Raw genomic sequence first — 57,044 nt, forward strand, 5'->3', positions numbered from 1 at the left:
TCGAACATCGGCCGCTTCCCTCCCTGAAAATGCCTCATGTGAACTTATCTGTAAAAATTTCATGCTCAAGTAGAAATTATTCTTGCGTTACCGACAGCAATGACCATCCTAGCATCTGGATCTCGGTGCCTGACGAAGCCGCGCCCGATGGCTTGGCCCTATATGAGCGGTGCACATCACCCAATGCATCGCCGGTTGCGAATGGGAAAGCAGTGGCTTGGGCGCATGGAGGCGTTAAAAATGACCATGATCAACGACGAGTCGGCAAGTTCGGGTGCTGGAAGAATGAATTCGACTGCAGCGGAAGCACCGGCCGTCGTAGAGGCGGAGGGCACGACCCGCGAACTCAACCGTACGGCCCGCAATGCGTCGGGCCGTAAACCAAGCCGCAAGACAGAGGGTGTCCAGGAGAAAATCCTCGACGCAGCGGCCAAAGTGTTCGCGCAAAAAGGCTACCAGCTCACCAAGCTCAGCGATATCGCCGACGAGATCGGCGTGCATGTGACGGCTTTGCGCTATCATTTCCCGACCAAGGACGTGCTCGTCGAGGAGATGATCAACTCCCTGACACGGCAGCTGCATGTCAGGCTTCAGGCAACGATCCAGCAACTGCCTCCGGAAACGCCCTACAGGGAGCGCATAGAGGCGGCGGCGATCACCTATCTCAATACGACGCTGCAGAAGCTCGACTATATCGCCGCCCACGGCAACGTCATCAACCAGGTGCCCCCAGACGTACGCGACCGGCATTTCTTGTTGCTCAACGAGACCAACAAGATCTGGCGGGACTTGATGGGCGCCGCAGCCGATGCAGGCGAACTGCGCCCCGGCATCAATGTGTCGCTGGCCAACCAGGTTCTGCAGGGCACTTTGATTTGGACCCGTGAGTGGTACCAGCCGGGCGGCCTCACCCCGACAGAGCTCGCCGTCAGCATTCTTGACGTCCTGTTCGACGGGCTTTCGCCACGCAAATAGCGCATCAGCGCGCTGCTGGTGCCGGCGAGAAATGGGCTTCGAACTTGCCCTCGATGCCCTTGAAGGCATCAGCATCAGCCGGCGCCGTCAGCTGCGCGGTAATCACCGGCCACTTGGCGGAATAGTCCTTGTTCATTTTCAGCCACTTTGCGGCTCTCGGATCGGTGTCCGCGAGGATGGCATCGGCTGGGCATTCGGGCTCACAGACACCGCAGTCGATGCACACCTCCGGGTCGATCACCAGCATGTTCTCGCCCTCGTGAAAGCAATCGACCGGGCAAACCGCCACGCAGTCAGTGAATTTGCAGCGCACGCAGGCGTCGGTCACCACATAGGCCATTTGTCATCCCTCCAAAGCGGTGGTCGGAAGCTAACCAAGATTTTTTGTTGTTCAACAAGAAATTTCTTGTCGAGATAGAAAAAATCTCTTGCACGGTCGCCGCGATGGCCGTAGCACTTGGGTCACGAGTAACCGGGAGGGGTTAGTTGGAACTCGACCTTTTCATTTCTGGCATCGGTGGCCAGGGCATTCAGCTCATCGGCAAGTCGCTGGCGCTCGCGGCCATCAAGGACAGCAGGCATGTCATGCTTGCTGGCGAGTATGGCGGCCACATGCGTGGCGGCAGCTCCATCGGCACGGTGGTCATCGGCGCAAGGCCGCTCAAGGCACTGCCGATCCTGCCGCATGCCGGTTCTGCCATAGCCATGTCGCATCTGTTTTGGGAACGCGTCGGCTCGAGGCTGCGGCCGGGGTCTCTGGTTCTCGCCGAAGCGACGATCGCCGCCGATCTGCCTGACATGGACAAGCACACTCTTGTGACGCTGCCCGCCACTGCGATCGCCACCGAACAGGGCAGCCGCATGGCGGCCGGCATGGTGATGCTGGGCGCCTATGCCGCCCTCACAGGTGCCGTGAAGATCGACAGCGCGGTCGCCGCGATGGCCGAGCAGATTCCGTCCTATCGCCGCCAGCACATCGAGGCCAACGAGCGGGCGATCCGCGCCGGTGCCGCCGCCGTCACGCCCCTTGCCTACAAGGTAGATTTCGACAGCAAACTGTCTGGAGCTTGCGTCGCATGAGGCAGATCACGCGTGGAACCCTGGTCATCGACGCCGACCGCTGCAAGGGCTGCGAGCTGTGCATCGTCGCCTGCCCGCCACGGGTGCTGACCATGTCCAAGACCAGCAACGCCACTGGCTATCTTTATCCCGAACTGTCTGCCGGCTGCACCGGATGCACCGCCTGCCAGCAGGTTTGCCCGGATTTCGTCTTCGAAGTCTACAAATACCACGAGCCGATCATTTCGGGCTCGGACGCCGGAAGGATGCAATGATGCCGATGCGCTTGATGGACGGCAGCGAGGCAATCGTCGAAGCCGCGATCATGGCGGGCCTGCGCTTTTACGCCGGCTACCCGATGTCGCCAGCGACCGAATTGCTCGAATACATGGCCGAGAAATTGCCCCACCACGCCGGCGTCTGCATCAATGCGGCGACCGAGATCGAAGGCGTCAACATGGCGCTCGGTGCCGCGGCCGGCGGTTTTCGTGCCGCCACTGGTTCCTGTGGCCAAGGTCTCGCGCTGATGCAGGAGGCGATCGCCGAAGCTGCCCTCAATGAGACGCCGATCGTCATCTTCAACATGGCGCGCAACCAGCAGGACTATTTCCAGGCGACGCGCGGCGGCGGCTGGGGCGATTACCGCACCATCACGCTGGCGCCCAAGGACCTGCACGAGGCGGTCGAACACGCGCAACTCGCCTTCCATCTTGCCGACAAGTACCGCGTGCCTGTCATCTTCATGGGCGACAATCTGCTCGCCCGCACCCAGATGGGCACCGAATTGCCGGAACTTGAGCTCGATCCATTGCCGGCCAAGGACTGGCAGCTCGACGGCACCTCGGGTGGCTCGGGCATGTCGCGGCAGATATGGACCTTCGGCTGCGGCAAGACCAACAATCCAGGGCCTGGACCCAGCCTGCACTGGGAGCGCATTGCCGCCAAGTTCGACGCCATCGCCAAAGTCGAGGCGCGTCACGAGCAAGGCTTTGTCGACGACGCCGAGACGCTGGTCGTCGCTTTCGGCTCCGGCGGCAAGTTCGTCGAGCATGTGGTGCGCGAGATGCGCGCCGACGGCCACCGTGTCGGTTATTTCCGCCCCATCACGCTTTGGCCCTTCCCCGCCGATGCGCTGGAGACAGCATCGCAAAACTGCAAGCGCGTTCTGGTGTTCGAACTCAACGCTGGCCAGATGATCGATGACGTGCGCCTGAACGTGCACGACCGCAAGCTGGTCAAGGCCATCGGCGGCGTCAGCTTCGACGAATCCGGGCTGAATCTGGGGCCGTTGATGGACGCAGGCGTCATCCGTGAACGTATCGAGCTAGCCATCAGCGGAGCCAGCAAATGAGCATCGTCATGACCACGCGCCCACCCGAGGCGCCGAGCAACAAGGTGGCTTCGTTCAAGCCGACGCTGCTGCAGACCGAGGAACACCACCTTTGCCCCGGCTGCGGCGAGCCGGTCGCCATCCGCCTGGTGCTCGAAGTCATCGAAGAGCTCGGCCTAGCTCAAAAGAACGTATCGATCATCGGGCACGGTTGTTACGGCTCGTTCATCATGACGATGGACGTCGACTCGACCCTTTGCCTTCACGGACGTGCCCCAGCGGTTGCCACCGGCCTGAAGCGCATGCGCCCGGACGTGGCTGTGTGGACCCTGCAGGGCGACGGCGACATGACCAGCGAGGGATTGGCCGAGATATTGCACGCCACCGCACGCGGCGAAAACATCACCTGCATCCTGCTCAACAATGGCGTGTTCGGCGACACCGGCGGCCAGATGACGGCCTCGTCGGTAATCGGCCAACGCACCAAGAACACGCTCGAAGGTCGCGACGCTGCCTATCACGGCCACCCGATCGTCATCGGCGACATGATCGCTGCGATGCCGGGCTCGGCCTATGTGGCGCGCGGCTCGGTGCACAACGCGGCCTCGATCGCCGCCACACGCCGTCTGATCCGCAAGGGCTTCCAGCGCCAGATGGAAAAGAAGGGACTTAGTCTGGTCGAAATCCTGACCATGTGCCCGACGGGCTGGTTCGTGCCCGCCTCGGGCGGCGCCGACTACATGATGGAGTCGCTCGGCAAGACCTATCCGCTGGGCGAGATCAAGGACATTTCGGCTTCGGAATAAGACAATGCTCTGCTTGACCCATCGCATTCTCGATCTCGCCGTCAGTTCGACGCCCAACGCGCTTGCAGCATCGCTCGATGAGCGCACGGTGACCTTCGCCGATGTCGACAAGGCCGCAAATGCCATGGCGCGTGCGCTGCAGGGCCTTGGCATCAAGCGTGGCAGCCGCATCCTGTTTCAGGCGGAAATGGCGCTCGACCACCTCGCCTTCTTTTTCGCCACCCAGCGGCTGGGCGCGGCCTTCGTTCCGGTCAACCCAGCGCTGTCGCCAGAAGAAATCCGACCGATTGCGGAATACATTCGTCCAGACCTGCTGGTCCTTGATCCGGCACACCAGGATGGCAGCAGCTTCGAAACGACGATCGCCAACATTCCCGTTGCCATTCTTGGCGCTGGTCACGCTGTGACTGCGGGCGTCAACCTCGATGTGCTTGCCGGCAAGGCCAGCACTGTTGCCTTGCCCGACATGGGCATTGCGGAAGGCGATACGCATGCGATCTTCATGACCAGCGGCAGTACTGGCCTGCCCAAGGGCGTGGTCCTCTCCCACAAGGCGAGCTGGCTTCGCTCCTATCTTGGTGCTTCGCGCTTCGTTACTTCGGGTGGACGGGGCGAGCTGATGACGTTTCCAATGTTCCACTGGGCCGGCTGGAACTATCTGATGGAGAACTGGGCGCATAGGCGTGCCGCCCATTTCGTCAGCCGTCCTGACGGCGAAATGCTGGCACGCGCAATCGACCGCTGGAAACCCGCTTTCCTTTATTGCATCCCGGCCATCTGGGAGCGCGTGCTGGCGGCCAGGACACCGTTCAACGGCAGCGTCGTCCGCTCGGCGGCGTCGGGAACCTCAAGCTTCGATCCGGTTCTGATGGAGCGCATCCGCGCCCGCTTCCCGCGCGCTTATCGTGCTGCGATGTATGGTTCGACCGAATTCGGCGGGGCGCTTGGGCTCAACGATTCCGACATCGAGCGCAAGCCAGGCAGCGTCGGTCTGCCGCTGCCCGGCCACGAGACACGAATTGTCGATGGTGAACTGCAGCTTCGCTCGATGAGCATGATGGATGGCTATTTCGAACTGCCAGAGCAGACCGCGGACGTGTTCGTCGACGGCTGGTATCGCAGCGGCGACCTGGTCGAGGCAGACGCCGAGGGCTATCTGACGATTACCGGCCGCCGCCGCGAAGTGATCCGCTCGGGTGGCGAGACCGTCGCCCCGGCAGAGGTCGAGCTTGCCTTGGCCGGATGCCCTGGCATCCGCTCGGTAGCCGTCATCGGTCTGCCAGATCCGGTATGGGGCGAGCTGGTTTGCGCAGCGGTCGTGCTCGACCGGCCCGGCGAATGCCCGAGCCTCGATGCCATGCGCTCGCATCTCGGAACCGCGCTCGCCGCTTTCAAGCATCCGCGCAAGATTGTTGCCGTCGAGGACCTGCCGAAGACGCCGGCAACCGGCCAGATCATGCGCTCGCGGGTCAAGGAGATGATCCTGCAGATGAACTGACACGCCGTTTCATATCCCGGGGAGGAGGAAGCCCTGGTCTTTTGGGAGGAAGACATGCGATTGAATAGAAGACATTTTCTGACGACCACGGCTGCCGGCATCGGTGCTTTGGCCATGCCAGGCATACTTAGGGCAGCACAGGGCGATACAGTCCGAATTGGCCTGATCACCACGCTGAGCGGCCCCGGCCAGATCTACGGCAACTATATCAAAGACGGCTGCGAGATCGCTGTCGAGCGCCTTAACGCATCTGGCGGTGTCAACGGCTCCAAGATCGAACTCGTCGTGCGCGACGACAAGAATTCGCCTGAGGGTGCGGTCACGGCTTTCCGCGAACTGACCGGCGACGGCATCAAGCTGTTTGCCCAGGGCACCTTCACGGCAAACCTGCTCGGCACCCTGCCGCTGCTCGAGGAAGCCGACGTGACCATGATGATGGTCGGCGCCTCCGCACTTGCGCTTACTCACGAGGCCTACAACCCGCGCGCCTTCCGTCTCGGATTCTCGTCGCCGATGTGTTTCGGCGGTTACGGCAACCTGATGGCCCAAAAGTATCCGGAGATCGAAAGGTGGGCGATGCTGCGGTCGGATGTGACCGCGCTGGCCGACATCACCAACGCCTTTTCGAACGGCCTCAAAGCCGAAACTGAAAAGGCGGGCCGCAAGGTCGAGATTCTTGACCCGGTGCTGGTGCCCTATGGCGGCTCCGATTTCCGCAACCAGATCTCCAACATCATCGGTTCCGGCGCCCCAGGTCTGTTCAACGTGCTTCAGGGCGCCGATGCCATCAGCTACTACAAGCAGGCGCGCACCTTCGGCCTCGACCAGAAATTCAAGGTGCTGTGCGACTCGGCCAATGAATTCGCTATCGCCAAGGCGATGCGCGGCAATACACCGGCTTCGCTGTGGAGCTGGACTGGCTGGTATCCGGCGGCCAACAAGGACAATGCGGTCAGCGACGAGGTCCACAAGGCCTACATCAAGCTGCGCGGCGACGAATATCCAAACTGGTACATCGGCGTCTCGCACGACGCCATCCTGACGATCGCCAATGCTGTCGCCAAAGCCGGTTCGATGGAAGCGAGCAAGCTCATTCCAACCATTGAGACGGAAACCCCGCAAGGCGCGCTTGGCAAGATCCACTTCCGCAAGGAAGACCACGGCTTTGCCGGCGACCTCACCTACATCCGCTTCGGCCGCGACGACAAGAACGCCAATGGCTGGAGCGTGTTCGAGACGGCGCAGCTTCCAGGTGCAGAGTTCCTGGAGCGGGCCACGCCGGGCTCCAAGCTCAACTAAGGTGCGGGAAAACTAGAGATGTTTACGCTGGTCAACGGTCTCACGACCGGGATGGCGGTGTTTCTCGTAGCGGCCGGGTTGACCCTGGTCTTCGGGATCATGCGCATCCTCAATTTCGCCCATGGCGCCTTCTTCATGATCGGCGCCTATGTCGCGAGTACGCTCGTCGGCTCGGCACCTCGATCGGTCCTTGCGCTGGTCGCGGCTGCCCTCGTCGCAGCACTCGTGGTCGGAGTGCTGGGGATCGTTGTCCAGCGTTTCATCCTGCAACGCATCCAGCATGTCGACGAGCACTACATGCTGATCGCCACCTTCGCGGTGATGCTTGTCTGTGTCGGCTTCGTCAAACTTGTCTGGGGGCTGGAGTTCCTGTCGGTGGACCCGCCCCCCGGCATCGACACCGGCGTCGAGATAGCAGGGCTGTTCATCCCTTCCTTCTCGTTGTTCATCATCGCGTCAGGGGTGGTGGTCTTCCTGGTGCTCGATTTCGTCATCCACCGCGCCTGGGCTGGCAAGATGATCACCGCGATTGCCCGTGACGGCTGGATGGCCGAGTTGCTCGGCATCAACGTACCTGCCGGCATCATGGCGGCGGTCGGCGGCAGCTTCGCGCTGGCAGGCCTTGCCGGCGGATTGCTGTTGCCCAACCAGACGCTGTCGCCCGCACTCGGCGATTCCTTCCTGCTGCTTGCCTTCATCACCGTGGTCATCGGCGGCCTGGGCAACGTACGCGGCTCATTCATAGCAGCGATCCTGCTCGGGCTCATCGACGGCCTCAACACCATGTTCCTGCCCGCCTATCCGGGTGTTGTCATCTATTTCGCCATGGTCGCCTTTTTGCTGCTTTGGCCGAACGGCATTTTGGGGGAGAGCCGGCTGTGAACCGACTGTCGACCTGTCTCCTGGCGGCACTCGCCGCCGTGCTGCTGCTGTTGCCCTTGTGGGCGAATTCCGGACTGGTCTTCCTTGCCGGCACGACGATCATCGTCGCGGTCTTCGCGCTGTCGTGGAATCTGTTGTTCGGCTATGCCGGCCTTGCCAGCTTCGGCAGCGGCGGCTTCTTCTCCATCGGGGCCTACACCATGGCGGTCATGCTGCGCCAAGGATACGAAGGCCAGTTCCTGCTGCTGATTGCATTGGCGACAGTCGTCGGGGCTGCGGTTGCCTTCGCGATAGGCGTCGTTGCCTTGCGCCGCTCGACCGGCATCTTTCTCGCCATCCTGACCCTGGCGCTGGCGGAACTGCTGCGCATCACGCTTGCCCGTATTCACTGGCTTGGTGCCGAAGACGGCATCCCCAGCATTGCACGGCCGGCCTTTTCCATCGGGTTGGCGACAGTCGACCTCTCGCGTGGCAACAGCTACTACTGGTTCGTGTGCGTTGCCTGCGCGCTGCTGGTCGGCCTCACCTGGTGGATCGCTCATGGCCGTTTCGGCCGCACGCTGCGCACCATCCGCCTCGACGTTGAACGTGCCGCCTTCATGGGCGTCGACACCCACCGCTACCGGCTGGTCGCGTTCACCATTTCGGGTGCCATCGCCGCCTGCGCGGGCGCAATTTTTGCGCCCTGGGCACAGATCGTGACGCCCGACATCGGCAATATGATGCGCTCGACCCAGCCAATCCTGTTCACGCTGCTCGGCGGCGCCTCATCTTTCTGGGGACCGCTCATCGGCGCCTTCCTGTTTTCGGCGATCGAGTTCTCCACCCGCACCCTGGTCGGCATCCAGGAAATCATCACCGGTGGTATCCTGCTCGCCGTGGTGCTGATGTTCCCCACCGGCGTCGCCGGCGCCTGGAACGCGCTGATCGCCCGCCTTTCGACGCGTCGGGAACCTGCCAAGGCGACGGCGGCGGCACCTGCTCTCCAGCCGGTGAAGGAGTGAGCCGATGACAATCATCCGCCTCAGTTCCGTCGACAAGAGCTACGGATCTCTCAAGGTGCTACATGGCGTCGACGTCGAGATATCAGAGGGCGAGACCTTCGCCATCATCGGCCCCAACGGTGCCGGCAAGACCACGCTGTTCAAGGTGATGACCGGCGAGGTTGGCTGCGAGGCCGGGATAGTGGAGTTCCTTGGCAAGGACGTCACCCGCGATCCCGCCTACAAGCGCACCCGCGCCGGCATGGGCCGGACATTCCAGGTGGCGCGCGTGTTCAAGGAAATGACGGCGGAGGAAAACCTGGTCGTCGCCGTCGAGGCGCGGCTCAAGAACACGGGCAAGTCCGACGCTCCCTGGTATGCGGTCAAGCCGTCGCGCGCCACGCTGGACGAGGTTCACGCGATTCTCGTCAGGCTGTCGCTCGACAAGAAGGCGAACACGCCAGCCTTGGAGCTGTCGCATGGCGACAAGAAACGGCTGGAACTCGGCATTACGCTCGCCGGACGCCCGAAAGTCCTGATGCTTGACGAGCCGACCGCCGGAATGTCGCCGAGCGACCGCGTCGGCGTGACCGAACTGATCCGCTCCATCAGCGGCAAGGGCTCCGGCCTGACCGTGGTGATGACCGAACACGACATGGGGGTCATCTTCGGCCTTGCCGATCGCATCATGGTGATGAACCAGGGCCACAAGATCGCCCAGGGCAGCATTGAGGAGATCCGCGCCGATCCTGTGGTGCGCGAGGTCTATCTCGGCAAGGAAGCACATCATGCTTGAGGCCAGCCGCATCAACGCCTTTTATGGCGGCAGCCATATCCTGCATGGCGTGGACCTGTCCGTACCTGCCCTCGGCCGCGTCGCCGTCATTGGCCGCAACGGCGCCGGCAAGTCGACGCTGCTCAAGTCGATCATGAATGCCGGACCAACGGTGAGCGGCGAGGTCCGATGGGAGGGCCGCTCGATTGCCGGCCTGCCCCCCTTCAAGCGTGCACGGCTGGGTATCCAGCTGGTGCCGGAAGATCGTCGCATCTACCAGCATTTGACGGTGCGCGAAAACATACAGATGGCAGCGTACGCCACCGCGCCCGGACGCAAGCCGATTCCGACGCAGGAGGTTGTTGACCGCTTCCCGATGTTGCAACCGATCGCTGAGCGCGGCGGCGGCCAGATCAGCGGCGGCCAGCAGCAAATGGTGGCGATCGCCCGTGCCATCGCCTGCCGGCCTCGCCTTCTGCTGCTAGACGAGCCCACGGAAGGCTTGGCGCCGGCAATTGTCGAACAACTGGCGGTTAGCGTCCGCGAGCTTTGCGATGCCGAGCAGGCAGCACTGCTCTTGTGCGAGCAGAACATCTGGTTCGCGCGGCAGACCACCGACAAGGTTCTGGTCATGGATGCCGGCCGGATCGCCTTCCACGGCAGCTGGCCGGAATTCGACAGCAATCCGGAGATCAAGCAACGCCATCTGGCGGTCTAGCCTCCCTTCACCGCATCCACAACAAGCCCGACTGGGCCTTAACCCTTAGCAAAGGAGCGCAGGGAATGAGCAACCTTACCCAACAGCAGGTGCTGAGTGTTCATCACTGGACCAACACGCTGTTTTCCTTCACCACGACGCGCGACCCGGCGTTCCGCTTCGAAAACGGCCAGTTCGCGATGATTGGGCTGGAGCTTGATGGCAAACCGCTGCTGCGCGCCTACAGCGTCGTCAGCCCCAATTACGAAGACAATCTCGAATTCCTGTCGATCAAGGTGCCCAATGGCCCACTGACCTCACAGCTCCAGCATCTGGCAGTTGGCGACAACATCGTCGTCGGGCGCAAGGCCACCGGCACGCTGTTGCTCGGCAATGTGCGCCCGGGTCGCAATCTCTATATGTTCGGCACGGGAACCGGGCTTGCGCCATTCATGAGCCTGATCCGAGATCCCGACACCTTCGAACGCTATGAACGCGTCGTGCTGGTCCACGGCTGCCGCCAGACCGACGAACTCGCCTACAAGGAGCAGATCGTCAACGAGTTTCCGGCGAACGAATATTTCGGTGAGTTGCTGTCAGAAAAGCTGATCTATTATCCGACGGTCACACGCGAACCTTTTCGCAACCGGGGCCGCATCACCGATCTGATCCGCTCGGGCGTGCTGTTTTCGGACATCGGCGTGCCTGCAATGGACGCGGCAGAAGACCGTGCGATGCTGTGCGGGAGCCCGGCCTTCATAGCCGATATGCGAGGCCTTCTCGAAGGTCTCGGCATGAACGAAGGCAACAATGCCGCGCCGGGCGATTATGTCGTTGAAAAGGCCTTTGCTGAAAGAGCGTAGCCTCCAGTCGTCGCCATGCTTGCAGCGCAGTCTTTTCTTGTCAGCCGTCCACCCCAGCATCGCCGGCCGTGTGCAGAATCGACGCCGCTCGGGCCGCCTTGAACTCGGCGACCTAGCTGCGGGACAAACAATCGCCTTTCTCGGCCCTTCCGAGATGCGGTCGAGGGCTACATGACCGCATCCCTGGTCAATTCCTTGACTGACGAGCAGCCGAGATGGCCCAGCGTGGTCCAGAACTCCCGCTGCAACTGTTCCAGCGTGCGGCGGACGCCATTTTCGCCGTCAGCGGCAAGTCCGAGCGCAATGAGGCGACCGAGCGCGACAGCATTGGCCCTAATGACGCAATGCTTGCTGATGTTCTCGGGGCGGTCGTCATCAAAGCCAACCCGTTTCTGACTGGCAAGAACGCCGGCTATGTCATTGGCTGGGCTGAAAAAAAGATGACTGGCCGGGCACCTTCTGCAGCATCGCAACCGTCCGCCGCAACTGCGCCGCAGGAGGTTAGAGAAACCTCGCCGGAATTCGAGAAATACAAGCAGGTTATCGGAAAGACCTTGAGTTCGATCGAAAGCACTTTGTGATTGCGATGAGCCGTCGATCGCATTCGGCGAATGCGGCACGAAGCATCGGAGCATACGTCAAGATCAGCGGATCGAACCGTTCCCGGAGCGATAGCGCTTGGGCATGATCCCCTTGGAAAAGGCGGCTCCGAAGAACCGCCCTTTCCGCAGTCTATTGAGCTGTCTGTATCACCGCCCAGCCACGACCGAGGCGATGATGCCCGACGCCACGCTGATCAGCAGAAAGTCATTGTCTACCTTGACCCAGCGCTGACCATGGCCTGGGCGCTTGAGGCCATAGCGGTGATAGTCCCGAAGTGCCTGCTTGCGCTGCCAGTCAGGCACACGCTTGCCCTTTGACCAGTGCTGCCGCTTAACCGGCTTGTGGCGGTATTCCTGCCATTTCTGCGGCTGGCTGTAGTGGTTTCCGTGACGTGGCGCCTCGTAGCGCTGTTGCGCTTGTGCCATCGGCGCAGCGAACATCGACAGGGCGACAGCAGCTAGAACAATGCGTTTCATAGGGAGGCTCCTTCTCATTGACGCCTCCATTGCTAGTCGCCGCCGCGTGAACCCAATATGAACGACAGCATTACAGTTATGTAATGTTTTCAGCCGCTTATTTCGGCCTCTTAATCTCTATCCGAGCCGCCAACGCGGACAACCGCCGGATTTCCCGCTGCGGGATAGGCCGCCGTTATTCCTTTGAGTTCGACGCGCTTTGCTTGAATTCGGCTAAAGCTTCGGGCACCATTTCCCGCATGTCATCGTACAAGCCGGTCATTTGATCCATCGTTTTTAAATTTCCGGGTTCCACCGCAGTGGAATCTCGGCTACGCGACAGACAGGGGGAATTAGACTGGAGATTATTGATGTCCGACATGCTTCCGAAATCTAGCAATCAGCTTATTGAACTTACTGCCGACATTGTCGCGGCGTATGTTTCCAACAATTCGCTCAGGCCAGACGACATGCCAAATCTGATCGCAGATGTTTTCGCCAGCGTGAAGAAATTGAGTGTGCCGGAAGTCCAAGCTGAAGAGGCGCCGAAGCCACGGATGCCGATCAAAAAGACACTCACCCACGAATACATCATCAGCCTGGAAGACGGTAAGCAGTACCGAACTCTCAAGCGGCATCTCTCCGGAGTGGGCCTGACCCCTGACCAGTATCGCACCAAGTGGTCGTTGCCCGCCGACTACCCGATGGTAGCGCCCGGTTATGCCCAGAAGCGTTCCGAGCTGGCGAAGACGCTCGGCCTTGGTCGCAAGCCCGGCGCGAAGCAAGCGGCGAAACTGCCAACCAAGCGCGCGCCACAGAAGGCGAAGGCTTAACCACGCACCAAGACAGCGGGAGGACCGTGCTGGCCGGATCAGCGGCAGCAGCATGGCTTCGATCAACCAGAAAATCGAACGGTTCGGCGCAAGATGTCAGCCGAACCGCAGGGTTCGAAGAACGCTCGTTTGTTTCCCTCGACCGTTTGCCGCTTTTTCCTATTGGGCCGGGCTTGGTCAGTTCCTGACAAAAAGAGACCCAGCATGGAGGCGTCAAAGATCGGGAAGTTGCACCGGCTCCCGATCCAATCCCTATAGGGCACGCTCCGACGCACGGGTAATCCACAGCTGCAGGGGAACCACGACACACAGCAGCGCGGCCACCAGCAGCGTTGAAAGCGCTGCGGCACCAGGCAGGTCGGGCACATCCCAGAGCGTCCACATGACAGTCGACATGACCATGTTCGAATTTGTCATCAAAAGCAGCGGGATCGTCAGGTCGCGTGCACTGTGAGCCAACACCCAGATCCAGCCATTCAGTGCCTGCGGCCATATCAAAGGAATGATGACGCGGGTGAGTGTCGTCCACCAGCTGGCCCCACTGACCATCGCGGCATCGGCCAGTTCCTTGTGCAGTTGAACGAGTGCGCTGGACAGGGTGCGCGTGGCGAAGGCCAGATAGATCGTCACATGGCCCAGGATGAGGATTGCCACCGATCCGTAGAGCGGCGTGCGCAGGTAGAGCAGCAGGATGGCCATTGCCATGACGATCGGGGGAATAGCTATCGGCGAGAATGAAAGGACGTCGAGTGACCGGGCAATCCAACCACGCCCGCGCTGTGAAAACCACGCGACCACCGCCGCCAGACACATTGTAGCCGTGCTGCTTACCAGCACCAGAATGACGGTATTCAAGATAGCACCGCGCACAGCACCACGCGCAAGCACCTCGCGATAGGTGTCGAGCGACAAGCGTGAAAGGGCGTCAAGGCTCGGCAGTTCGTAAAAACGCAGGAAGCTGGTCCAAAAGAGCACGAGAAGCGGCAAGATCATCAGCAGCACCAGCAGTGCCGTGCCGACCATAGCCGGGATGGACCAGCGACCGAGCCTGGTCTGGCGCGGCCTGAAACTTTTGCCGCTCACGACACGATATTTCTCGCCGGCTCCGACCACCCGGAAGTAGAGCAGCATCAACAACACAGCGATAACAAGGAGCAGGAGGCCGAATGCCGCTGACAGGCCGTAGCTCGGCACGCCGACATCGGGAGAGGACAAGAGGTAAATGCGCGTACTCAACACCGGGATGCGTGCAGTCAGACCGACTATGAGCGGCAGCTCGAAGGTCTGCACCACGGCGATGAATACATAGATGCCGACCGACAGTAGGCCGGGGGTGAGGAGCGGCAGCGTCACGCGCCGTGCTACCGACAACCAGTTCCCACCATGTACATAACCGGCATTCTCAAGCTGCGGATCCATGTTGCGGAACAGCCCACCGATCATGACGAAGGCCGTCGGCGCCACGCTGATGCCGGTGATGAAGATCAGCGCCCACATCGAATAGATGGTCAGCGGCCCGTCCGTGCCGGCGAACATGCGCCACAGGGCGTTGAGGATACCGCTTCCGGGATTGATCAGCAGAATCCAGCCGAAGCCGAGGATGACCGGCGGCACCGCCATCCAGGTGAAGAGCGCTATGCGTACGGCCGTTCGACCAGGCATGTCCGTCCGCTCGACCAGCCAGGCAAGCACCGTTGCGATCAGCAGGCCGAACAAGACGCTCCCAAATGCATAGACTGCGGTGTTGAACAGCAGGGTCAGAACTTGCGGGTCAGCCAGGATGGTCGCGAAATTGGATAGGGTAAATTCCCAGGTCTCGAAAGGAAGCGAATCCTCAGGCAGAAGAGCAGTGCGGAACAACATCAAGAGAGGCCCGATAACCAGGGCCCCAACGATCAGCAGCACGACGGTTTGCGCGACCCATGGCTGCCCCGCGTCGAGCGAACGGCGACGCGTTGTCGGTCTTGTCTCGCTTGTCATGGTCAATGCTCGGTCGGCACGATGACGCATCTGTCGAAGGGCACCGAAAAACGCATCTCGGACCCCGTCGCGACAGTGTCGTAGGAGTTGAGAACGATGCGCAACGGCGTGCCGCGAACAGTAAGCTGCGCCTCGACAGTGTCGCCAAGGAAGCTTCTGGCGCTTAGGGTTCCGGAGATGGCGTTGCCTTCCCCTACCGTGTTGCCCGGCACAAGGCCGAACGCCTGTGGACGGATGATACAGAGCCCTTCACTGCCGGCGTCCACATCGGAATCCACCAAGCTGCATATTTCACCGATTGCTGTTTCGAACCGGCGCAGTGTTTGTCCGCCAATGCGCTCTACGGTGGTCACACGACCGGGCAGCGTGTTGCTTCGACCGACGAAGTTTGCCGCGAAAGCCGTTCTGGGACGGAAGTAAATCTCCTCCGGTGCCCCGATCTGGACGATGGAGCCGCCATGCAGCACCGCGACCTGGTCGGACATGCCCATTGCTTCCACCTGATCGTGGGTGACGAATACGGTGGTAATGCCAAGCGATTTGACGAGCTGCCGCAGGTCCTCGCGCATCGTATCGCGCAAGCGCGCATCGAGATTGCTCAACGGCTCGTCGAGAAGGAGCAGGCGCGGTTCGTGGACGATTGCACGGGCCAATGCCACGCGCTGTTGCTGGCCACCACTGAGATGCGGAGCCAGTCGCTGGGCATGGTCGGCCAGCTTGACGCGCTCAAGAGCAAGCATCACGCGCCTGCGAACCTCCTCGCGCGGCGCCTTGTGACGACCGTGGACGAGCGGAAAAGCGACGTTGTCGAACACAGTCATGTGCGGCCAGATCGCGTAGGACTGGAACACCATGCCCAGCATGCGCTGGCTGGTCGGGACGTAGATCGACTTATCCGGGTTGAAGACTGTCTTGTCGCCGATCCTGATTTCGCCGCTATCTGGCGTCTCCAGTCCGGCAATGGATTGCAGCATTGTCGTCTTGCCACAGCCGCTCGGTCCCAACAGGGCAAAGAAATCACCTTGTTTTACCGTGCAGCTCACCCCACGCAGGGCGTGAACCGGCTGGCCGCCGCCGCGTGCGGCATAGGTCTTCTCAAGGTTTTCGATGACAAGCATGAGGCATCCAAGCTGGTAAAATGCAGCATGTCCCGCAGCGAAAACGGGACATGTACGACTGAAGACGGAGGCGTCAGTTGCCGGCGGAGGTGAGCAGCTTGGTCAGCGATGCGCGCAACGCTTCTTGAGCTGCGATCTCCTTCAGAGAGGTTGGCGTCGCGATCTTGGCGCCAGTCTTGGCAAGCGCGTCCTTGACGAAAGTCGCGGCAGCCGAACCCTCGTCGCTGATGCGCGGCATGGCCTCGAATTCGGACGCCACCTTGGTGCCATCCGTGGCGAGCCAGGCCATGAACAGCCGGGCAGCGTTTGGATGCGGCGCGTTTTCGGGAATGTAGATCAATCCCTGATAAATCATGACGTAGTCGGAGAAGAGCTTGAAGTCGACCGGCTGGCCTTTCTTCTTGGCGGCCTGCGCAGCGTGGTAAGTGATGATGCCAAGTGGCGCCTGGCCGACGGAGAGCGCCTGCATCACCACCGGACTGCCACGCTGTAGGATTGGCTTGTTCTCGACGAGCTTACGCGCGTAGTCCAGCATCTTATCCTGGCCGACGACATAAGCGATGGTCGGCAGCGGATTGAGGAAGAACGCGTTGAGCGCGAGCTTGCCGTTCCACTTCGGATCGACCAGGTCGGTCGTCGCCGTGGGCACGTCTTCAGCTTTGATCATGTTGGTATTCCAGCCGATACCATAGACCGCATCAAGCAGGTTGAACGTAGCGCCACGCAGATCCGGAATGACGTCGTTCACCACACGTTCAATGCCGGGCAACTCCTTGCCGAATACTTCGACCCACGGATACTCCTTGACCAAGCCACGGCTGCGCAACGCCTCCACGTCCTCGGCGCTGCCAAGGCCAATGATGTCGACAGAGCCCTGGTTGGCACCGGCTTCGGCAATGACACGAGCGTTGGTCTGAGGAGCGCCCTGTGGTGTCCATTCAAGCTTCACTGACAGGCCGAAGCGTTCGTTAAATGCCTTCTCTAGCGCCGCATGAGCCTCGGGCGAACTCGGATTGGTGATCCGGACGATGACGTTGCCTTCGTTCCTGGCGTTCTCAACAATGGTGTTGAAGTCGTCAGCCGCCGAAGCTTGCTGTGCAAAGGCCAGAAATCCGGTGCAAAGCACCGCACCGACAGCGGCGCGCTTAAGAAAAGTCATGTCATCTCCTCCAGAATACTGACTGCGCCGCAGAAATTCTGCGCTGGCAAATGGGTATAGTGGTCTGTACCGAGCGCCTCCAACGCCACGGTCACACCAAGCTGACGGCATCATTCACGGTAACTGCCCGCGCAACATAGTCCGAACGGACAGTATGCCGATTTTGCCACGTCAAACCTTGGAGATCGGCCACGGGCGTCATAGTCCGTTCGGACGGTTACTTGGCAAGGTGCAAGTCACTGTATGGTGTGCTTGGCCGGTGCTTGCACCCGCCTGCGAGGCTAGGGCACGTGGACGAAAATCGTGGGAGAGATGCCATTGGCAGCGTTCCTGGTCTTTGAGATCTCCATTCAGAATCGGGAGGAATACGACAACTACCGCTCCGCCGCGCGACCGATCCTCGACCAGCACGGTGGGCGCTTCCTGGTCCGCAGTGTTGATGGCAGGGAGGGCCGGATCGAGACCCTTGAGGGCGATTGGGCTCCCGAAAGGTTCTTTGTCATCGAGTTTCCCAGCTGGGATCAGGCGCGTAATTTTTATTTCTCCGAAGCGTATCAACGGAGCGTGCGGACCCGGTTCGCGTCCTCTGTCGGCAAGGCAATACTCGTTGAGGGCGAGCCTTGGACCTATGAGCGCTGACGACAATACAGAAAACCATAACTGCTGATGACCTTGAGTATTCCGTACTACTGCAAATCGATCGACTGGGATCAATTCATGGCGGATTATCCGCCACCGCCCCACTTCAACGCGACGACCGGTCGCTTATCAGCCGATGCGATGCATGCGTTGCAGGAGAAGCGGTTTCTCGATCGCGTCGCAGATGCGTGGCAGGTGCCATTTTATCAGAGGCACTGGAAAACCGTCGGGCTGGAGCCGGGCGATGTCAGCATGCTCGAGCATATCGACCGCATTCCAACGTTCAATAGCGATGACCTCAAGGGCGCGCTGGTGTCAGCTCCGCCATTCGGTGATCACTACAAGTTCACCCGAGCCGACTTCGGCAAGATGCCGCTGAAGATTCAGACCAGCGGCGGCACCACGGGCATGCCTCGTCCCACGTTGTTTGATCCTATTGCTTGGGAAGTGCAGGCCGTGCAGGCCGCGCGCGCCTTTTACGAACAAGGGGCCAGGCCGGGCGACGTTGTTCAGATCACCTATACAAATTCGCTCGCCAATTCCGCGTGGAACGCGTTTACAGGGTTGTTCAATTGGCTGGGCTGTGTGCCCGTGACGACCGGTACAGGCATTGTCACACCAAGCGAGCGCAAGCTTGAATATGCCAAGGAATGGGGTGTCGACTGGTGGTTTGCGCGCGGCGAGTATCTCGGCCGCCTGGCCCAGGTCGCCGAGGAGATGAAGTTCGACCTGCACCAACTGAAGACGCGGTTCCTTCACTCCTATCTCGGACCGGATGTCGAAGGTCGTCTCCGGCAGAAGCTCGAAGAGGCGTGGGGCTGTCCGGTCTACGACAACTACGGTAGCCACGAGATCGGCCTGATCGCGTTCGAAGGACGCGAGCGCAACGGCAAGCACATCAGCGAGGACACGGTCTATGTCCAAATCCTGAACACCGACACCGGTGCGACGTTGCCCTACGGTACGCGCGGCAACGTCGTCGCGACCAGCCTGCACAGGTCGGTGCCGCCGCTGATCCGCTATGATCTCCGTGACTTGATGATCATGACTGACAGGGAAGAATCCGAGTCAGGCCTGATCACGCGCAAGCTCTCCACCTTTTTAGGCCGTGCCGACGAAATGGTGAAGCTGCGGGGTACCAACGTCTACCCGCTAGCCTGTCAGAACGCGGTGACCAAGGACGATCGGACGACGGGCGATTACATTTGCGTCGCCTATCATGTCGGCGAAGGCCTCGGCCGCCGTGAGGAAATGACGGTACGTGTCGAGCGCAAGTCAACGCAAGTCGATGCGGCCGCGCTGGAAGCCGATATCCGGCGCGAGCTGTTCAAGGACCTTGGTGTCAAGGTTGACGTGGAAATCGTCGAGGCAGGCACGCTGGCCGAGCATACCCGCCTTGGCCGCGACAAAGTCCGGCGCTTGCTCGACCTGCGAAAGGCCTGACATCAGGGCGCCAGGTGTCTCAATCGTGGATTGCTTTCGGGCTATCATCGCCAATGCGGCAGCTTACTTCAGCTGGTCTGGTCGTGGCGCAAGCGCAGGCCGTCCACGAAGACATCCACCAGGCGAATGACCGTGTCCTGCCAGCCTGGCTGCTCGCGCGTGTAGCACATGCCGATCAGGGCCCGCATGACGTCTTCAGGCGCGATGTCGCCGCGGATCTGGCCAGCTTCGACGGCGTTCGTCATCAGGTCGCTGACGGCGCGGCCCAGCCGCGCAGCGGAATCGGCGTATAGCTCGGTCGAGCTCCCGACAGCCGGGGAGAGTGCTGCAAGCATGCCTTTTTTGGTGGCGACCATGCCGATATTGGCATGTAGCCAGCGACGCAGCGCCTCCAGCGGAGGTCCCTCGGCAGCAAGCTTCACGGCGAGATCGACAAGCTGGTCGATCTCGCGACGGTAGACAGCCTGGAACAGCGCCTCGCGCGTCGGGAAATGGCGATAGAGCGTGCCGATGCCGACGCCTGCGGCACGAGCCACCGCTTCAAGGCTGGCATCCGGGCCGCCTGCGCTGAAAACATCCCGGGCAGCGACAAGCAGCCGGTCCCGGTTTCGCAAGGAATCGGCGCGCGGTTTGCGGCTTGCCTTTTCGATTTGCTGTCCCATTTCTGTTGTCATTCCAGTTACCGCTTGCAAAACGGAGGCATCCTCCGTATAAGGCCATATCAGATGGTTGGCACCTCCACCATTTTTGATGGAAGTGCCGCCTTCCGACAAAGCGTGCTGCCTGCGTCGCACAGCCGACCTATCAGGTCGACAAAAATCTGAGACATCACAATCGGAGCAACCATGACTCTGTCCCTGTGCCTTACGGTCAATGGCGTCCGCACGGACGTTACGCTCGATGATCCAAGGGTAACGCTGCTCGACCTTCTGCGCGAGCGGCTTGCGCTGACGGGAACGAAGAAAGGCTGTGATCGCGGCCAATGTGGCGCCTGCACGGTGTTGCTGGACGGGCGGCGCATCAACGCCTGCCTTGCGCTGGCAATCAGCCTTGACGGCGCCGATGTCGTGACCATCGAAGGTCTTGCGCAAGGCGACGTGCTCGATCCGGTCCAGGCCGCTTTCATCGCCCATGACGGCTTCCAATGCGGTTTCTGCACGCCCGGACAGATCATGAGTGCGGTTGGCCTCATCGGCGAGGGCAAGGCCGGGGACGACCCGGAGCGCATCCGCGAAGGCATGAGCGGCAATCTCTGCCGCTGCGGCGCCCATGCCGGGATCATCGAGGCGGTGCTCGACGCGCACAAGCGCCTTGCCAATGACGAACGGAGGATCGCATGAACCTGTTCGATTACGTCCGCCCCGCTTCGGTGGCCGAAGCCGTTGCCGCTGGCTCCGAACCCGGAACTGCCTATCTTGCCGCCGGCACCAATCTCCTGGATCTGATGAAGGGTGGCGTATTGCGCCCCAGCCGGCTCGTCGATGTGACCCGACTGCCGGGACTGGACACGATCGAGGCGCTGGCTGGCGGCGGCATGCGCATCGGCGCCATGGTGCGCAATGCCGACCTGGCCCGTGATCCGACCTTCGCGGCAGCGTATCCCGTAGTGGCGGAAGCACTGCTGTCGGGCGCCTCGCCACAGCTGCGAAACGCGGCCACTGTCGGCGGCAATCTCATGCAGCGTACACGCTGCGCCTATTTCCAGGACCCCGCCAGTGCCTGCAACCGCCGCGATCCGGGCGCGGGCTGCGACGCGCGCGGCGGCGAAAACCGTACCCACGCCGTGCTCGGCTGGTCCAATGCCTGCATTGCCACGCATCCGTCTGATTTCTGCGTCCCGCTCGTTGCGCTTGATGCGGTGGTCGAGATCGAGGGGCTAAACGGCCAACGGGACGTCCCGTTGGAAGACTTCCACCTGCTTCCCGGCACGACGCCCGCGCGCGAAAGCGTCCTTGAGGCAGGCGAATTGATCACCGGATTGCGCCTGCCGCCGGAGGCCGGCCGCTTCCGCGCCAACGCCCGCTATCTGAAGCTGAGGGAGCGGACGTCATTTGCCTTTGCCCTCGTCTCCGCCGCTGCGGCGCTGCAGATCGAGGGCGGAACGATCCGGGCGGCCCGGCTTTGCCTGGGCGGTGTCGCCGCAAAACCCTGGCGCGCCCGTGCCGCCGAGACGCTGCTGGAGGGGTGCGCGCCTACCGCCGAGGCATTTGCCGAAGCGGCCGAGATGGCGCTCGCTGGCGCGACGCCCTCAGGCGACAACGAATACAAGATCGAACTTGCGACACGCGTTGTGAAGCGCGCCTTGCTGCTTGCGGCGGCGGGAACCCCCGACCGCATGCCTGCACTGCCCGCTTCCCTCTTCGGATCCGACAGCGGAGTTCTCATCCATGGCTGACACCCTTCCATTTCCCACAGCGCATGTCCGGCTCGGCTCCAGCAGCGGCCAGCCGCTGACCCGGCGCGATGGCCGCCTCAAGGTTACAGGTGCGGCGACCTATGCTGCCGACAACCATCCTGCAGCGATGCTGCATGCCGTGGTCGCGGTCAGTACCATTGGCCGTGGCAGGGTCACCTCTCTTGATGTGACGGCAGCCAAGGCCCATCCCGGCGTTGTCGAGGTGATCACCCCTGCCAACCGGCCGCCGCTGGCGCTCGATCCCGATGGCAAGCATGGCCTCTTCGGCTTTCGCATCGAGGCGTTGCAGGACGACAGTGTGCGTTATGCCAAACAGCCGATTGCCGTTGTCGTTGCCGACACGCTGGAGGCTGCGACTGAAGGCGCGCGCCTGCTTGCCCCGACCTACGAGGTGGAGCCCGCGCGGATCGGATTTGATGGCGGCGAGCGTTATGATCCGCCTGCGGTCGGCATCGGCACGGAGCCCGACTTCGATCGCGGCGATCTGGCCGCAGGTCTTGCCGCGGCAACACATCTTGTCGAGACGGAATACGAGACCCCGCCCCAGTATCACAATGCGATGGAGCCGCATGCAATCGTTGCCGAATGGGATGGCGACCGGCTCACCATTGACACGCCGAACCAGGCCATCGTGATGGCTAGGGCAGGATTTGCCGCATTCTTCGGCATTCCGGCCGAAAACGTGCTTCTACGCAGCCCGTTTCTAGGCGGCGGCTTCGGATCCAAGGCGATCCTTGTCGGTCCGCAGATCCTTTGCATTCTCGCGGCGCGGATGCTTGGACGGCCGGTGAAATTGGTGCTGCCACGCGACCAGATGTTCGGGCCAGTCGGGCATCGCGGGGCGACGCAACAGCATCTTCGGCTTGGCATCGATGCGCAAGGGCGGCTGACGGCCCTGGAGCATCACGCTGTGGCGACCACGAGCAGCTTCGACGATTTCATCGAACCCGCCGCCAATGCTTCGCATAACCTCTATGCCAGCCCGGCAATCTCGACCCGGCATTCGGCGATGCGGGTCGATACCGGTACGCCCGGCCCCATGCGGGCACCGGGCGAGGCATCCGGTTCGGCCGCACTCGAATGCGCGATCGACGAGGCAGCGTTGGCCTGCGGGCTCGATCCGTTGGAATTCCGCCTGCGCAACTATGCCGAGACCGACCCGGCGACGGGCAGGCCGTTTTCAGCCAAGGCGCTGCGCGAGTGCTATGCGCAAGGCGCAGAACGGTTCGGCTGGGCCGGGCGGCCGCTGGCATCGCGGCAGATGCGCGACGATGCCGGTCTCCTTGTCGGCTGGGGCATGGGCAGTGCCCTGTTCCCCGCCCCGATGTTCCAGGCACAGGCGCGCGCCACTCTGCGTAGCGACGGCACCGCGCTAGTCGAGACCGCCGCCGCCGACATGGGCCAGGGCGCCTGGACGGCACTTGCACAGATCGCCGCCGACGGGCTTGGGCTCGATATCGACAAGGTCGAATTTCGCGCCGGCTCGTCAGACCTTCCCGACGGCGGGGTCGCCGGCGGCTCCGCCCATACCGCGACCGCGGGAGCTGCGCTCCACAGTGCCGGAGCCGGTGTCATTGCCAAGCTTGCCGAGATCGCCACCAACGACCCAAACTCTCCCCTGTTTGGCGCCGGCAATGCCGGCGTCGAGGCGCAGGGTGGACGCCTTTACCACAGTAACGACAAGAGCCGGAGCGAAAGCTACTCCGACATCCTGGCGCGGGCAGGCCTCGAGACCCTCGAAGGCAGCGGCACAGGCCATCGTGATCCCGCCAACGCGGAAGCGCGTGCCATGTTTTCGCATGGCGCGGTGTTCGCGGAGGTCAAGGTCGACCCGGATCTGGGTCAGGTAAGGGTTACACGGCTTGTCGGCGCCTTCGCCGCCGGGCGCATCATCAACCCCAGATTGGCGCGCAGCCAACTCTATGGCGGGATGATCTGGGGCCTTTCCTTCGCACTGCACGAAGAGGCGATCCACGACCGCCGCACAGGTCGACCGATGAATGCTGATTTGGCAGCCTATCACATCCCCGTCCATGCCGACATTCCCGAGCTCGAGGCGCTGCTGATCGACGAGGATGATCCCTACGTCAATGGACTGGGAATCAAGGGCGTCGGCGAGATTGGCATCACCGGCACTGTAGGCGCTATCGCCAATGCGATCTGGCATGCCACCGGGGTAAGGGCGCATCGCTTTCCGATCCGGATAGAGGATATTGTCTCCTAGGCCAGATAGCATGCCGAGAGGTCGCTATGGTGAACACGGCAATCAGAATGTGCGGATGTCGGGTTTTACAGTTGCGAGGACAGGATTCGGCACTTCTGTCCCGAAACTGATCGCGGTCCCAGGCTCCGACCAGACACGGCACCAACAGCAACAGAGATCAACCACGCGACCAGACCCTGCATCTTCTAGGCGGGGTCGGCGTCATCAGCCTTGGCGCTGGCGCCTCCCCTCTTCGAAACGCCCTTTGCGGAGCATGTAGGAACGGCGCGGTTGGCTCGCGGGACGCTCAGGTTCACGCGGGCGCCGTCGAATCTCGATGGTAGTTTTCGAGATGTCGACCGCGCCCGGCATTCTCAAGAGGCAGTGGCGACCATTCTGACGCGCCCCGAAAGACCCCAGAACAAAACGAAACTGCTGATCACCGTAGCCGGAGCGGAAAGCAGTTCCCATCCAGGTACCATCAGGAGCCCGATGCCGAGTGCCACCGCGCTGAACCAGGCAATCATGCCGGGCGCATAATAGGCGGGGAATTCGTCATCTGACTGTTCGCCCTCCTCGCCCGTACCGTCATGTTGCCCGCACAGGATGTATGCCAGCGCCACACCGACCCAGGCGACAACAAATATCCCTTGGTAGGCGAGAGCTATGAGAATGTACTGGAAGATATTCGCAAGCATGACGAAGTAAACGATAATACCGACAATGATTGCCCAGACGTATTTTGGCATTTCCAGCTTGAAAACCAATCTGAAGAATGCCTGCATGTTGACGGTCGACAGATAGAAATTTGTTGTATTGATTCTTGTTTGACTGATCCATACGAACAGCAGCCCAAAAGCGCCCATCATGACGATGAGCGCCTTGACGACGGAGACCTCGGATGTTGCTCCCTCAAGCGGGATGGTCTGCACGAGGAAGATGCCGATGAGGCCGTTGACGAAGTAAGTCAGCGTGTAGAACGGCAGGCCGAAATTGAACACGGCGTGGTAGTTCTCGTCTTCCTTCTTGCCGAAGCGGGCAAAGTCGAAGGTGCACATCATCATCCACCACACGCCCATGAAGGCGATGAAGACATTGATCCAGCCATAGGGCGGAGCGCCGCCCGCAGGCGTCATGGTAAGCCACGCATTGCTGTAGCCGTAGTGGGAAATGGCGTAGACCACTGTGCCAAGCAAGCCCAGAAGATACAGCGGCAGCAGATAGCCGTTGAACTTGTCGAGCCAATGCTGGACGCTGCCCAAGATGAGCGGCACGCTGTAGATGCAGACGATCAGTGCTGCGACAGCGAAGGTCAGGCCTTCAAAGTAGTATGTCGCAGCGGTGGCGATCACCGAGCCTTCGAACACGGCGTAATAGATGCTGCTGACCGCGTAGATGAAGGTTGCGATCGCCGATCCGTAGCGGCCGAACAGCAACCGGGAAAATAGCGAGACCGACAGGCCCGAGCGGATTGCGTAGCGGGTTATTACTGCATTGATCGCCGAATAGGAGATAACGGTCAGTATCAGGCCAATGATCGTATTGGCCGTGCCATATATCTCGGCGAGCGTTGCCGAGATGATCAGGAAAAACATGGCGCTGCAGATCGCCCAAAACGCCATCGTAAGATTGAGCTTGGGCATGCGGCCACTGGGTGGGACAGGCCTTTGCGAATAGTCTAACTCACCTGCGACATCGAGACTTCCAGACATGACTGTTCTCCAGATTGTCGTTTGATCGGGAACTCCAATAGCCAAGAAGGCAGCAAGCTCGATCTCGAGCTTGCTGCCTGTCCGGGTCAGGCGACTTTCAGGGTCGCGTTGGCGGCTTGGCCCGATGCCGTCCAGTAGGGAACCGTCCGACGCTTCAGCATCTCGCGGAACTCGGCGGTGGTCTTGGGTAGAAGCTCGCCCGACCCCCAGTCGACGATGACGCCGTATTGCCTGATCAGATCGAGCATGTTGAGCTTCTTGTCGCGATAGAGGGCTGCGATTTTCGCGGCATCTTCGTTCAGCCATTCCTTGCGGTGGCTGGCGATGCGTGCCCGCTCCGCCAGTGTCGCATTCTCGTCGATCTTGTATTCGTTGAGATCTATGTCGATCACATGGACGATGACGCCGTAGTCCTTCTTGGCCCGCTCAATGGAAACGTAGCCTTCGACTACGTCACTGAGCACGCTATTGATATCGCGCTTGAGCGGATCGCCAAGGCCGCCGCCGCCGGCCGAGGGGCGCTGGACGGTGTCGCCCTGCTGGAGCGGCACACCGGAGAAGAGGGAGCCAAGGTAGCGCTCCGTCTCCTGGCCCGGATTGACCCAGACACCGTGCGGGATGGAGGGCAATCCGCCCCACAGGCCCCAGGTGATCGAGCGTTCGCGGTCGCAGCAGTAGGACACCACCGTGCGCTCGCAGGCATAAAGCGTGCCGCCCTTCTGAACGCCGAGACCGCCACGGAACTCGCCGGGGCCGCCGGAGTCGACCATCAATTCATGGCAAGTCGTCAAGACAGGCGACAGGCGCTCCTGGCCTTCGAAAGGCTGGGTTCCGAGCTGGACGCCGAACACCGGTCCGGTGGCCGCCCAGCCGTCGCGGCCGTTTCGCGCACCCCAGCCGCCGACCATCCAATCGTACCACATGAAGTATGGCTTGCCTTCGTGACGGGTATCGCGGCCGCCGATCAGCAGGTAGTCGAGGTTGAAGGTGCAGGCCATGGCCCGCTCCGGCAGGACCTCGGCCCAGAGCTCGAAGACCGCGTTCATGATCTTTTCGAACGGACCTGATGCAAAGCCGGCGACCGGCGTCGGCCATTCGGCGTTGACGACCGAGCCCAACGGACCCGCATCGACAGTAACCACGCGGTAGAAGCCGGAGTTCATCGGAATGTCCGGCGATTGCATCTTGGTTCCGGCAACGACTGCCGCGAATGCGCCGCCGTAGCAGCAGTTCAGGAACGAACCGACAGACTTGGGATGCGATCCGGTCAGGTCATAATGGACGCGGTCGCCATCGATGGTCATCTTCACCTTGATGGGGACAAGGCCTTCGCCCAGGTCAGGGTCAACGTCGATGTAGTCGATGGTCTCCCAGGTGCCATCAGGCAAATCGGAGATGCGCTGGCGCGTCATGTCCTCGACGTAGTCCTGGACCTCATTGAACGACTTCTTGATCGTGTCGACGCCGTATTTGTCGCACAGACGCTGCACCTCGCGTTCGGCAAGGCGGCAGGCTTCGGCCTGGGCCTGGAGGTCGCCGATGATGTCGCTGGGCGCACGCGTGTTGTGGGCGATCAGTTCGGCGACGTCGGAAAGATAGACGCCCTTGCTGTAAACCCGGACCGGCGTGATGCGCAGGCCTTCGGCCATGTGATCGAGCGCGTTCACGTTGAACGAGCCGGGGACAGCACCGCCGACATCCGCCCAATGGCCGTTGGCCTGGGCATAGCCAAGCAGCTCGCCCTTGTAGAACATCGGCGCAAACAGCCGCGTATCGTTGAAGTGGGTGCCGCCCTGGTAGACGTCGTTGATGACGAAGACGTCGCCCGGATGAACGTCGTTACCGAACTTCTTGATCACCGCCTTGGCGGTCAGGTGAAGCGTTCCAACGTGAGCGGCGATATCGCCACTGCCTTGCATGATCGTGTCTCCGGTCGGGTCGCACAGGGCCGAGGAGAAGTCGCGGGAGTAGATGACGAACGAGTAACAGGTACGCAGGATCTGCTCGGCCATCTGGTCGACGATGTTGACGTAGGCGTTCTTCAGAACCTCAAAGGTAACTGGATCGAGCGTACGGCGATCTTTTTTCGGTGCCATTTCCAATCTCCAATTCAAATTTGTGTGGCGTGAGGGGCGTCGTTCACGACTGTTGGGGAACGTGCATCCTGATGATCAGGTACTCATCCACTTCGGCCTTGATCCCGGGCGGCACGACGATTGTGGAGTCGAGCTGGTCGATGATCGCGGGACCAACGACAACCGCGCCTGCATGCAGGGTCGAGCGGTCGTAGATCGGCGTCTTGATCCGCTCGGGCGCTTCGTCGAACCGCACCAGGCGTTCGCCGACAGGGGCCGGGAGCGGGGCCTTGCGCAGTTCGTGCTTGGCCAGCTCCGCCTTACGGTTGAGGCCGGTGGCCTTGACCTGGATGCGGCAGACTTCAACCGGGGCATCGGGCCGGGAGTAGTTGTGCTCGCGGCCATGCTCCTCGTGGAACTGCTTGACCGCCTCGTCGAGGTTGGCGATGTCGGCGCTGACCGGGATCGACATGGACCGCCACTGGCCGAGGTAGCGCATGTCAATGTAGCGCTGGAACAGCATCTGCTCGGGAGAGATATCCTCGCTCAACAGGCGGTCGTGGCCGTCTTCCTCCAGGAGGCGGAAGGCATTGTTGAGTTCGGCCATGTCGATATCGCTGACCGTATCGGTGTACATCTGCGTGATGTCGTGGGTGATGTCGACAAGCAGGCAGCCCATTGCTGACGTGACGCCAGGGTTCGGCGGGATCAGGACGACTGGGATGTACAGATCCCGAGCCAGAGCCACGCCGTGCAACGCACCCGCACCGCCGAAGGCGACCAGCGCGAAGTCGCGTGGGTCGTAACCCTTGCGTAGCGAGACCAGGCGAACGGCGTCCGCCATGTTGGCATTCGCGACCTTGAGGATCGAAAGTGCCGCTTGCTCCGCATCCATGCCGAACGGCTCGGCGATGACGCGGTTGATGGCACCTTCTGCAAGCTTGACGTCCAGCTCGACCTTGCCGCCGGCGAGCTTGGTTCCCAGGCGTCCGAGGAACACGTTGGCGTCGCAGTTGGTCGGCTCGGTTCCGCCCTGATTGTAGCAGACCGGTCCAGGCGTCGAGCCGGCCGATTGCGGTCCGTTGCGAAGCGCGCCAGCCACGTCGCGCCAGGCCAGCGATCCGCCGCCGGCGCCGATGGTCAGGACCTCGATGCTCGGGAAGCGGATCGGATAGCCATATTCGACATGCCAGTCGTTCGTCACATGGAGATGGCCATCAGAGCAAAGGCTGATGTCGGTGCTGGTGCCGCCCATGTCGAGGCTGATGGAGTTTTTGTATCCAGCCAACTCGGAGATGAAGCGGCTTGCGATTGCACCGGCCGCGATACCGGAAGCAGCCAGGCGTGCGGCGAATTTTGTCGCGCCCTTGGCGGTCATGACGCCGCCGCCCGAATGCAGCAGCAACACATCTCCGGCATAACCGCCGTCCTGCATGCGGCTTTCGAGCTCGGCGCCATATTGTCCCGCGACCGGCCCCAGGACGGTGTTTGCGACGGTCGTGTTGAAGCGTTCATGCTCGAAGATTTCCGGCATGATGTCGCTCGACAGCGAAATCGAAACGCCGGGCAGTTCCTCCAGCAGGATGTCGCGCATCCGCTGCTCGTTTTCGGGATTGACGAAGGAATTCACGAAGCAAACGGCGATGTTGTTGACGTTGCGCTTCCTGATCACGCGTGCGAGTTCGCGCGCCTCCGCTTCATTGACGCCCTCAATGACCTTTCCGGAGTAGTCGATGCGCTCCGTGACCACCAGCCGGTCACGGCGCGGCAGATAAGGAGGGGCCATTTCCTTATAGGTGTCCCAGAGATCGTCACGCGTGCCGCGCCGAATTTCGATGACGTCGCGAAAGCCTTTGGTGGTGACCATGATGGCAGGCGGGAAGCGGCGGGTGATCAGCGCGTTCGTCGCCAGCGTCGTCCCGTGCGAAAACAGGATGATGTCCTTCAGGTCGACGCCACCTGCTTCAATACCCTTGAGCACACCGTCGATCGGATCCGGCGTCGTTGGCGTCTTTGCGACGTGTATCTTGCCGGACGCCTCATTCAGGATGCACACATCGGTAAACGTGCCGCCAACATCGCAGGCTACGCGCACCGCAGTGCCAAACGTCTCTACTTTATTCACTTCTGTCTCCTCCTCAGGCTGATGTTTGTTCTCAGTTCCCGGAACGTGCCGTTTTTTGACAAAACTCCGCACGTCTGAGATTCATTGAGAATCTCAGAATTTTTTATTTGTGAGCGACTTACGCTGCTCCAAGCGGCAATGGGTATTGTCAGCGTCGTTGCTGTCTGCGAAACCGCAGAAAGTACGGTCGCAGCGCACTGGTGATAAAACGCAAAAAGGCTCCGGCGGAGGTAACCCGCGGGAGCCTTTTTGCTCTATTCTCAGCCCGCATCGTTGCAGGCCTGATGACGATGATCATCCGAGACTTGCACATTTCTGTCAACCGGCAATTCGCGTGAAGCGTACAACGCCCAGCAAAACCGCATCTTGCGCGGTTTGCCGGCTCGGCAACGGGTCTGCCGAGGCGCTCGCAGCGCTGAAGCTCCAAACTGCATCTCGTCTTCGAACACGAATGCCTCCGGCCGAACCGCTAGCGAGTTGACTGGCAACGTCGCTTCAGGCACAACTTACGTAAGGACAGCGATGTCCTTATCGGTCGAGCAAAGGCGCTTGCTGCGGTTCCCCGCGCTGGGCGCTTTTTTTGTGTCGAGTTCGCGGATGCAAGATCTGACGGAGTTGGCAATTGATAGCGAAAAAGACCGAAGAGCCGATTAGGGTCGGCATTTTGTTCTCCCAGACCGGGGTTACGTCGGTGATGGAGCGCAGCATGCTGAATGCGACGCTGTTTGCGATCCAGGAGGTGAATGAGGCCGGTGGTATAAACGGGCGTGAACTCGTCGCCGTCGCCTATGATCCGGGCTCCGACGCTGTCGTCTACAACCGAATGGCCAACCGGTTGCTTACCGAGGATGGCGTCAAGATCATTTTCGGCTGCTACATGTCGAGCACCCGCAAGGCGGTGCTGAGGGCCGTGGAGCGCCGCAACGGCCTGCTCTGCTACCCAGCCCAATACGAAGGCTTCGAGTACTCCCGAAACGCCATCTATTGTGGTGCGGCACCCAACCAGAACAGCGTTCAGCTGGGCGAGTATCTGCTGAACAATGTCGGCACGCGGTTCTACATGGTCGGTTCGGATTACATCTGGCCGCGGGAGTCCGACCGGATCATGAACGAGATGGTGCTCAAGCATGGCGGAGAGGTGGCCGGCCGGGGATATCTGAAGCTCGACGCCGAGCGTTCAGCCTACAAGCCGCTGATCGCGGACATCAGGCGCAAGCAGCCGGATGTGATCTTTTGCAATTTCGTCGGCGAAAGCATCGTCCATTTTTACCAGGCGTTTGCCGAGGCTGGATTGGATTCGAAGATCGTGCCCATCGCCAGCCTGACGACCAGCGAGTCCGATATCCAGGCAATGGGTATCGATGTGGGCGTGGGGCACATCACGTCGGCGACATATTTCCAGTCGGTCGGCGGGCTGCAAAACGAAAGATGCGTGGAGCGCTACAAGCAGAAGTTCGGCAGCGACGTGGTGACGAACATGTGCTGGGAGGCAGCCTATTTTCAGGTGCATGTCGTGGCCAACGCTCTGCGGAAATCCAATACCGACGACGTCGAAACCCTACGGCCAGCCATTCTGGGCTCAGAATTCGAAGCTCCCCAGGGGCGCATCCGGATCGACCCAGATAACGCGCACACCCATGTCTGGCCGCGGGTCGCGCGCGCGCGCGAAGACGGCCAGTTTGAAATCCTGTCAAAATCCGCATCGGCAATTCGGCCTGATCCCTATTTGGCTAGCTACAATCCGGCAGAATGGGGGGAGCGACTGGCAATGCTCTCAATGTAATCCAGTGCCAAGGGCATCTGGCCCAGCTAACGAAACCACCATTGGCAATGCGTTGATCCTCCTGGCTCGCGACATTGCCACGTTGAGGAACGATGGTATCACGTAGCCCCCACGTGGCGCCGAACGAGGGATCGGCGCCGATCCTGATTAAGGACATACGCTCCCTCCGCGTCCTGCTGCTTCAACCCAAGAGCAGCGAGGGAGAGGAACTGTGGCAGCATCTCAACCGGATCGGCTGCCAGGTGCAAACGAACTGGCCGCCTCCGGCCGAAATTCCTCTTAATATCGATGTCGTTTTTGTCTTCGTCCGGCCCATCGTCGAAGGCGATATCGCCTGGAATTGGAACGCGGATGACCCGCCGGCGGTCCTGATTGCCATTGTCGACTATGAGAACCCCATCATCGTGGAGAAAGTGCTGCGCCTTCGAGCTCAGGCAGTCATCGGATTGCCGCTCCGAACTTTCGGCATTCTCGCAAACATATTGCTGAGCGTGAACAACCACCGGCGCGAAGAGAGACTGCGCTCGCGTGTCGAGCGGCTTACGGCGAAATTGAAGGCGCACCGCGACATAGATAAAGCCAAGGGGATTTTGATGGTCACCAACAAGGTGTCGGAGCAGGTGGCGTACGAAACCTTGCGCGATCAGGCCATGAACAAGCGCACCACCATCGAAGCGATTGCATTGGCTATCATCAATGCCAGCGACCTGCTGATGCTACCCGTGCACGAAGCAGCGGACGTCGCGTAGGTCAACGACACACATTGGCGAAAATGTGCTGCCGCTAGTCCGCGATCGGACGTCGCCAAGATGTCTGCAATTGCATCAGCTCCGACGGTCACCCCGGACTATGAATGGGGTCGTCTTGCAACTGGCCATTGACAGAATGGCGTAAATTTCAGACGCTCTAATGCATCACGCCCGCGCCGAAGCGGGCCGATAGCAGAGCAAAAAAGCTCCCTCGGGTTACTCCGTCGGGAGCTTTTTGCGTTTCAGGACCGAACGCAACCAAAGAGCAGACGGGCGGCGGCTAGCCCATCGTTGCCGTAGAACCGACATCACATTGAACGGAGGCGGGAACAAATGAGAAGAACGGACCTCGGTCTTCGCGTGCAGCCACGAGAATCCTCTGAAAGCACTGGGGCAGCACTGACCTTGTACCAGAATCCGCATGCTTTGCAGGATGTGACGGGCAATCAGCTTGAAGTGGCGATCGGCCGGGAAGTGCGAACATGCCGGCGAAAACATGGCATGACCATCATGGATCTCGCGCGAGCGGCAGGTTTGTCGCTCGGTATGATGTCGAAAATCGAAAATGGTATCATATCTGCTTCCCTCACCACGCTGCAGGCCCTGTCGCGCGCGTTAGGCGTACCGCTCACCTCATTGTTGAAACGCTTCGAGGAGTCGCGAGATGTCATGTTCGTGAAGGCTGGTGCGGGCGTCGAAATCGAACGGCGCGGCACTCGTGCCGGTCACCAGTACAACCTTCTCGGCTACATTGACTCCGGCCCGGGCGAGGTTTCAGTCGAGCCCTACCTGATCACGCTGGCCAAAGACACAGACAGATTCCCCCTATTTCAGCATGCCGGCATGGAATTCCTCTACATGCTGGAAGGAGAAATTGTGTATCGCCACGGCACCACGCTCTATCGCATGTTGCCCGGGGATAGCCTGTTTTTCGATGCTGATTCACCCCACGGCCCAGACCAGCTGACAAAGCTTCCGATCCGCTTCCTGTCCGTCATCTCATATCGATTGGGAGGTAGCTAGCGGCGTGCCTACTCGTCAACGTCCCATCCTTCCGAACATGCCAATGGTCAAATTTTCTTCCCACTGCAACGAACTCGGCACCCGTGCGTTATTGCATACTCGTTGCGGAGGTCGCTTTTTTGAACACCCTTTCCTTCAATCTGCCAGTTCATGTCGGCGACGTGGACAACGTCGAGTGGGAAATCTCCTCTGTTCACGATGCGCTGACATTTCTCGAAAGATGGCCCCATGAACGGCGCGGCCCTATCTACCAGACGGCATTGAGAGCCTGTAAGGCCTCAAAGGAGGCAAGGCTGCCCTGTGGCGATGGTCGACTGGCGTTTATCGGCTTCGCTCGTTCCGCCGGCATTTTTCGATCTGCGACAGTCCCGCTTTCCGTTGCACCAACGCCTCCAAAGCCGCGCGAGAACTTTTCCACGTAACTATTCGAAAGGCAGCGCGCAGCCGAGCGGCAACGGCGGGAAAGCCGCGCGTTTATGCAACCGCCCTCTCGCTTGCGCGTTGAACCCAATGGAATTTACGCAGAACATTTGGCTAAAGGACGGTGAGTTCTCGCTTCGCGAGGTTGTCTCGGTTCCTGAGGCTGTCGAATTCCTGGAAGCGTGGCCGCTGGATAAGCGCAATCCGTTCTTCCACCTGGCGGAAAACGCTCTGCAGGGCGCCATCAACGGATCCATACCGATAGAGAACGCCAAGGAGTCCTTTGAGACATTCTGCAACGAGGCAGGAATACTGGCTCAAGCGCCGATGAAGGATTGAGCCCACTTCACGTTCTTCTTGGACGACGCATCCGACAGCTGGAATTAAGAGGAGCCGACGGGAACGAATCCCGTCCCGCGACGTTCTTATCAGGTTGTAATTGAAGGAAAAAACATGGCTGACGCACCCAAGGCTGCCTCCCCTGATATCGCAGATATCCAAAAGACATTCGAAAAGCAGATCTCCGAACTGCGCAAGGAGATTGCCAAGATCAACAAATCCATTTCACAGCGAAGCGCCGAGCTGTTGGACGATGCTCGCGACACGGCGGCCGAAGTCTATGACAGTGCATCGGGGCGCGCGTCACGGGCCGCTCAGCAGCTCCGCACACAGGCGCAGTCGGTATCCGAGATTGCGCGAGAGAACCCGCGCACGACCACCGCCCTGGTCGGCGCGGCCGCCCTCATCGGCATTTTGATTGGCTTGGCCGCCGCAAAGGCGTCGAGCGAAGCAAGTCGTCACTGGTACTGATCGTTACCGCTGACCAACCGAAGATACCTGTCGCTCAGAGATACATCTCAGTTTCCAAGGAGAGAGCCAAATGGCGTCATCAGTCCTAATCGGCATTCTGATCACATTTCTCGTGATCGTGCTGGTGCTCTACCTCGTGCAGCGGCTGCCTATCGACGGCAGAACGCGCCAGATCGCGCAAATCGTCGTGATCATTATCGGCATTATCTCACTGCTCAAGTATTTGGCGGTCTTTTAAACGAGACACCCTGGCGGGCTTTGCGGCACGTATCAAGCCCGGCGTGAAACGCGGTTCGATCGCGCGTAGCCGTTAAAGCGAATAGCGCGAGATTGCTTATTTGCACGTGCTACTGATCCAGATTACTTGACGGTTTGTAGCCTGCCGGCTCTCCTAACCTCTCACGCCTAAGCGTCGCCTGTCTCATTTCAATGGATGGAACACGCACAATTATCCGAGCTCGTGGATCATTACGCCCGGTACAACGGTTTTGGCGATCTCGCATAGGTGCTGGTGATGGGTCAGGTAGATCACCTGCCCCGCGCTCGCCATCTCTCCAAACAACCTGAAAACCTCTTCGGACCGGACATGGTCGAAGGTTTCCATGATGTCGTCGGCAATGAATGGCACCGAGGGTCGAATCTGGGCAAACTCGTAATAGCCGGCAAGCCTCAGGGCTAGGTAGAGCTGAAAACGCGCGCCCTTTGACAAGGCGTCGGCGACCTTGGATTGGCCGTCGCGCTGCAATGCGATCAGGACTTCGCCGCCTTTCACAGGTTGGGTTGCCAGACCCGAGTACTGACCGCGCGTGATGAGCGCGAAAGCGTCGGATGCCCGCGCCATCATCGCGGAGCGATGACGCTCTCGGTATACGCGCAGAGCATTTCCAGCGGACATAACGCCCAGTTTCAGCTCGATATAGCGGACAGCCTTTTCTTCGATTTCCAGAAGCACTGTGCGACGTTCGGCATCTATTCGGGCAACAGCGCTGTCGCCGCCAATGGCGTCCAACTTGTCGGCCGCTCGCGTCTGCCGGATAAGCTGTTGCTGGATTGTTTCGTCGATACCCCGAAGCCGTTGCTCGCTTTCAGCCTTCTCGATTGCGAGGCGATCGAAATCGAGATCATCCAGTATCGAGCGTGCCTGCACGATCCCTTCCACCGCAAGTTCGGCCGACAGCTGCTCCTCAAGTTCGGCCACGGCAGTGCGCAGACGATCCCTGTCGCGCAGCAGCTCGTCGCGTTCCACGACCTCGGATAGAGTGGTTACGCCAAAGACGCCCAGGACCTCGTTCTTGCGGCGCTCATGCGCCGCGATTTCGACATCGAGGACGTCACGAGCATCTTGCAGACGCTGCAGGTCATTGACGAGGTTTGCCTTCGCTTCGCGCGTGCGGTCGGCGCGTTCCAGACGTTCTGCAAGCCGGATCGCCAACTGTTCCGGCTCATCGTCGTCCGCCGGGTCACCCGCCTCGGCTGCAACAGCGGTAACCTCGGCAATGAAACTGTCTCTGTCTGCCTCCATCTTGCCGATGCGGAGCTGCATCGCATCCCGATCCTGGACGGTTTTGGACAGTTCAGCCAGTTGATCAAGTACGTTCCCGACACTGGGCGCCGAAAGCCCATTCGCGAGCCAGGTGCCCTCAAGCGCTTCGGCAACGCCGGCCAGCCATTCGTCCTCACGCCTTTCCGCCACGTCCACAGCCCGTCGTCTGGCTGCCAGATATTCCTCATTCGCGCTGACTGTTTTGATCGCCTCGGCGCGTTCAGCGTCCACTTTGACCTGCCTGTCGAGGAACAGCTCTGTGACGACCATGATCGTCTCCAAGCTCTCGGCGGAATCCGACCTTATGCCGACGCTCTCCAGCGCCCCGCTCAACTCCAGACGTATCCGGTCTCCCTCGTCGGTCGCCCGCCCAGCCTTATTACGTGCGACCTCGATCTCCTCCCAGGCTGCGAGCGCATCGGTTCGGGCAGAAATGCGGTCCTCGATCAGTTCGATCAGACGCTCAGGCGATGTTTCCAGGCGTTCGCCGAGCAGATCCCTTGCCGCCACGCGGATTTCCGAAAGCACGGCTGCCCCGTCCAGGTCGATCTGTGAAAGCTGGTCGCGCGCCCGCGAGATAACGGCCGCGGTTTCAGCGAGGCTGCGGATCGTCGTTCGGATCTCGGCGAGCTCCCGCGCATTGGCCAGACGAACCGCTCCAACATTATCGTCGCGAGCCAGCACTACCGCAAAATCGTCAGCTGTTTCACCCTTGAGGTCATGGCGATGCCTTGCCCAAGCCTCATCCCGGGCACGCCGAATGGCTGTGGCGGCTTCATCGTCAGTTACGTCCACCGAAGCACGAAGGGCGTCCAGCCGCGCCGAGAGCAGCTCGTGATTGCCCTGATATTCGCCAAGACGTTCGGAAAGGACCTCCCTGTTTGTCTTGAGCTCTGCCGAGCGACTTTTCCATGCACCAACCTGCCCGGCGCCAGGAACCAAAATATTGGCCAGCGCTTGAGCATCTCCCGACCAGGGATGCAGGCGGCGGATCGCTGCCTGCCATCGAATTTCGCTCTCGTCCTCCGCCTCTCGCGCTGTCTTGATTTCCCGTATGTGCCCACTCGCCCTGGCTTTCGACAAGGCCGAGGTCAGCCTTGCCCTGGCAGGTTCGGGGACCGCCCTTTCTTCGCCGACCCGATCTCGCGCCGTCTGAAGCGCATCGAGGGCGGCTGCGGCTTCGTCGCGGGCGACGCGCACGCTGGTGGCGATTCCGGATCGCTGTTCGACCATATTGCGAACGGCACCGACAACAGCGGCAGGCAAAAGCAGTGCTGCGGGCTCTGGCTCGGCGGACCTCCCCAGAGCGGCAAGGCAAGTCCCCACGGCGATATTGAGTATTTGCAGGTCCGTCCGGCGACTGGGCAGGTCCAAGCCAGCCGAGATATATCGCACCTTGCGATCCGCCAGCCCACGAACCCGCTCGGAGATCGCAAGGATGATGTCGTCCATCTCGACCGACGCGATTTTCATGGTCACGCGCGCGACCTCGTCGACGTTCGCTGACAGCCGCGTTCTCAGGCTGGCGTCGTCATCGATCATTTCAGCGACGCTGCCTGTCCAAGTCCGTGGCGGTGAAGCGATGTCGGGCAATTCAGCCAGCCGGGCTGTCTTGCGTCGGATATCCGCGAGGATCGGGACTGCGCGGAGGTACTTTGCAATGGTATCGAGTCGAGCCGACAGCACCGACCGTTCGGCGATGGTGCCCTCGTATTTTTCCGTCGCGTCAAGACGTTCGGCCTCAAGGGTCTCGAACGTCGAAGCCAATGTGTCGATTGCATCCTTCCCGGATTTCAGTTCCGCAAGTCGCTTCTTGAGAAGCGCAAGTTCGGTTCCGTGTGCCTGTCTCCGATAGAGCCCGTCCGCTTCCGCATCGAGCGCGCTCAATGTGTCACTCGCCTGGCCAAGACCGGCGCTGGCCGTGAACAGGAGCTTGCCCAGGTCGCCACGCGACTCCAGTATCGATTTTCCGCCTGCTTCCAGCGTCTCGTCGTCCAACGAGAACATGGTGCCGTATGCGTCCCGGGACAGGCCTGCGAGATGTGCCGTTATCGCCACTTCGCTCACCGGTTGGCCCATTGCGTTCAACAACGAGTTGTTCCGTTGTTTCGTGCGCGAGAACGTGTGCTCCTCTCCCGCGAATTCGAGCACGCCGCCGACGCGCATCGCGCTATATTCATGAAGGAAATTGTAGCGGCTGCGTTCTTCGATGCCGAACAGCAAGTCCAGATAGCCGGAAAGCGCTGTCGACTTGCCGGCCTCGTTCAGCCCGAACACGATGTGCAAGTCAGGCCCAGAATCCGGTCTTGGTCCGAACTCGATCGTCCTGTCGGTGAACTTTCCATAACGAATGAGATCAAGGCGCCGGAGCCTCATTGCGATCCACCTGCCTTGAGGCGGGCCGTGACCAGGTCAGCACTGCTGGCAAGAACCCTGTCGAGGAACAATTCCAAAGCGGCTTCATCCTTTCCGGCGAAGTCGCGCCCCTCGGGCGGAAGATCCGCAATCGTTTTCAGGACCAATGCCCTCGCTTCGGCGCGGAAGGCTTCCGAGCTGGCATTGGCGCGCATGGATTCAGCGAGTTCGAAAATCGGATCGGCGACGTCTTCGAATGCTTCCGTCCTGGGCGGAGAGAGGCCCAGCTCGAGCTTTTCCACCCATGTGTCGCCTGCCTGTTCCGCGACCTGCTCGGCTTCCGCCAGGAGCAGGTCCCTGTCGCGGATTAGTGCCCATGACAAAGGCGAAGCGCCGGTCAGGCCGAGACGGACCACAACTTGCCGGGATCTGACCGAAGCCCGGATATCCTCGAGCGCGGATCGGATTCGTCCGATGACTTCAGACCACTCCATCGTCCCGGTTAAGTCGACGTTCACCCGCTCGAATTGCGCGACACTCGTTGGCCTTTCCTCGATCTCGATGGAACGGTCGTCGCGTATCGTTACAAGGGTGACTGATTTTTCTCCGGCCTCGTTGATGTCCCTGCCTTGCGGCATTCCTGGCATCACCACTGTGCTTGCTCCAGGATGGACTTTCCGGACGTGGATGTGCCCGAGCGCCCAGCAATCAAAACCATGGCTATGCAAGTCAGCGACGCTGCACGGAGCGTAGACGTCATGACCGGGCGAACCGGCCAGGCTGGTGTGCATGATGCCCACATTGACCATTCCTTCGCGGGCAGCGGAATATTTGGCGAGCAGACTTTCCGGTGCCTTGGGACTCGCGAAACTCAATCCGTGGAACATGACGTCGAGCCCGCCCGCAGTCTGGAGCACGGGCTGCGGACGACCGCCGAAGATCGTTACCGTGTCCGGAAACACGAGCTGTTTCGATATCCGCGACATGGCGTCGTGATTTCCGCGGATCTTGAAAACCCTGATGCCGGCCTGGTGGAGGCGTGTCATCTGCGATGCCAAGAACCGCGCCGTTTTCATCGAAGTCTGGTCGCCATCATAAAGATCGCCGGCAATGACGAGGGCGTCGACACCCTCCGCAAGGCAGAGATCCACGATGGAGACAAAAGCCTGGCGACTGGCGTCTCCGACGCGTTCGGCAAGATCGGGGTTTCGCATCGCAAGCGAACGGAGCGGCGAGTCGAGGTGAATATCGGCCGTATGTATAAATCGAAATGCCATACGGCGCTCTCCAGCCACGGAACATAAGAGGTTCGACCGCAGCTCGATAAAAATTACACGATACGCGGTGTTGGCTGTCCTGAGCCCAGGCTACTTTTCATCTAGCGCTTATACCCGCGTAGCTCTCGCTGGCCTCTTATCACGTTGGAGGATGCAGTTGTCAAAGCTCAGCCAGCCGCTCGGCGTCTGCCTTGCAGGGCTACAGCAAAGCGGGCAGCGTTGGTCAGCCCCCTCGAACGCGGAAAGCCCTATCTTGGCATGCACGCCTGCAGATTCTTGCTCAGGCCACCACTTCAGCCATGTCGACTTCGGCTCGGCGACCAATGCCGGTCATGAAGTCGACATAGTGAGGCCTTGCCGCAATCTGTCGCCCATAATGACGGCGTAGAGCTGCGACGAGACTGCCGCCACGATCAAGCTGTTCATCGGCAAAACGAACCATCAATGAGCTTGGCCACGCCTGCGGGCGGATCTCGGACAGCCGCGCAAACAGGCTTTCAGAATCCTCTTGCGGATTACCTGTCGCCATCAATGTGAGCATAGCCGCTGTCGAGCGGGAGATGCCCTTGTGGCAGTGCACCAGGAAATGTCCGCTCGCAGCATCGGCTGTTTGCAACTTCAGGCGCTCCCCGAAACGGATGATTTCGCTGACATGTTCGGGTTGCGGCATGAGCTTGCCTGGCTCTGGAGCGATGATGTCATGAAAGCGCAGCGTTGTGCGGTAATGCGCCGGATACACGTCAAAAGCGCCAATCTCCGGGTGATCTGGGTCAAGAATCGAAAGGACATGCGTCACGTCACGGCCGCTTTGGGCGGGGAGTTCTTCAATTCCACAAACGGTCAAGGCAGGGAAATTCATTGTCGCCACTATAGTCCTTCGGCATCTGGGGTTGTTGTCTGAGTTGCTGGCCCATGCGGGCATCTCGCTTGGCCGACGTGAACTGACGCAGGTCGTCCTTTGGCTGCATCAATGGGGCCGTTTCATCTTTGCGGGCTAAAGGCGCTGTGCCGATCAACACTCGCAGAAGGGACAGGGCCACCTGCAGCGACGTCGAACAACGCATCGCGGAGCATGTGCCAGCTGTCTTCACTGGGCGCGCAAAGAATTCCGCCACTATGCGTTGCCGCATTGTAGGGCGAACCATCGAAACGCGCGGCAAATCCACCTGCTTCACGGTGGATCAGCCAGCCGGCGGCGTGGTCCCACGGCATGATCTTGCCTTGCAGCAGGAAATGGTAATGCCCGGCCGCGATCATCCGGTACTCGTGCGCGCCACTGCGATAGCTCGGCGCTGCCCGCACCTTGGCGAGATTGGTCAGCACCGTTGTCTTGACCGGTTCAACGAGTTGGTTCCACGCAACGCAGCCAGTCATGTCGTACAGGGGGGCCGTCGCCGCCACGTGAAGGTCATTTTGCCTGCCATCCGGCATTTCGATCCAGGCGCCCTCCCCGCGCAACGCAATGGCGACGTCGTTGCCGACAGGGTCCAGGATGAACCCAGCGATCACTTCGCCCTTCGTGGCCACCGCGATGATGACGCCGAATAGCGGCAATCCAGCCGAGAAGTTTTTGGTTCCGTCGATGGGATCCACGATAAACGCAAACTCGGCTTCCGCCAGACGATCGAGCAATGCCGGATTGGCAGCTGTCGCTTCCTCGCCGATAACCGTGGCGTCGGGGAAACGCGCGCGCAGCTTTGCCGTGATGGCCGCTTCAGCCGCCTCGTCCGCATCCGTCACAATGTCATGGATCGACGTCTTGAACCGAACAGCCCCTGGCGACAGGTTGCGCCAGCACGGCATGATCTCGGTTATCGCCACCTCGCGCATGATTTGCACGACGGCTTTGGCATCTTCGATGGTGACGATCATAGGATGTTCCCGTTGTTGGGCGGCGGCCGCTGACTTTGCCGCGGCCTGCATTGGCCGCCTGTGCGGCAGCGTCGGTAGCGGCGCGTGAGACTAGCCGCCGGCTTGGCGCCTGTATTCTTGCAGCGCAGCCGGCTTTGCCCGCTTGCACAGGCTTTGAGCCTTGTCGAAGACCAGGATGTGCTCCGGATTGAAGCTCACCCACACCTCTTCCTGGCCGAGACCTTGCGCGAATTTCGGGATCAGGGCCGTGACGGGATGTCCCTTGACAGTTAGGGACACGATTGTCTGTGATCCCATCGGCTGCACGATATCCACCACCGCTGCGACCGCGCCGGTGACCGGCTTTGAGTGGATCTCGACGTGTTCCGGCCTGATTGCAAACGTCACCGGGCCATCGACGTCAAAACCGTCCGCGATAGGCATGCTGAAATCGGCAAACATCGCTCGCGGTCCCTGCGCGTCGCCACCGACGTGACCGGGAAGAATGTTGATCTTGGGATCACCGATGAACTCCGCCACGAACAGATTGGCCGGCGCATGATAGAGCTCATGCGGAGTTCCCTGCTGCGCGATCACGCCATCCTTCATGACGACGATCACGTCTGACATGGTCAGGGCTTCGACCTGGTCGTGGGTGACATAGATCGTTGTTGCGCCGAGATCGGCATGCAGCTTCTTCAATTCCTTGCGCATCTCCGTACGCAGCTTCGCGTCGAGGTTCGACAACGGCTCATCCATCAAGAGGATCGAATTGCGCGCCGCAATCAGTCTCGCAACCGCGACACGCTGTTGCTGTCCGCCTGAGAGCTCGGAGGGATAGCGGTCCTCCAAGCCCTTCAACTGCACCTTGGCCAGGGCATCCTCGAGCCGGTTTCGCACTTCGCTTGCTGGCATGCGCGCTTCGGTCAGCGCCAAGGTGATGTTGCGGGCCACCTTCATGTTCGGCCACAAAGCGTAGCTTTGGAAAATGAACCCCAGTCCGCGCTTTTCGGGAGGCACAAAAATGCCTCCCGCGCTTGAGTAGACGCAGCGCCCGCTGAGCGAGAGTGTGCCCGCTGAGGCATGCTCCAGCCCCGCCACGATGCGCAGCGTTGTCGTCTTGCCGCAACCCGAGGGACCCAGCAATGTCACGAAGCTGCCCTTCGCGATGTCCAGGTCAAGGCCAGGTATGGCCAAATGACCACCATAGGTCTTGGTGATAGACCTCAACACAATCTCGCTCATCGAGGTTCCCCCAGGTTGGGCCGGTTCATCTTAGTTGGCGCGCGAGAGCCAGAAGTCGTTCAGCTTCGCCACATTGTCGCGAACGAACTCCGGCGTTGCCTGCCATTTCGTCGCCTGTGGCCAGTTTTCGGCATTCGGCGGCATAGGCACGTCGTTGCGTGGCGAGAAGGTTCCGATCCGGAAGAAGGGGCCCATGCCCTGGAGCAGTTTGCCCGAATCCCCTTCACGGAACGGCGGCTTCAGTTGCGCGTCCTTGCTGAGGTCCTTCGAACCCATCATGTAAGCGATGAAGAGCTTGGCGGCGTTCGGGTGCGGAGCCTGCCCGCCGACAGCGACAAAATTCGGGTATGTGACAATGCCTGATGGCACCAGATCGTAGGCCGGGACATTGACGTAGCCATCAGTTTCGTTGCGGGTGAGATAGGCCATGGGTGCCAGCGTGATCGGCGGCGTCTTCTGGCCGGCCTTGCCCGATGCCTCGGCAAGCTTCCCGCTGTTTGACTGGATCACGACATCGTTGGCCAGGATACGATGCAGAAACTCGTATCCAGCATTTTCAACGCCTTCAGACAATTCGATCTTCTTGCCGGCATAGGCCTCATAGGCCTTCGCCAGATCGTCGGCGTGCTCGACAAACGCAGCCAGTGCCGTCGTCGTTGTCGCCGACCCAATCGGCGCCTTCATGATGAAGCGCCCCTTCCATTTGGGTTCCGTGAGCTCCCAGATGTTCTTGATAGGCGGGGTGGCGTTCGCTTCGCCATTGTAGGTGATCGCGAAGGCTTCGATGTTTTGAGTCAGAAGCGGTTCGCGATATCGCTCGTCGATACGATCCTTCAGATAGCTTGGAACGTAATTGACGATATTCTGGTTCGGCAGCAGGTCATACACCATTTGCTGCGTGCCACCGGAGTAGACGACATCGACGGCGTAAATGCCGGCCTGATGCTCGCTCAGCACCTTTTCGATGGTCTTTTCGGACCCGAGCGGAAATACCTGAACCTTGATCTCGGGATAAGCCTTGGCGAAATCCTCACCGGCCGCAGTCATCGTCGTTGCGGAAGAATAGACGGTCACCGCCCCTTCCTTCTTCGCCGCGGCTACGACCTCGTCCCAGTTCTCTTCGCCCTGATGGGCGCCGAGTTTGGCAGTCTTCAGCCAAGCCTCGAATTCCGGAGAACTCTGGGCCCAGGCGCCGGTCGCCATGGCGGGCGCCAGACCGATGCCCACCAGCAATGTCAGATGCCTTACTTTCGCAAACATGCCAAATCTCCCTGTTTTGGCGTTGAATATTGGTTTTTTCGCCGGATCAGATCACAACGATCTTTGCCTTGCGTGCGATGGCACGGGCGATGAAATTGATTGCGATGACGAGAACGACGAGCAAGGTGGAGGCAACGCCGACCAGCTGTTCGAGCCCACCGATCTGATAATTGTAGATCGCGCCCGCGAGCACGTTCGTCGAGGGGGTCACGAGCAGGATGATAAGTGACAGTTCGCGCATGATGCTTACGAAGGTGAGCAACATGCCGGAGAACAGGCCGCCGGCAATGATCGGAACGACGATGCGGATCATCCGTTTGGCCCAGCCGATGCCTTGTACCTGGGCCGCTTCTTCCAGGGACTTGTCGAGCTGCAGCAGGGTCGAGATGCTGGTGCGGGTGATGACCGGCAGCATCTTTACCGTGCAGATCAGCACGAGAAGCGCGAAGGTCCCGTACAATGCCGGCAACGGACCAATGGGCCGTGCGAACAGGCCGATGTAGATCGCGCCAAAGGCCAGGGCCGGAAAGATGTACGGCATGAAGGAGATTGTCTCCAGCGCCCTTGAGCTGAAGGATCCCCGTGTACGAACCACGACATAGCTGATCAGCATGCCAAAGAACCCTGCGCAAAGTGCCGCGAGAAACGACAGGCGCAGACTGTTCCAGGTGGACGCAAGGATATCGGCGTTGTCGACGAGCGAGGGCTGGTTGATCGCCATGCCTTCGGAGTTCCCGCCAATCCAATAATAAAGCGTGAGGTTTGAGAGGTCGTAGTTGCCAACCTGCTTGATCAGGGATTGCAGCACGAGCAAACCGAGCGGAAAGACCACCGCAGCCAAAAGCAAAAACCCAATAAGGAGCAAGGCGGGCCATCGCCACACGCCAAGCGGCGTCGTGCGGGCGCGGAAACCCTTGCCCGTCAGCGTGACGAAACTCTTGCGCACGCCGATCATTCGCTGGTTGATGTAGATGAACAGGCCCGCAAGCAGGACAAGGATGAGGGCCAGCAGGAAGCCATCGCCTGTGTTGCGCATGCCGATCGCGGCATAAATCTGCGTCGGCAGGACGTAAAAGCGCACAGGCATGCCAAGAACCGCCGGCGTGCCGAACGAACCCACGACGCGGATGAAGGTCATCACCACCGCCGAGCCGATCGCCGGCAGAAGCAGCGGCATCGTGATCATGAGCAGCTGCTTGCGGCGCGACAGACCCGCCATGGCCCCAGCCTCTTCGAGCTGGTTATCGACGTTTGCGATCGAGGTCGAAACCGTAAGATAGGCGTAGACGTAGTAGTGAAGCGAAAGGCAGATCACGATCGGGACGGCGCCATAGGCCAGCCAGTCCGGGGGCTGAACGCCGGTCAGATATGCGAAGACGCCAGGCGAGCCACCGATGCGCTCGTTCTTGAAGAAAATCAGCCACCCCAGCGCCATCACCCAGGACGGCAGCATGTAAGGGATCATCACGATCGTATGCAGCGCGCTGCGGAACGGAATGTCGGTGCGCACGACAAGCCACGCCAGCGTCCCGCCGAGCGCAAGGCAGAGGCCAGTCGCTGCGAATGCCGTTATCAGCGAGTTCAGAAATGGCCTAAAAAAGAGGGCCGCCGACACCGGACTATTGAACACGCGTTCATAGTGGAAAAATGTAAAGTCCCCGACTTTCGCCCCTGGCAGATAAGCCCGATCGTACGGCTGAACCGTCAGCGTCTCTCGTATCAGCTCAATAAGTGGAACGACGATCAGGGCGACAAGGGCAAGAGTCAGCGCAATGCTGAGCCAGCGCTCCACAGAAACCCTGGAAAACCAGAAACGTAACGCGACCAGCGCCGACATCCCGCGGCCAGCACTCTCATGTCTCATTGCTTGCTGGTCGAGCATGTTCCCCCTTACCTGCTTATGAATGGCAGCGACCGCGTAAATGTCCCCTCACCGCCTTCAGTGGGAAAACAATGTACGCGATTGCAAAAAGTGTCAATCAGCAACGCTTTGGATTTCCGACTCCGCTCAAAAAATTCAAAATTTAGCGGGATTGAAGTGATTTCTTCAATGAAATCGACATTTGGAGAACGGTTTTTCTAAAAATGGCACTTCACATGATGTACGCGGTTGCACTTTCAAAGCAAAAACTCGGCTAAAGACTGCAACTTCAATCCAGGTCGGAAGGGGTCCTTGTGGTGCTGCGCTCGACCAGTTCCACTGGAATCGAGCAATGGAGCGGCGCTCCGGAGGCATCGTCGCGCTCGATCGCTTCGAGAATCGCTTCGGCGATGGCGTTCTGCTTACGGCGGATGGTGGTCAGCTGATATGCATGCCAATTGGCCTGGGGGATATCATCAAAGCCGATGACGCTAACGTCTTCGGGGACGCGCTTGGAGAGGGCTCGTGCCGCATCAAGCATTCCTATCGCCAGCAGGTCCGTCACGCAGAACACACCATCGATATTGCCATTTTCAAGCAGCTCGAACCCGGCACGTTTTCCCGCGTCGTAGCTAGGCTCCTCCATGGCCCACGGAATCGTCTTGATTCCTGCCTTTTGCATGTGGGCAATGAATTCTGTCCGGCGCCGGAACTGGCTTGAGGTCCTGCGTGCGCTCACGACAGCGACTTGCGTGCAGCCGGCTGCGATCAGCCGGTCGGCAGCGAGGCGAGCACCTTCCGCATCATCGCTCACGATGTTGTCGACGTCGTCATGATGACTGCGGTCGACCAGCACCATCCTGACGTTGTTGCTCATACACTCTTCGATGATCGATTCCGGGGGCGTGCCTGACAGGATCACGACCGCGCGCACGCGGAATTCCAGTATGAGTTCAATGAGTTTGGAGATGTCGCCTGTTATGGCCGAGGCGTTGAGAAGCAGGCACTGCATGCCGCGACGAAGAAGGGCGCCGCTGAGCTGGTCCAGCTGCTGGGACATGTGAGGGCTGCCCATGTTTGCAACCACGATGCCGACCAGGTTGGAATGCCCCCCGCTGAGGGTTTGCGCAAGTCGATTGACCCTATAGCCGAGCGCTTCCGCCGCACGAATGACGCGCTGGCGCGTCTCCTTCGAAACGCTGGCCCCATAGGTAAAGGTGCGTGACACCGCCGCACGTGACACCCCCGCCAAGTCAGCCACATCTTGAGCGGTGACAAAGGCTTGAGAGGAATCTTTGCGGCCGCCAGCGCCTGACGGCTTCCTTTTCATTGGGGCATCCATGGCCTGACAGTACTACACCCTTAGGGATTGTGAACGTCGAATGTCAATCAGTCGGCCCCTCGTGGACAACATATCCATGAACCGTCCCGACAATCAGGATTGGTCGTAACCACCCAACGCAGCCTGCATTCAACCAGCAACCCCATCCTCTTTAGCAAGAGGGAGGCAACCGCGGCCGTGCGGGCGCTCGCGACATCGCCCTCGGAGCCGTGAAATTAATGTACGCGCGTACATTGCACACGCGTACATTCCATGCAAGTTTATGGCCCTAGGCGCAAGGCACCCGAGAGAGCATGCGCTGGCGAGGCCGGCCAAATCAGCGCGACGCACAGGCAAAAACGTCTCCAGCATTCCGCTGAAGCGTATCGCCATGCATCGCCTGGGCCCTCCGGGGGGCCGCAGCACAGTGAGCGAGGGGATGTGCAAGGCATGGGGCTGGTTCGCCTGAAATCATACTTTATCAATACCGTTTTGCCTCGGTGGCTTAAAACGGCGTTTGACGCGCGGTCCCAACAATTCGTCGAGGGCCTGGAACTCGACGGGACGCCTGACAAGTCAGGCATCGTTCGGGTTCGCACCGCTGCTCGCCAGATCTATGTCTTTGCACACGCCCACTCATTGGGCGTTGCTCCCAACGGCGCGCTGGCAAAAGCGGAGACGGCATTCGAAAATCTAAGAAAGATCGCCTGGTCCGACGACAATCCACGTGGCTACGCGTCAGCAATCGATATTCATTTGGGGTCGATCGTCGATTTTCGGCGTGATCTCTACGACCACGCTTGTGTATTGCTGGCATTGGCCGCGCTTTCAAAGGCGACAGGCAAACCTTGCTACCGCAATGCCGTAGCCGAGCTCATCGAGGTTCTCGATACGACGCTCAGCGGCCAGTTCAGCGGCTACGCGGAAGATGACATCGGCACCCTTCCGCGCCGCCAAAACCCTCACATGCATCTGTTCGAAGCATTTCTCGCATTATGGGAAGCTTTGCCTGATTGTCGCCACGCGGCACGCGCGGGCGAGTTGTATCTGTTGTTTCAAGCCCGGTTCTTTGATGAAAACTCCGGCCTGTTGCGTGAGTTTTTCGGTCCCTGCTGGGAGCTTTCCAGCGACTTTGGTTCGGACCGACTCTCCCCAGGCCACATGAGTGAATGGATATGGCTGCTTGCGCGCTATGAAAGCCTCTCAGGCCGCGACCTTTCCCAAGAAAAGCGCAAGCTGTTTGCCAACGCCCTGCGTGGAAAGACCAGCCACTGGCCGTTCCTGGTGGACGAAATCGATCCAACGGGGGCGCGGTTGACCAATCAGCGTCGACTGTGGCCACAAGCCGAATTCCTCAAGGCCAATCTCTCGGTCGACAATGCGAGCCGCGAGACCGCAGAAGAGGTCGCCAATGCGCTGTTCGAAAGTTACCTGGCAGAAACGCCCGTCGGCACATGGAGAGATTGCTTCGACCTCGAAGGCCGCCCGACAGCGCAGACAATTCCCGGCAGCTCGCTATATCATCTCTGGACAGCCGTCGCCGCGTTTCTGCCGCACACAAGCGGCGCACCTGATTATCATCATCCTTGCCACCGATTGCATGGGGCTGATGCCTGGGCAACAGCGTCAACGGTGCTTGGCGAGGTCGATGGATCGCAATTGCCTGGAGGCTTTACTTCGACGCCCTAGCATCGGCAGCCGGGAAACCGGCTTCATCCAGATTTCGGTTGGCCGACATTGGCTGTCGAGGCGTTGTGATTTTGGATCCGAGTGGCCTAGACTGCCCGCCGACCACCGAGAACCCATTGATGCCGGCCCAGAATTTCAATCCCTATGTTCCACGTCCGATTGATCTGCCGACAACGGTGCCACTGTCGCCTGATGCAGAATTGTCGGCGCTCGATGAAGCCAAGATCTTCGCGGCGCCCGATGATCCGGCTGACTGGCCCAGCTGGCGCGCGGCGCTGATCCGCTGGCGTACCGAGGCCCGCAACAAGGTTGACTACGATCCGCGTCGCTATGAAGCCCCAAGTCGTACCGCACGCATCATGAACCTTGCCTGGCTCTGGGATGAGCTGCTTTACGACCATCAAACCGGACAGTTCACTGTTGATCGCTACCTTGATACGGCGGAACGTGATTTTGGTGGTTTCGACGGCGTCACTCTGTGGAATGCCTACCCCGTGCTTGGCATTGACGATCGCAACCACTTCGCCTTCTTCGAAGACGTGCCGGAATTGCCAGCGGTGGTGGCGGCGTTCCAGGCACGCGGCGTGCGCGTCTATCTCAGCTACTATCCCTGGGAAACCGGAAGCGGTGCCGAAGCGATCGATATGGTGATGGGGCTTGTAAACAAGCTCGCTGTCGATGGTGTCTTCCTCGACAGCAGCAGAGAGGCGAGCAGCGCTTTACGATCCGCTCTCGACAAGGTTGACCCGACATTGACCCTTGAGGGTGAATCGAAGGTGCCCCTGGCCAAGGTCACTGATCAATCCATGTCCTGGGCGCAATGGTTTGCCGACAGCAAAGTGCCGGGCGTGTTGCGCAGCAAGTGGCTTGAGCGTGGCCACGAGCTTCATCACGTGCGCCGCTGGAACCGCGATCATCTTGACGAGCTCCATTCCGCCTGGCTGAACGGCACCGGTGTGTTGGTATGGGAGGTGGTGTTCGGCGTCTGGGTCGGCTGGAACCCGCGGGATCAAAACACCCTGCGCGCCATGCGACGCCTCTATCAAAGCCATGCGAAATGGTTCGTATCCGAGGACTGGACACCGCTGGCTGACCAAGCGCCCGACGCCCCGGCAATTTTCGCGTCGCGATGGGTCGAAGCGGGGCAGGCCTTGTGGAGTGTTGTCAACCGGGGTCCTGACCATGATGGCGACTGGCTGATCGTCGATGGGGGCGAACAGGACGCATTTGTCGACCTTGTCTCAGGCCAGGCGCTCAGGACGACACCGCGTGGTGAGGGCAAGGTCGGGATCGGTGGCCGGCTTGCCTCCGGCGCGATCGCGGCGGTGACGCGCGGTGTCGGACGAGACGTCGAACTGCCACACTATTCGAGCGCATTTGTGCAGCGCGCCGCACTCCGCCTATGCCCGGGGAGGATAACACATCAGTCGGTTCCCGAGGGTATGGTGGCCGTCGAGTGGCCGGGGGGAGATCTTGTTGTTACCTGCCGCTTGCGAGAAACCGGCCTTTACGGTGAAGCGCCGTTCATCAACGAGTGGAAGCCGCTGCCGCCGCGATTGCATCAAGCAGCGCAGCTCATTCGTTCCGTTCCGGAAACCCGCTTTGCGATCATGCGGCGTGAGGTCACAAACCGCGAGTATGCAGCCTTCGTGGCTGCCACAGGCTACAGGCCGGTGCGACCGGAACGCTTTCTCATGCACTTCCACGACAACCATCCAGTGCCGGGCAGCGAAAAACTTCCGGTCACCTGTGTTGAGCTCGCCGACGCCCGTGCTTACGCTGCCTGGGCCGGTTTTCGTATTCCCACCGAGGATGAGTGGCAGATCGCCGCAAGCGCGGGAGTGGTCGAGCGTACACAGCCACTGGTCTGGGAGTTGACCGAGAGCGAGCACAATGATGGGCGCAGCCGGTTCCACATCATCAAGGGTGGCTGCGCGCCGCTTGCCAGTCCGTCGGACTGGTACGTTGAATCTGGCCCGCGTACCCCGGACTATGCGGTAAAGCTGTTGCAGTGCGGCGCCGGCCTCAACCGGTCCCCCCAGATAGGCTTCCGCTGCGCTGTGGATCTTGGGTAAGCATTTTGCGGCGCATCTACGCTGCTGCCTTGGGTGCCTGGCAAGCCTGTTGCAGAACGCTCGCGGCGCGGCCGCGTCGCAGCAGGAAAAACTGGCAGGCTTCTCACGAGTCTGGCCCCGAGGTTACGCGCCGAACCCCGAACGCGCCCTTCAAAAGGTTCTCGGCGCCTACCATGCTGATGAGCTCAGGGTTCGCCGCCATATGGTCGTAGGTGAAGGCGGTCAGAGCCCGGATTCCGTCCGCCGGCTCCCTGTCGGCAATATTGAGCTTGGCCTCGCTGGCACGTAGCTTGGCATAGACGTGCTCGATGGCGGTCCGGTACAGCAGCTCCTTGCTCTGGAAGTAGTGGTAGAGATCGGCGGTCGAGCGCGCCCAGTAGGGTGTGGCAGGTGCAACGACGTTGGCCGTCGGCAAGGGGTCCGGCATCGGAGGAACTCCGTACGGAGGAGATGCTGAGAGTGACAGGGCCGCCCGGGTCCGCTAGCCGGCGCAGTACTTTAATTCTCAAAAGAAACACCGAAGACTTCAGGACGAAGTACTAGCACAGCTCGACGCCAACAGTCATTTGGAACTCTCAGAACGCCCGATCATCCCCATCATGTTCGGCGGAAGAGAGTGGGAGTCGAACCCACCAAAGACCGTCTTTCGGCCCCTCCCGGATTTGAAGTCCGGACGCCCCACCGGGGACGCATCTCCTCCAAAACGACAGGCTTCGCAACGGAAGCACCTGACACGCAGCCAAACAGGTCCAGACGGTTCTTGTTGATGCGCCGCAGATCCCCGCGACGTATCGTAATCCCATGATAATCGAAGAAATCAAGGATTTGGATTGCAACCTTCCGGCCGTTGTCCATCCGGTCGCGAAACGCCATTGCGCTGAACCATCCGCCTTCCTCCGCCGCAGCCACCTCGGCGGCGATGGCGACCATCTCCGCGACTGTTTCGCGCAGGAAGAACCGGTCATGGGTGACCTCATGCACCTTGCCCATCCGGCCGCTGAGCTTGAGCAAACGCCGCCCCTGCTGCTCCGGCAGTGCAAGCAGTTCGGCGATGTCACGAACCCTCGGTGGGCGGAACCGCTCCGCTCCTCCAAGAAGAGGCTCAATCTTTGACCACACCTGCTCGTCCGCTGGTGTCATGTTGACCCGATGGTCCGCAAGCCGCACCCAAGCGCCATCCAGAACCACGGCATTTGCCTCAATGAGAATGCCAAGGGCCGAACGAAAGGCCAGCGCCGGCAGCCTTGGCTCAAGCTGCGTACGAAGCCTTTCAATGCTGATACCAAGAAGGTCGGGATTGTTTGCGTGGTATGTTTCGAGACGGTCGAGCAGGCTGGCGCGGAATTTCTCCCAAGCCCCGGGCGACATAGCCAGCACGGCACTTTCGGACGGCAATCGCACCATGTCCAAAAGCTGCATCAGGATGGCGGCGTCCGCCGTCGTCATGGCCCTGTCACGGCTGAAGGCGCTGACATCGGCATAAAACGGATAGGTGGCGAGGAGTGCCGCCATGGCCGATATCGGGTCGGTCTCGGAATGGGCTCCAAGTTGTGCCATCCGTTCGGGGGAGCGTCTCTTGCGCGCCGGCGCCCGCAGGTCCAGGAAGCGGCCGCCTCCGATGGTGCGCCGGGCCGATGTGTCACGGACGATATAGCTGTCCCCGGCTGCCGCCGCGATCGGCTGGTCCAGCACGAGTTGCACGAATGCCCGACTGCCCGGTGCGAGCGTCTCGCCAGTGAGCTGGACGATGCGAGCCCCGACTTCCGTCGATCCGTGATGAAGGCGCACAGGGAACCATTGGCCGATTGGCTTTGGCTCGGACGAAAGAACCTTGAGCGTTGCATCGATCCTACCGGTTGGGGCGTGAAGGCTGCTATCCAGCACCATGTCGCCGCGATGGATGGCCTCTTTGGAGATATCCGGCCCAACGAGATTGAGCGCACAGCGATCGCCCGCGCGACCGGTTTCACTCGGCGTGTCCTGCGCGTGGATCGTGCGGATGCGGGCGGCGAGGCCAGAGGGGCTGACGGTCACCTGATCTGCGACAGACACGGAGCCCGAAAGGACGGTTCCGGTCACCACCGTCCCGGCGCCCTGGATGGTGAAGCAGCGATCCACCGCCAGCCGGAAATTGCCGCCTGCTTGCCGACGCCGGAACGCGCGCGCGGCACTGACGATCTCGTCTCGCAACGCCGAGGTCCCCTGCGGCGAGATTGCGGAGACGGCGAGTATTTTCGCGTCCGCGATCGCCGAGCCGGCAATCTCGTTGCGGATCGTAGCTTCGACTTCGTCAAGGCGCTCTTGTGTCACCAGATCGGACTTGGTCAGCGCGACGATGCCATGTTCGATGCCGAGCAGGTCGATGATGGCGAGATGTTCCCGGGTCTGTGGCATGATCCCATCGTCGGCCGCGACGACCAACAGGACGAAGTCGATACCGCTCGCGCCGGCAAGCATCGTATGAACGAATTTCTCGTGACCTGGAACGTCGACGAAGCCGAGCGTATCCGCTCCCTCCACGGGCAAATAGGCAAAGCCGAGATCGATCGATATGCCTCGCGCTTTTTCCTCCTTCAGGCGGTCGGTATCAACGCCGGTCAGGGCCCGAACCAGCGATGTTTTGCCGTGATCTATATGCCCCGCCGTGCCGATGATCATGGCGCGTCTCCATGGAGCTTCGGAGAAGGCGGAGCCATCGCTGGCAGTGGAGTCCGGGCGCGTCGTTCGGCCAGCGCCAGTTCTTCCGCGTCGAGGCAAGCACGCACCGCGTCGATGAAAGGCGCGGCCAGTTTGCTGCCGCCCGCACGTGCCCTGGTGAGCCAGGCAAGCGCCTCGACCGGATTTCGTTCGATGCCATTGCCAAGAAAACAGGCCGCGCCAAGCATCGCCTGCCCGTCGGCATCGCCGGCATAAGCACCGCGTCGCCACCAGAAAATCGCCTCGGTCGCATCGCGCGGAACACCCAAGGCGTTGTGATAGAACATCCCCAGTCGCGTCATCGATGTCGCGACGCCATTTGCTGCTGCAGCCTTCGCCCATCGGCGGGACTCATCAAGGTCACGCTCGATAACTTCGCCCTCGGCAAGCATCCAGCTCAGCATGTCCTGGGCCACGCCGTCGTTCTGTTCCGCAGCCATGCGGTAAAAGGTGGCCGCGCGACTGAAGTCGGGCTCCGCCACTTCTCCCTTGAACAGCAGGGAAGCGAGATTTCGCTGGCCAACTGGGTCTCCGGCTTCCGCCGACAATGTCAGCCAGCGCAAGGCGAGTGCTGCGTCCCGGTCGACGCCCAATCCGCCTGCAAAGCACGCGCCTATATTGTTTTGAGCCCGGGCATTCCCCGCCTGCGCCAGCGGCCCCCAGATGGAAAGCGCCGTATGATAGTCACCGGCACACGCGGCATCATGCGCGCGGGCCATGACCGCTTCTGGTTCGGGTCCGGGCTCATTGGGCCTTCGCGCAAAGCGCCTAAAAAGGCTCATCGGCAATGCCTTTCGCAATCTCAAGATTCATGAGATTGGCCACGAAGCCTTCCTCGCTTACAAGGCAACGCAGATCCAGCATGAGCGCTCCGCGTTCCAGCCGGCCGACGACGGGCTTCGGCAGGCGTCTCAGGGCTGCGGCCAGTTCAGCAAGCGCATGCGCCCCGCTCGCTTGCCGGGTCAGGGCAAGCCCCATGCTCGGAATAGTGGCGAGAGGCAGTGCGCCGGATCCGACTTGACTGGCGCAGGCCACAATCGAAACATCGAACGCGCCTTCGAACATGCGCGCCAGCACCGGCGCCAGGCGTTGAGCCTGCGCCTCGATGTCCGTCTGTGGACGAGCGAGAAAGCGCATGGTCGGCAGGTTCAAGGCAAGGCGGTCGGGATCGCGGTAGAGCCTGAGTGTGGCTTCGAGCGCCGCGAGCCTGATCTTGTCGACGCGCAAGGCGCGCTTCATCGGATTGCGGTTGATCTGCTCGATCAGGGCCTTGCGCCCGACGATGAACCCTGCCTGCGGTCCGCCAAGCAATTTGTCGCCTGAAAAGGTGACGATATCGACGCCTTCGTTGACGGCTTCTCGTACGGTCGGCTCATGCGCCAGACCGAAGCGGGCGAGATCGGCCAGCGTGCCGGAACCGAGATCGTTGACGAGGGGAACGCCCGCGCCCTGGGCAATCACCGCAAGCTCGCGCGTGGCGACCTCCTTGGTAAAGCCCTCGATGCGGTAGTTCGATGTATGGACCTTCAGTATCAGGCCCGTATCCGGGCCGATGGCGCCTTGGTAGTCCTTCGCATGCGTGCGGTTCGTCGTCCCGACCTCGACAAGTCGAACGCCTGAACGCTCCATGATATCAGGCATGCGGAACGCACCGCCGATCTCGATAAGTTCGCCGCGCGAGACAATGGCGTCTCTTCCGCGTGCCAGACTATTCAGGACCAGAAGCACGGCAGCGGCGTTGTTATTGACGAAGGTCGCATCCTCCGCCCCGGTCAGTTCGCAAACGAGCGCGCGCAGATGGTCGTCCCGTTCGCCCCGCGTCCCGCTATCGAGATCGAATTCAAGGGCGACAGCCTCGCGCATGGCGGCAGTCGCTGCCTTTATGGCCGTCTCGGCCAGCAAGGCGCGGCCGAGATTTGTATGCAAAACGGTCCCGGTCAGGTTGAACAGCGGGCGAAGTGTGGACTGACCACTGTTTTCGAGTTGGGAGAGAACCTCCTTCACGATCAAGGCGCGGGATGGAATGCCGCGGCCATCGCGAGCCTTGTTGCGGATCTCCGCCAGGCACTTGCGCAGGACATCGACGACGACCGGCCGGCCATGCCGCTCGACCGCCGCAACGATTGCTTCCGATTTCAGAAGCTGATCGATTGAAGGAAGGTCGCGCAGCCTGGCACTGGCATCCATCTCTGCCTCCCTGTATCAGCACGCTTTGGCATGCTCCGCCGGAAGCCGCCGGCAGCTCGGACGTTTGCCTCTAAAAACCCGCCAGAAGCGGTGCAAACCCGCCACGACGATAGTGCAGTTCGCGCATCAGAAGGTCGAGGCCAAGGCTTGCCACATCGTCGGCAACCGGATCGATCGCGGGATCCTTGGTCTGATAGAAGATCTTCGACCAGCCATGGCATTCCTCGCAGGTTTCCGCCTTGACGGCCCCACCTTGTCCTTCGATTTCCTGGTAACCGATCCCCTTGGTCGAGCCACACAGGATGCATTTGATCCGGACGTGGTGCCAAAGCGTACTGCAAAGCGAGCAGGCGCAGAACCGGGCGCCGTGCGAACCCTGCCAGCCGACAACCATCGAGGCCAAGGGCTTGCTGCCGCAAACGGGACAAACACCGTCGGCCACCGGGGCCAGCATGCCAGGGTCGAGAACGGAGGCAAGCCTGGCGAAATGTAGCTGGAGCGCCGCCCAGACGTAGATGCATTCGGCAATTGCGTCGTCCGGCAGGGTGCCGGCGAAGATGGCTTGCGTCATGGCGAGGCGGCGCGCCGGATCGGCATTTCTTGCTCGCAAGAGCGCTTCGGAAGCCTCAGCCGGCTTTTCGATCTTTTCTGCGGCGGCAAACAGGCGATCGAAGGTACGTTGTGTCGTTTCGTCCCCGCCTGCGCCATTTTGGAGTAGCGGGGGCATCTCGAACTCGCGCGCACGCGTGACAGTTGCGACATCAGGAACAACCGGGGAAGGAAGCCCCGCCTGAACGTCATGCTGCGCCTGGGCGAGGTCCGCAAGAAAGGTCAGATAGGGCGCCAGGTTGGAGGTTTCGGCCAGGGCACGCAAACGCTTTGCCCTGCTGGAAAAGAGCGAGACGGGATCAGGAAGCCGTACAAAAGGTGGATTTGATACGTCTCCAATCGCTGTCGGATCGGCTACAAT

The 57,044-nt window shown here is 60.6% G+C and carries 50 protein-coding genes, 1 tRNA gene and 1 pseudogene (2 of these 52 running past the window's edge); 27 read left to right on the plus strand and 25 right to left on the minus strand.

Features of this window, described 5'->3' with window-relative positions; all coding sequences use genetic code 11:
- Nucleotides 1-8, minus strand: the 5' portion of a protein-coding gene (locus AC1RTB_RS14410) for an SDR family NAD(P)-dependent oxidoreductase (protein WP_492881308.1). The gene continues 751 nt to the left of window position 1, outside the view; the window shows 8 of its 759 coding nt (coding positions 1-8); the start codon lies at nt 6-8; its stop codon lies off the left edge, out of view.
- Between the two features lie 232 nt (nt 9-240).
- On the opposite strand from AC1RTB_RS14410, the gene AC1RTB_RS14415 reads away from it, so the two are divergent.
- Entirely contained in the window at nt 241-975 is a 735-nt protein-coding gene (locus AC1RTB_RS14415; RefSeq protein ID WP_492881307.1) for a TetR/AcrR family transcriptional regulator, read from the plus strand.
- A gap of 4 nt (nt 976-979) precedes the next feature.
- Here the strand turns inward: AC1RTB_RS14415 and fdxA are convergent, their stop codons facing one another.
- Entirely contained in the window at nt 980-1,315 is a 336-nt protein-coding gene (gene fdxA / locus AC1RTB_RS14420; RefSeq protein WP_492881306.1) for a ferredoxin FdxA, read from the minus strand.
- 146 nt (nt 1,316-1,461) lie between these two features.
- On the opposite strand from fdxA, the gene AC1RTB_RS14425 reads away from it, so the two are divergent.
- From AC1RTB_RS14425 to AC1RTB_RS14475, 11 genes are all read left to right on the plus strand, one after another.
- The gene (locus AC1RTB_RS14425; RefSeq protein ID WP_492881305.1) at nt 1,462-2,055 is read left to right on the plus strand and encodes a 2-oxoacid:ferredoxin oxidoreductase subunit gamma family protein; all 594 of its coding nucleotides are present in this window, start codon (nt 1,462-1,464) and stop codon (nt 2,053-2,055) included.
- On the plus strand, nt 2,052-2,309 hold the full coding sequence (locus tag AC1RTB_RS14430; RefSeq protein ID WP_492881304.1) for a 4Fe-4S dicluster domain-containing protein: 258 nt from the start codon (nt 2,052-2,054) through the stop codon (nt 2,307-2,309). The genes AC1RTB_RS14425 and AC1RTB_RS14430 overlap by 4 nt, the downstream gene beginning before the upstream one ends.
- The gene (locus AC1RTB_RS14435; protein WP_492943825.1) at nt 2,306-3,385 is read left to right on the plus strand and encodes a hypothetical protein; all 1,080 of its coding nucleotides are present in this window, start codon (nt 2,306-2,308) and stop codon (nt 3,383-3,385) included. Before AC1RTB_RS14430 ends, AC1RTB_RS14435 begins: the two co-directional genes overlap by 4 nt.
- Complete coding sequence (locus tag AC1RTB_RS14440) at nt 3,382-4,170, plus strand: thiamine pyrophosphate-dependent enzyme (RefSeq protein ID WP_492881302.1); 789 nt, start codon at nt 3,382-3,384, stop codon at nt 4,168-4,170. Before AC1RTB_RS14435 ends, AC1RTB_RS14440 begins: the two co-directional genes overlap by 4 nt.
- Before the next feature lie 4 nt (nt 4,171-4,174).
- Entirely contained in the window at nt 4,175-5,668 is a 1,494-nt protein-coding gene (locus AC1RTB_RS14445; protein ID WP_492881301.1) for a class I adenylate-forming enzyme family protein, read from the plus strand.
- A gap of 54 nt (nt 5,669-5,722) precedes the next feature.
- Nucleotides 5,723-6,967, plus strand: coding sequence for an ABC transporter substrate-binding protein (locus AC1RTB_RS14450; RefSeq protein ID WP_492881300.1), 1,245 nt, complete (start codon nt 5,723-5,725; stop codon nt 6,965-6,967).
- Between the two features lie 18 nt (nt 6,968-6,985).
- Complete coding sequence (locus AC1RTB_RS14455) at nt 6,986-7,849, plus strand: branched-chain amino acid ABC transporter permease (protein WP_492881299.1); 864 nt, start codon at nt 6,986-6,988, stop codon at nt 7,847-7,849.
- On the plus strand, nt 7,846-8,853 hold the full coding sequence (locus tag AC1RTB_RS14460; protein WP_492881298.1) for a branched-chain amino acid ABC transporter permease: 1,008 nt from the start codon (nt 7,846-7,848) through the stop codon (nt 8,851-8,853). The genes AC1RTB_RS14455 and AC1RTB_RS14460 overlap by 4 nt, the downstream gene beginning before the upstream one ends.
- Before the next feature lie 4 nt (nt 8,854-8,857).
- A complete protein-coding gene (locus AC1RTB_RS14465; RefSeq protein ID WP_492881297.1) occupies nt 8,858-9,628 on the plus strand; it encodes an ABC transporter ATP-binding protein in 771 nt (256 codons plus the stop codon).
- Nucleotides 9,621-10,325 (plus strand): ABC transporter ATP-binding protein, encoded by a 705-nt coding sequence (locus AC1RTB_RS14470; RefSeq protein ID WP_492881296.1) that lies wholly within the window; start codon nt 9,621-9,623, stop codon nt 10,323-10,325. Before AC1RTB_RS14465 ends, AC1RTB_RS14470 begins: the two co-directional genes overlap by 8 nt.
- A gap of 65 nt (nt 10,326-10,390) precedes the next feature.
- Nucleotides 10,391-11,167, plus strand: coding sequence for a ferredoxin--NADP reductase (locus AC1RTB_RS14475; protein ID WP_492881295.1), 777 nt, complete (start codon nt 10,391-10,393; stop codon nt 11,165-11,167).
- Nucleotides 11,168-11,334: 167 nt separating this feature from the next.
- Here the strand turns inward: AC1RTB_RS14475 and AC1RTB_RS14480 are convergent, their stop codons facing one another.
- A complete protein-coding gene (locus AC1RTB_RS14480; protein WP_492881294.1) occupies nt 11,335-11,802 on the minus strand; it encodes an alpha-hydroxy-acid oxidizing protein in 468 nt (155 codons plus the stop codon).
- Between the two features lie 114 nt (nt 11,803-11,916).
- On the minus strand, nt 11,917-12,246 hold the full coding sequence (locus AC1RTB_RS14485) for an RcnB family protein (RefSeq protein WP_492881293.1): 330 nt from the start codon (nt 12,244-12,246) through the stop codon (nt 11,917-11,919).
- A gap of 350 nt (nt 12,247-12,596) precedes the next feature.
- Here AC1RTB_RS14485 and AC1RTB_RS14490 point away from each other — a divergent pair, with 350 nt between their 5' ends.
- Nucleotides 12,597-13,058 carry a Ros/MucR family transcriptional regulator gene (locus AC1RTB_RS14490; protein ID WP_492881292.1) on the plus strand — a complete coding sequence of 154 codons (462 nt, stop codon included), beginning with the start codon at nt 12,597-12,599 and terminating at the stop codon, nt 13,056-13,058.
- 252 nt (nt 13,059-13,310) lie between these two features.
- Here the strand turns inward: AC1RTB_RS14490 and AC1RTB_RS14495 are convergent, their stop codons facing one another.
- The 3 genes from AC1RTB_RS14495 to AC1RTB_RS14505 form a co-directional block, all read right to left on the minus strand.
- Nucleotides 13,311-15,038, minus strand: coding sequence for an ABC transporter permease (locus AC1RTB_RS14495; RefSeq protein WP_492881291.1), 1,728 nt, complete (start codon nt 15,036-15,038; stop codon nt 13,311-13,313).
- 2 nt (nt 15,039-15,040) lie between these two features.
- On the minus strand, nt 15,041-16,156 hold the full coding sequence (locus tag AC1RTB_RS14500) for an ABC transporter ATP-binding protein (RefSeq protein ID WP_492881290.1): 1,116 nt from the start codon (nt 16,154-16,156) through the stop codon (nt 15,041-15,043).
- Between the two features lie 73 nt (nt 16,157-16,229).
- On the minus strand, nt 16,230-17,315 hold the full coding sequence (locus AC1RTB_RS14505) for an ABC transporter substrate-binding protein (protein ID WP_492881289.1): 1,086 nt from the start codon (nt 17,313-17,315) through the stop codon (nt 16,230-16,232).
- A gap of 318 nt (nt 17,316-17,633) precedes the next feature.
- Here AC1RTB_RS14505 and AC1RTB_RS14510 point away from each other — a divergent pair, with 318 nt between their 5' ends.
- Both AC1RTB_RS14510 and AC1RTB_RS14515 read left to right on the plus strand, forming a co-directional pair.
- Nucleotides 17,634-17,954, plus strand: coding sequence for a DUF1330 domain-containing protein (locus AC1RTB_RS14510; RefSeq protein WP_492881288.1), 321 nt, complete (start codon nt 17,634-17,636; stop codon nt 17,952-17,954).
- Nucleotides 17,955-17,981: 27 nt separating this feature from the next.
- Nucleotides 17,982-19,397: a phenylacetate--CoA ligase family protein gene (locus tag AC1RTB_RS14515; protein WP_492881287.1), complete on the plus strand. Its 1,416-nt coding sequence runs from the start codon at nt 17,982-17,984 to the stop codon at nt 19,395-19,397.
- Between the two features lie 68 nt (nt 19,398-19,465).
- On the opposite strand, the gene AC1RTB_RS14520 is transcribed toward AC1RTB_RS14515, so the two are convergent.
- The gene (locus AC1RTB_RS14520) at nt 19,466-20,059 is read right to left on the minus strand and encodes a TetR/AcrR family transcriptional regulator (RefSeq protein WP_492881286.1); all 594 of its coding nucleotides are present in this window, start codon (nt 20,057-20,059) and stop codon (nt 19,466-19,468) included.
- 183 nt (nt 20,060-20,242) lie between these two features.
- On the opposite strand from AC1RTB_RS14520, the gene AC1RTB_RS14525 reads away from it, so the two are divergent.
- The 3 genes from AC1RTB_RS14525 to AC1RTB_RS14535 are packed head-to-tail and all read left to right on the plus strand — an operon-like array spanning nt 20,243 to nt 24,037.
- Nucleotides 20,243-20,737, plus strand: coding sequence for a (2Fe-2S)-binding protein (locus AC1RTB_RS14525; RefSeq protein ID WP_492881285.1), 495 nt, complete (start codon nt 20,243-20,245; stop codon nt 20,735-20,737).
- Nucleotides 20,734-21,792 (plus strand): FAD binding domain-containing protein, encoded by a 1,059-nt coding sequence (locus tag AC1RTB_RS14530; protein WP_492881284.1) that lies wholly within the window; start codon nt 20,734-20,736, stop codon nt 21,790-21,792. Before AC1RTB_RS14525 ends, AC1RTB_RS14530 begins: the two co-directional genes overlap by 4 nt.
- On the plus strand, nt 21,785-24,037 hold the full coding sequence (locus tag AC1RTB_RS14535; protein ID WP_492881283.1) for a xanthine dehydrogenase family protein molybdopterin-binding subunit: 2,253 nt from the start codon (nt 21,785-21,787) through the stop codon (nt 24,035-24,037). The genes AC1RTB_RS14530 and AC1RTB_RS14535 overlap by 8 nt, the downstream gene beginning before the upstream one ends.
- Before the next feature lie 353 nt (nt 24,038-24,390).
- On the opposite strand, the gene AC1RTB_RS14540 is transcribed toward AC1RTB_RS14535, so the two are convergent.
- From AC1RTB_RS14540 to AC1RTB_RS14550, 3 genes are all read right to left on the minus strand, one after another.
- On the minus strand, nt 24,391-25,728 hold the full coding sequence (locus AC1RTB_RS14540) for a purine-cytosine permease family protein (RefSeq protein ID WP_492881282.1): 1,338 nt from the start codon (nt 25,726-25,728) through the stop codon (nt 24,391-24,393).
- A gap of 86 nt (nt 25,729-25,814) precedes the next feature.
- Entirely contained in the window at nt 25,815-27,824 is a 2,010-nt protein-coding gene (locus tag AC1RTB_RS14545) for a hydantoinase B/oxoprolinase family protein (protein WP_492881281.1), read from the minus strand.
- Nucleotides 27,825-27,867: 43 nt separating this feature from the next.
- Complete coding sequence (locus tag AC1RTB_RS14550; RefSeq protein ID WP_492881280.1) at nt 27,868-29,928, minus strand: hydantoinase/oxoprolinase family protein; 2,061 nt, start codon at nt 29,926-29,928, stop codon at nt 27,868-27,870.
- A 622-nt stretch (nt 29,929-30,550) separates the two neighbouring features.
- On the opposite strand from AC1RTB_RS14550, the gene AC1RTB_RS14555 reads away from it, so the two are divergent.
- The 7 genes from AC1RTB_RS14555 to AC1RTB_RS14585 all read left to right on the plus strand — a co-directional run bounded on the left by AC1RTB_RS14555 (nt 30,551) and on the right by AC1RTB_RS14585 (nt 34,951).
- Entirely contained in the window at nt 30,551-31,711 is a 1,161-nt protein-coding gene (locus AC1RTB_RS14555; RefSeq protein WP_492881279.1) for a transporter substrate-binding domain-containing protein, read from the plus strand.
- Nucleotides 31,712-31,803: 92 nt separating this feature from the next.
- On the plus strand, nt 31,804-32,460 hold the full coding sequence (locus AC1RTB_RS14560) for an ANTAR domain-containing response regulator (protein ID WP_492881278.1): 657 nt from the start codon (nt 31,804-31,806) through the stop codon (nt 32,458-32,460).
- A gap of 333 nt (nt 32,461-32,793) precedes the next feature.
- On the plus strand, nt 32,794-33,483 hold the full coding sequence (locus AC1RTB_RS14565; RefSeq protein ID WP_492881277.1) for a helix-turn-helix domain-containing protein: 690 nt from the start codon (nt 32,794-32,796) through the stop codon (nt 33,481-33,483).
- Nucleotides 33,484-33,644: 161 nt separating this feature from the next.
- Nucleotides 33,645-33,905, plus strand: coding sequence for a DUF982 domain-containing protein (locus AC1RTB_RS14570; RefSeq protein WP_492943829.1), 261 nt, complete (start codon nt 33,645-33,647; stop codon nt 33,903-33,905).
- Complete coding sequence (locus AC1RTB_RS14575) at nt 33,790-34,242, plus strand: DUF982 domain-containing protein (RefSeq protein WP_492881365.1); 453 nt, start codon at nt 33,790-33,792, stop codon at nt 34,240-34,242. Before AC1RTB_RS14570 ends, AC1RTB_RS14575 begins: the two co-directional genes overlap by 116 nt.
- A 114-nt stretch (nt 34,243-34,356) precedes the next feature.
- Nucleotides 34,357-34,713 carry a hypothetical protein gene (locus tag AC1RTB_RS14580; protein WP_492881275.1) on the plus strand — a complete coding sequence of 119 codons (357 nt, stop codon included), beginning with the start codon at nt 34,357-34,359 and terminating at the stop codon, nt 34,711-34,713.
- A gap of 70 nt (nt 34,714-34,783) precedes the next feature.
- Entirely contained in the window at nt 34,784-34,951 is a 168-nt protein-coding gene (locus AC1RTB_RS14585) for a Thivi_2564 family membrane protein (protein WP_492881274.1), read from the plus strand.
- 210 nt (nt 34,952-35,161) lie between these two features.
- Here the strand turns inward: AC1RTB_RS14585 and AC1RTB_RS14590 are convergent, their stop codons facing one another.
- The 8 genes from AC1RTB_RS14590 to AC1RTB_RS14625 form a co-directional block, all read right to left on the minus strand.
- The gene (locus AC1RTB_RS14590; protein WP_492881273.1) at nt 35,162-38,632 is read right to left on the minus strand and encodes an ATP-binding protein; all 3,471 of its coding nucleotides are present in this window, start codon (nt 38,630-38,632) and stop codon (nt 35,162-35,164) included.
- Nucleotides 38,629-39,888, minus strand: a complete 1,260-nt coding sequence (locus AC1RTB_RS14595) for a metallophosphoesterase family protein (protein WP_492881272.1) — start codon at nt 39,886-39,888, stop codon at nt 38,629-38,631. Before AC1RTB_RS14595 ends, AC1RTB_RS14590 begins: the two co-directional genes overlap by 4 nt.
- Before the next feature lie 280 nt (nt 39,889-40,168).
- Complete coding sequence (locus tag AC1RTB_RS14600) at nt 40,169-40,747, minus strand: tyrosine phosphatase family protein (protein ID WP_492881271.1); 579 nt, start codon at nt 40,745-40,747, stop codon at nt 40,169-40,171.
- Nucleotides 40,748-40,869: 122 nt separating this feature from the next.
- A complete protein-coding gene (locus AC1RTB_RS14605; protein ID WP_492881270.1) occupies nt 40,870-41,760 on the minus strand; it encodes an inositol monophosphatase family protein in 891 nt (296 codons plus the stop codon).
- 90 nt (nt 41,761-41,850) lie between these two features.
- Nucleotides 41,851-42,984 carry an ABC transporter ATP-binding protein gene (locus AC1RTB_RS14610; protein ID WP_492881269.1) on the minus strand — a complete coding sequence of 378 codons (1,134 nt, stop codon included), beginning with the start codon at nt 42,982-42,984 and terminating at the stop codon, nt 41,851-41,853.
- A gap of 30 nt (nt 42,985-43,014) precedes the next feature.
- A complete protein-coding gene (locus tag AC1RTB_RS14615; RefSeq protein WP_492881268.1) occupies nt 43,015-44,244 on the minus strand; it encodes an ABC transporter substrate-binding protein in 1,230 nt (409 codons plus the stop codon).
- 46 nt (nt 44,245-44,290) lie between these two features.
- Nucleotides 44,291-46,126: an ABC transporter permease gene (locus AC1RTB_RS14620; RefSeq protein ID WP_492881267.1), complete on the minus strand. Its 1,836-nt coding sequence runs from the start codon at nt 46,124-46,126 to the stop codon at nt 44,291-44,293.
- Between the two features lie 268 nt (nt 46,127-46,394).
- Nucleotides 46,395-47,435 (minus strand): LacI family DNA-binding transcriptional regulator, encoded by a 1,041-nt coding sequence (locus AC1RTB_RS14625; RefSeq protein ID WP_492881266.1) that lies wholly within the window; start codon nt 47,433-47,435, stop codon nt 46,395-46,397.
- Nucleotides 47,436-47,876: 441 nt separating this feature from the next.
- Here AC1RTB_RS14625 and AC1RTB_RS14630 point away from each other — a divergent pair, with 441 nt between their 5' ends.
- The gene (locus AC1RTB_RS14630; RefSeq protein WP_492881265.1) at nt 47,877-49,115 is read left to right on the plus strand and encodes an AGE family epimerase/isomerase; all 1,239 of its coding nucleotides are present in this window, start codon (nt 47,877-47,879) and stop codon (nt 49,113-49,115) included.
- Nucleotides 49,116-49,234: 119 nt separating this feature from the next.
- Nucleotides 49,235-51,190, plus strand: coding sequence for an SUMF1/EgtB/PvdO family nonheme iron enzyme (locus AC1RTB_RS14635; RefSeq protein WP_492881264.1), 1,956 nt, complete (start codon nt 49,235-49,237; stop codon nt 51,188-51,190).
- Nucleotides 51,191-51,293: 103 nt separating this feature from the next.
- On the opposite strand, the gene AC1RTB_RS14640 is transcribed toward AC1RTB_RS14635, so the two are convergent.
- The 6 genes and pseudogenes from AC1RTB_RS14640 to fdhE all read right to left on the minus strand — a co-directional run.
- Entirely contained in the window at nt 51,294-51,617 is a 324-nt protein-coding gene (locus AC1RTB_RS14640) for a TetR/AcrR family transcriptional regulator (RefSeq protein ID WP_492881263.1), read from the minus strand.
- Between the two features lie 180 nt (nt 51,618-51,797).
- Nucleotides 51,798-51,890, minus strand: a tRNA-Sec gene (locus AC1RTB_RS14645).
- 128 nt (nt 51,891-52,018) lie between these two features.
- Nucleotides 52,019-53,848: pseudogene (selB, locus tag AC1RTB_RS14650) on the minus strand (selenocysteine-specific translation elongation factor); the annotation flags it as partial.
- Nucleotides 53,845-54,669, minus strand: coding sequence for a tetratricopeptide repeat protein (locus AC1RTB_RS14655; protein WP_492881262.1), 825 nt, complete (start codon nt 54,667-54,669; stop codon nt 53,845-53,847). The gene AC1RTB_RS14655 and the pseudogene selB, both read right to left, overlap by 4 nt.
- Nucleotides 54,656-56,074, minus strand: coding sequence for an L-seryl-tRNA(Sec) selenium transferase (gene selA, locus AC1RTB_RS14660; protein ID WP_492881261.1), 1,419 nt, complete (start codon nt 56,072-56,074; stop codon nt 54,656-54,658). The genes AC1RTB_RS14655 and selA overlap by 14 nt, the downstream gene beginning before the upstream one ends.
- 70 nt (nt 56,075-56,144) lie before the next feature.
- Nucleotides 56,145-57,044: the 3' portion of a formate dehydrogenase accessory protein FdhE gene (gene fdhE, locus AC1RTB_RS14665; RefSeq protein ID WP_492881260.1), read on the minus strand. It continues 18 nt past the right edge of the window; the window shows 900 of its 918 coding nt (coding positions 19-918); the start codon falls outside the window, past its right edge; its stop codon occupies nt 56,145-56,147.

Source organism: Aminobacter sp. GW821-FHT11F06, from assembly GCF_058808215.1.

What these genes read in the sequence shown, in the direction of transcription:
- AC1RTB_RS14415 (WP_492881307.1), top strand. Translation starts at nt 241, where the DNA reads ATGACCATGATCAACGACGAGTCGGCAAGTTCGGGTGCTGGAAGAATG.
- fdxA (WP_492881306.1), bottom strand. Translation starts at nt 1,315, where the DNA reads ATGGCCTATGTGGTGACCGACGCCTGCGTGCGCTGCAAATTCACTGAC.
- AC1RTB_RS14430 (WP_492881304.1), top strand. Translation starts at nt 2,052, where the DNA reads ATGAGGCAGATCACGCGTGGAACCCTGGTCATCGACGCCGACCGCTGC.
- AC1RTB_RS14435 (WP_492943825.1), top strand. Translation starts at nt 2,306, where the DNA reads ATGATGCCGATGCGCTTGATGGACGGCAGCGAGGCAATCGTCGAAGCC.
- AC1RTB_RS14440 (WP_492881302.1), top strand. Translation starts at nt 3,382, where the DNA reads ATGAGCATCGTCATGACCACGCGCCCACCCGAGGCGCCGAGCAACAAG.
- AC1RTB_RS14445 (WP_492881301.1), top strand. Translation starts at nt 4,175, where the DNA reads ATGCTCTGCTTGACCCATCGCATTCTCGATCTCGCCGTCAGTTCGACG.
- AC1RTB_RS14450 (WP_492881300.1), top strand. Translation starts at nt 5,723, where the DNA reads ATGCGATTGAATAGAAGACATTTTCTGACGACCACGGCTGCCGGCATC.
- AC1RTB_RS14455 (WP_492881299.1), top strand. Translation starts at nt 6,986, where the DNA reads ATGTTTACGCTGGTCAACGGTCTCACGACCGGGATGGCGGTGTTTCTC.
- AC1RTB_RS14465 (WP_492881297.1), top strand. Translation starts at nt 8,858, where the DNA reads ATGACAATCATCCGCCTCAGTTCCGTCGACAAGAGCTACGGATCTCTC.
- AC1RTB_RS14470 (WP_492881296.1), top strand. Translation starts at nt 9,621, where the DNA reads ATGCTTGAGGCCAGCCGCATCAACGCCTTTTATGGCGGCAGCCATATC.
- AC1RTB_RS14475 (WP_492881295.1), top strand. Translation starts at nt 10,391, where the DNA reads ATGAGCAACCTTACCCAACAGCAGGTGCTGAGTGTTCATCACTGGACC.
- AC1RTB_RS14480 (WP_492881294.1), bottom strand. Translation starts at nt 11,802, where the DNA reads ATGCTCCGATGCTTCGTGCCGCATTCGCCGAATGCGATCGACGGCTCA.
- AC1RTB_RS14485 (WP_492881293.1), bottom strand. Translation starts at nt 12,246, where the DNA reads ATGAAACGCATTGTTCTAGCTGCTGTCGCCCTGTCGATGTTCGCTGCG.
- AC1RTB_RS14490 (WP_492881292.1), top strand. Translation starts at nt 12,597, where the DNA reads ATGTCCGACATGCTTCCGAAATCTAGCAATCAGCTTATTGAACTTACT.
- AC1RTB_RS14495 (WP_492881291.1), bottom strand. Translation starts at nt 15,038, where the DNA reads ATGACAAGCGAGACAAGACCGACAACGCGTCGCCGTTCGCTCGACGCG.
- AC1RTB_RS14500 (WP_492881290.1), bottom strand. Translation starts at nt 16,156, where the DNA reads ATGCTTGTCATCGAAAACCTTGAGAAGACCTATGCCGCACGCGGCGGC.
- AC1RTB_RS14505 (WP_492881289.1), bottom strand. Translation starts at nt 17,315, where the DNA reads ATGACTTTTCTTAAGCGCGCCGCTGTCGGTGCGGTGCTTTGCACCGGA.
- AC1RTB_RS14515 (WP_492881287.1), top strand. Translation starts at nt 17,982, where the DNA reads ATGACCTTGAGTATTCCGTACTACTGCAAATCGATCGACTGGGATCAA.
- AC1RTB_RS14520 (WP_492881286.1), bottom strand. Translation starts at nt 20,059, where the DNA reads ATGGGACAGCAAATCGAAAAGGCAAGCCGCAAACCGCGCGCCGATTCC.
- AC1RTB_RS14525 (WP_492881285.1), top strand. Translation starts at nt 20,243, where the DNA reads ATGACTCTGTCCCTGTGCCTTACGGTCAATGGCGTCCGCACGGACGTT.
- AC1RTB_RS14530 (WP_492881284.1), top strand. Translation starts at nt 20,734, where the DNA reads ATGAACCTGTTCGATTACGTCCGCCCCGCTTCGGTGGCCGAAGCCGTT.
- AC1RTB_RS14535 (WP_492881283.1), top strand. Translation starts at nt 21,785, where the DNA reads ATGGCTGACACCCTTCCATTTCCCACAGCGCATGTCCGGCTCGGCTCC.
- AC1RTB_RS14540 (WP_492881282.1), bottom strand. Translation starts at nt 25,728, where the DNA reads ATGTCTGGAAGTCTCGATGTCGCAGGTGAGTTAGACTATTCGCAAAGG.
- AC1RTB_RS14545 (WP_492881281.1), bottom strand. Translation starts at nt 27,824, where the DNA reads ATGGCACCGAAAAAAGATCGCCGTACGCTCGATCCAGTTACCTTTGAG.
- AC1RTB_RS14560 (WP_492881278.1), top strand. Translation starts at nt 31,804, where the DNA reads ATGGTATCACGTAGCCCCCACGTGGCGCCGAACGAGGGATCGGCGCCG.
- AC1RTB_RS14565 (WP_492881277.1), top strand. Translation starts at nt 32,794, where the DNA reads ATGAGAAGAACGGACCTCGGTCTTCGCGTGCAGCCACGAGAATCCTCT.
- AC1RTB_RS14575 (WP_492881365.1), top strand. Translation starts at nt 33,790, where the DNA reads ATGGTCGACTGGCGTTTATCGGCTTCGCTCGTTCCGCCGGCATTTTTC.
- AC1RTB_RS14580 (WP_492881275.1), top strand. Translation starts at nt 34,357, where the DNA reads ATGGCTGACGCACCCAAGGCTGCCTCCCCTGATATCGCAGATATCCAA.
- AC1RTB_RS14585 (WP_492881274.1), top strand. Translation starts at nt 34,784, where the DNA reads ATGGCGTCATCAGTCCTAATCGGCATTCTGATCACATTTCTCGTGATC.
- AC1RTB_RS14590 (WP_492881273.1), bottom strand. Translation starts at nt 38,632, where the DNA reads ATGAGGCTCCGGCGCCTTGATCTCATTCGTTATGGAAAGTTCACCGAC.
- AC1RTB_RS14595 (WP_492881272.1), bottom strand. Translation starts at nt 39,888, where the DNA reads ATGGCATTTCGATTTATACATACGGCCGATATTCACCTCGACTCGCCG.
- AC1RTB_RS14600 (WP_492881271.1), bottom strand. Translation starts at nt 40,747, where the DNA reads ATGAATTTCCCTGCCTTGACCGTTTGTGGAATTGAAGAACTCCCCGCC.
- AC1RTB_RS14605 (WP_492881270.1), bottom strand. Translation starts at nt 41,760, where the DNA reads ATGATCGTCACCATCGAAGATGCCAAAGCCGTCGTGCAAATCATGCGC.
- AC1RTB_RS14610 (WP_492881269.1), bottom strand. Translation starts at nt 42,984, where the DNA reads ATGAGCGAGATTGTGTTGAGGTCTATCACCAAGACCTATGGTGGTCAT.
- AC1RTB_RS14615 (WP_492881268.1), bottom strand. Translation starts at nt 44,244, where the DNA reads ATGTTTGCGAAAGTAAGGCATCTGACATTGCTGGTGGGCATCGGTCTG.
- AC1RTB_RS14620 (WP_492881267.1), bottom strand. Translation starts at nt 46,126, where the DNA reads ATGCTCGACCAGCAAGCAATGAGACATGAGAGTGCTGGCCGCGGGATG.
- AC1RTB_RS14625 (WP_492881266.1), bottom strand. Translation starts at nt 47,435, where the DNA reads ATGAAAAGGAAGCCGTCAGGCGCTGGCGGCCGCAAAGATTCCTCTCAA.
- AC1RTB_RS14630 (WP_492881265.1), top strand. Translation starts at nt 47,877, where the DNA reads ATGGGGCTGGTTCGCCTGAAATCATACTTTATCAATACCGTTTTGCCT.
- AC1RTB_RS14635 (WP_492881264.1), top strand. Translation starts at nt 49,235, where the DNA reads ATGCCGGCCCAGAATTTCAATCCCTATGTTCCACGTCCGATTGATCTG.
- AC1RTB_RS14640 (WP_492881263.1), bottom strand. Translation starts at nt 51,617, where the DNA reads ATGCCGGACCCCTTGCCGACGGCCAACGTCGTTGCACCTGCCACACCC.
- AC1RTB_RS14655 (WP_492881262.1), bottom strand. Translation starts at nt 54,669, where the DNA reads ATGAGCCTTTTTAGGCGCTTTGCGCGAAGGCCCAATGAGCCCGGACCC.
- selA (WP_492881261.1), bottom strand. Translation starts at nt 56,074, where the DNA reads ATGGATGCCAGTGCCAGGCTGCGCGACCTTCCTTCAATCGATCAGCTT.